At 73.7% G+C, this 53,711-nt stretch carries 58 protein-coding genes and 2 pseudogenes (2 of these 60 only partly in view); 33 read left to right on the forward strand and 27 right to left on the reverse strand.

Annotation, left to right across the window (positions count from 1 at the left end; all coding sequences use genetic code 11):
- A protein-coding gene (locus ACE1OA_RS32790) for a serine hydrolase domain-containing protein (protein ID WP_356601590.1) crosses the window boundary here: on the forward strand, positions 1-122 show its 3' portion. It extends 1,132 nt beyond the left edge of the window; the window shows 122 of its 1,254 coding nt (coding positions 1,133-1,254); the start codon falls outside the window, past its left edge; it ends in the stop codon at positions 120-122.
- A gap of 119 nt (positions 123-241) precedes the next feature.
- Here the strand turns inward: ACE1OA_RS32790 and ACE1OA_RS32795 are convergent, their stop codons facing one another.
- Genes ACE1OA_RS32795 through ACE1OA_RS32805 form a run of 3 tightly spaced genes read right to left on the reverse strand, consistent with a single transcriptional unit; the run spans position 242 to position 2,510 of the window.
- Positions 242-679, reverse strand: coding sequence for a nitroreductase family deazaflavin-dependent oxidoreductase (locus ACE1OA_RS32795; protein WP_356601589.1), 438 nt, complete (start codon positions 677-679; stop codon positions 242-244).
- Between the two features lie 49 nt (positions 680-728).
- Complete coding sequence (locus tag ACE1OA_RS32800; protein ID WP_432753840.1) at positions 729-1,121, reverse strand: hypothetical protein; 393 nt, start codon at positions 1,119-1,121, stop codon at positions 729-731.
- 12 nt (positions 1,122-1,133) lie between these two features.
- Entirely contained in the window at positions 1,134-2,510 is a 1,377-nt protein-coding gene (locus tag ACE1OA_RS32805; RefSeq protein ID WP_432753841.1) for a glycosyltransferase 87 family protein, read from the reverse strand.
- A gap of 113 nt (positions 2,511-2,623) precedes the next feature.
- On the opposite strand from ACE1OA_RS32805, the gene ACE1OA_RS32810 reads away from it, so the two are divergent.
- Together ACE1OA_RS32810 and ACE1OA_RS32815 are read left to right on the forward strand one after the other, a co-directional pair.
- The gene (locus tag ACE1OA_RS32810; protein WP_384875159.1) at positions 2,624-3,790 is read left to right on the forward strand and encodes a molybdopterin-dependent oxidoreductase; all 1,167 of its coding nucleotides are present in this window, start codon (positions 2,624-2,626) and stop codon (positions 3,788-3,790) included.
- On the forward strand, positions 3,787-4,209 hold the full coding sequence (locus ACE1OA_RS32815) for a hypothetical protein (protein ID WP_432753842.1): 423 nt from the start codon (positions 3,787-3,789) through the stop codon (positions 4,207-4,209). The genes ACE1OA_RS32810 and ACE1OA_RS32815 overlap by 4 nt, the downstream gene beginning before the upstream one ends.
- Positions 4,210-4,223: 14 nt before the next feature.
- Here the strand turns inward: ACE1OA_RS32815 and ACE1OA_RS32820 are convergent, their stop codons facing one another.
- From ACE1OA_RS32820 to ACE1OA_RS32830, 3 genes are read right to left on the reverse strand one after another with little or no spacing between them, the layout of a single operon-like run.
- Positions 4,224-4,880 carry a class I SAM-dependent methyltransferase gene (locus ACE1OA_RS32820; RefSeq protein ID WP_356778436.1) on the reverse strand — a complete coding sequence of 219 codons (657 nt, stop codon included), beginning with the start codon at positions 4,878-4,880 and terminating at the stop codon, positions 4,224-4,226.
- Positions 4,880-5,512: a TIGR04282 family arsenosugar biosynthesis glycosyltransferase gene (locus ACE1OA_RS32825; protein ID WP_384875164.1), complete on the reverse strand. Its 633-nt coding sequence runs from the start codon at positions 5,510-5,512 to the stop codon at positions 4,880-4,882. The genes ACE1OA_RS32820 and ACE1OA_RS32825 overlap by 1 nt, the downstream gene beginning before the upstream one ends.
- Entirely contained in the window at positions 5,509-6,183 is a 675-nt protein-coding gene (locus ACE1OA_RS32830; RefSeq protein ID WP_432754120.1) for a glycosyltransferase family 2 protein, read from the reverse strand. The genes ACE1OA_RS32825 and ACE1OA_RS32830 overlap by 4 nt, the downstream gene beginning before the upstream one ends.
- A gap of 134 nt (positions 6,184-6,317) precedes the next feature.
- Between ACE1OA_RS32830 and ACE1OA_RS32835 the strand changes: the two genes are divergently transcribed.
- Positions 6,318-7,073, forward strand: a complete 756-nt coding sequence (locus ACE1OA_RS32835; RefSeq protein WP_432753843.1) for a response regulator transcription factor — start codon at positions 6,318-6,320, stop codon at positions 7,071-7,073.
- Complete coding sequence (locus ACE1OA_RS32840; protein WP_356601581.1) at positions 7,070-8,176, forward strand: sensor histidine kinase; 1,107 nt, start codon at positions 7,070-7,072, stop codon at positions 8,174-8,176. Before ACE1OA_RS32835 ends, ACE1OA_RS32840 begins: the two co-directional genes overlap by 4 nt.
- 55 nt (positions 8,177-8,231) lie before the next feature.
- Here ACE1OA_RS32840 and ACE1OA_RS32845 read toward each other — a convergent pair whose 3' ends face one another.
- A complete protein-coding gene (locus ACE1OA_RS32845) occupies positions 8,232-9,296 on the reverse strand; it encodes an NAD-dependent epimerase/dehydratase family protein (RefSeq protein WP_356778430.1) in 1,065 nt (354 codons plus the stop codon).
- Positions 9,297-9,439: 143 nt separating this feature from the next.
- Here ACE1OA_RS32845 and ACE1OA_RS32850 point away from each other — a divergent pair, with 143 nt between their 5' ends.
- The gene (locus ACE1OA_RS32850; RefSeq protein ID WP_386542252.1) at positions 9,440-9,985 is read left to right on the forward strand and encodes a DM13 domain-containing protein; all 546 of its coding nucleotides are present in this window, start codon (positions 9,440-9,442) and stop codon (positions 9,983-9,985) included.
- A 52-nt stretch (positions 9,986-10,037) separates the two neighbouring features.
- Here ACE1OA_RS32850 and ACE1OA_RS32855 read toward each other — a convergent pair whose 3' ends face one another.
- Both ACE1OA_RS32855 and ACE1OA_RS32860 read right to left on the reverse strand, forming a co-directional pair.
- On the reverse strand, positions 10,038-10,580 hold the full coding sequence (locus ACE1OA_RS32855) for a TspO/MBR family protein (RefSeq protein WP_384875175.1): 543 nt from the start codon (positions 10,578-10,580) through the stop codon (positions 10,038-10,040).
- 77 nt (positions 10,581-10,657) lie between these two features.
- On the reverse strand, positions 10,658-10,855 hold the full coding sequence (locus ACE1OA_RS32860) for a hypothetical protein (protein ID WP_356601578.1): 198 nt from the start codon (positions 10,853-10,855) through the stop codon (positions 10,658-10,660).
- A 295-nt stretch (positions 10,856-11,150) separates the two neighbouring features.
- Here ACE1OA_RS32860 and ACE1OA_RS32865 point away from each other — a divergent pair, with 295 nt between their 5' ends.
- From ACE1OA_RS32865 to ACE1OA_RS32900, 8 genes are all read left to right on the forward strand, one after another.
- Entirely contained in the window at positions 11,151-11,567 is a 417-nt protein-coding gene (locus ACE1OA_RS32865; RefSeq protein ID WP_384875180.1) for a phage holin family protein, read from the forward strand.
- Complete coding sequence (locus ACE1OA_RS32870) at positions 11,564-12,034, forward strand: DUF3618 domain-containing protein (RefSeq protein ID WP_432753844.1); 471 nt, start codon at positions 11,564-11,566, stop codon at positions 12,032-12,034. The genes ACE1OA_RS32865 and ACE1OA_RS32870 overlap by 4 nt, the downstream gene beginning before the upstream one ends.
- Before the next feature lie 14 nt (positions 12,035-12,048).
- Positions 12,049-12,402: a PRC-barrel domain-containing protein gene (locus ACE1OA_RS32875; RefSeq protein WP_356601575.1), complete on the forward strand. Its 354-nt coding sequence runs from the start codon at positions 12,049-12,051 to the stop codon at positions 12,400-12,402.
- 172 nt (positions 12,403-12,574) lie between these two features.
- A complete protein-coding gene (locus tag ACE1OA_RS32880) occupies positions 12,575-13,036 on the forward strand; it encodes a hypothetical protein (protein ID WP_356601574.1) in 462 nt (153 codons plus the stop codon).
- A gap of 195 nt (positions 13,037-13,231) precedes the next feature.
- Positions 13,232-14,557, forward strand: coding sequence for a hypothetical protein (locus tag ACE1OA_RS32885; protein ID WP_384875185.1), 1,326 nt, complete (start codon positions 13,232-13,234; stop codon positions 14,555-14,557).
- 91 nt (positions 14,558-14,648) lie between these two features.
- Positions 14,649-15,365, forward strand: a complete 717-nt coding sequence (locus ACE1OA_RS32890) for a DUF6215 domain-containing protein (protein WP_356778422.1) — start codon at positions 14,649-14,651, stop codon at positions 15,363-15,365.
- Between the two features lie 229 nt (positions 15,366-15,594).
- The gene (locus tag ACE1OA_RS32895; protein WP_384875188.1) at positions 15,595-16,398 is read left to right on the forward strand and encodes an SGNH/GDSL hydrolase family protein; all 804 of its coding nucleotides are present in this window, start codon (positions 15,595-15,597) and stop codon (positions 16,396-16,398) included.
- Positions 16,399-16,528: 130 nt separating this feature from the next.
- Positions 16,529-17,095 carry a hypothetical protein gene (locus ACE1OA_RS32900; protein WP_432753845.1) on the forward strand — a complete coding sequence of 189 codons (567 nt, stop codon included), beginning with the start codon at positions 16,529-16,531 and terminating at the stop codon, positions 17,093-17,095.
- 157 nt (positions 17,096-17,252) lie between these two features.
- On the opposite strand, the gene ACE1OA_RS32905 is transcribed toward ACE1OA_RS32900, so the two are convergent.
- From ACE1OA_RS32905 to ACE1OA_RS32920, 4 genes are all read right to left on the reverse strand, one after another.
- Positions 17,253-18,728: a SulP family inorganic anion transporter gene (locus ACE1OA_RS32905; protein ID WP_384874797.1), complete on the reverse strand. Its 1,476-nt coding sequence runs from the start codon at positions 18,726-18,728 to the stop codon at positions 17,253-17,255.
- Entirely contained in the window at positions 18,725-19,306 is a 582-nt protein-coding gene (locus tag ACE1OA_RS32910; protein WP_356778414.1) for a carbonic anhydrase, read from the reverse strand. The genes ACE1OA_RS32905 and ACE1OA_RS32910 overlap by 4 nt, the downstream gene beginning before the upstream one ends.
- Before the next feature lie 716 nt (positions 19,307-20,022).
- Positions 20,023-21,822 carry an ATP-binding SpoIIE family protein phosphatase gene (locus ACE1OA_RS32915; RefSeq protein ID WP_432753846.1) on the reverse strand — a complete coding sequence of 600 codons (1,800 nt, stop codon included), beginning with the start codon at positions 21,820-21,822 and terminating at the stop codon, positions 20,023-20,025.
- Between the two features lie 178 nt (positions 21,823-22,000).
- Entirely contained in the window at positions 22,001-22,759 is a 759-nt protein-coding gene (locus ACE1OA_RS32920) for a TetR/AcrR family transcriptional regulator (RefSeq protein ID WP_356778410.1), read from the reverse strand.
- A 122-nt stretch (positions 22,760-22,881) separates the two neighbouring features.
- On the opposite strand from ACE1OA_RS32920, the gene ACE1OA_RS32925 reads away from it, so the two are divergent.
- Positions 22,882-24,093 carry a saccharopine dehydrogenase family protein gene (locus ACE1OA_RS32925; RefSeq protein WP_356778408.1) on the forward strand — a complete coding sequence of 404 codons (1,212 nt, stop codon included), beginning with the start codon at positions 22,882-22,884 and terminating at the stop codon, positions 24,091-24,093.
- Positions 24,094-24,144: 51 nt separating this feature from the next.
- Here the strand turns inward: ACE1OA_RS32925 and ACE1OA_RS32930 are convergent, their stop codons facing one another.
- On the reverse strand, positions 24,145-24,936 hold the full coding sequence (locus ACE1OA_RS32930) for an inositol monophosphatase family protein (RefSeq protein WP_432753847.1): 792 nt from the start codon (positions 24,934-24,936) through the stop codon (positions 24,145-24,147).
- Positions 24,937-25,180: 244 nt separating this feature from the next.
- Between ACE1OA_RS32930 and ACE1OA_RS32935 the strand changes: the two genes are divergently transcribed.
- Positions 25,181-25,891: a 2-phosphosulfolactate phosphatase gene (locus ACE1OA_RS32935; protein ID WP_356601563.1), complete on the forward strand. Its 711-nt coding sequence runs from the start codon at positions 25,181-25,183 to the stop codon at positions 25,889-25,891.
- Between the two features lie 88 nt (positions 25,892-25,979).
- Here the strand turns inward: ACE1OA_RS32935 and ACE1OA_RS32940 are convergent.
- Positions 25,980-26,699, reverse strand: a pseudogene (locus tag ACE1OA_RS32940) (aspartate aminotransferase family protein); the annotation flags it as partial.
- A 504-nt stretch (positions 26,700-27,203) separates the two neighbouring features.
- Between ACE1OA_RS32940 and ACE1OA_RS32945 the strand changes: the two are divergent.
- The 6 genes and pseudogenes from ACE1OA_RS32945 (at position 27,204) to ACE1OA_RS32970 (ending at position 31,878) form a co-directional block, all read left to right on the forward strand.
- On the forward strand, positions 27,204-27,584 hold the full coding sequence (locus ACE1OA_RS32945; protein WP_356601560.1) for a VOC family protein: 381 nt from the start codon (positions 27,204-27,206) through the stop codon (positions 27,582-27,584).
- A 243-nt stretch (positions 27,585-27,827) separates the two neighbouring features.
- Entirely contained in the window at positions 27,828-28,049 is a 222-nt protein-coding gene (locus ACE1OA_RS32950) for a hypothetical protein (RefSeq protein WP_356601559.1), read from the forward strand.
- A gap of 138 nt (positions 28,050-28,187) precedes the next feature.
- Positions 28,188-30,401, forward strand: a complete 2,214-nt coding sequence (locus ACE1OA_RS32955) for an ATP-binding SpoIIE family protein phosphatase (RefSeq protein WP_432753848.1) — start codon at positions 28,188-28,190, stop codon at positions 30,399-30,401.
- Between the two features lie 123 nt (positions 30,402-30,524).
- Entirely contained in the window at positions 30,525-31,031 is a 507-nt protein-coding gene (locus ACE1OA_RS32960) for a hypothetical protein (protein WP_356601557.1), read from the forward strand.
- A gap of 136 nt (positions 31,032-31,167) precedes the next feature.
- Positions 31,168-31,311, forward strand: a pseudogene (locus ACE1OA_RS32965) (MOSC domain-containing protein); the annotation flags it as partial.
- Positions 31,312-31,320: 9 nt separating this feature from the next.
- Positions 31,321-31,878 carry an MOSC domain-containing protein gene (locus tag ACE1OA_RS32970; protein ID WP_432754121.1) on the forward strand — a complete coding sequence of 186 codons (558 nt, stop codon included), beginning with the start codon at positions 31,321-31,323 and terminating at the stop codon, positions 31,876-31,878.
- Between the two features lie 247 nt (positions 31,879-32,125).
- Here ACE1OA_RS32970 and ACE1OA_RS32975 read toward each other — a convergent pair whose 3' ends face one another.
- Positions 32,126-32,293 (reverse strand): hypothetical protein, encoded by a 168-nt coding sequence (locus ACE1OA_RS32975; RefSeq protein ID WP_187282844.1) that lies wholly within the window; start codon positions 32,291-32,293, stop codon positions 32,126-32,128.
- Between the two features lie 206 nt (positions 32,294-32,499).
- Here ACE1OA_RS32975 and ACE1OA_RS32980 point away from each other — a divergent pair, with 206 nt between their 5' ends.
- Positions 32,500-33,078 (forward strand): hypothetical protein, encoded by a 579-nt coding sequence (locus tag ACE1OA_RS32980; RefSeq protein ID WP_356778396.1) that lies wholly within the window; start codon positions 32,500-32,502, stop codon positions 33,076-33,078.
- A gap of 40 nt (positions 33,079-33,118) precedes the next feature.
- Here the strand turns inward: ACE1OA_RS32980 and ACE1OA_RS32985 are convergent, their stop codons facing one another.
- A complete protein-coding gene (locus ACE1OA_RS32985) occupies positions 33,119-33,787 on the reverse strand; it encodes a DUF4389 domain-containing protein (protein ID WP_432753849.1) in 669 nt (222 codons plus the stop codon).
- A 363-nt stretch (positions 33,788-34,150) separates the two neighbouring features.
- Here ACE1OA_RS32985 and ACE1OA_RS32990 point away from each other — a divergent pair, with 363 nt between their 5' ends.
- Complete coding sequence (locus ACE1OA_RS32990) at positions 34,151-34,948, forward strand: DUF4397 domain-containing protein (RefSeq protein ID WP_361315085.1); 798 nt, start codon at positions 34,151-34,153, stop codon at positions 34,946-34,948.
- Positions 34,949-35,034: 86 nt separating this feature from the next.
- Here the strand turns inward: ACE1OA_RS32990 and ACE1OA_RS32995 are convergent, their stop codons facing one another.
- Together ACE1OA_RS32995 and ACE1OA_RS33000 are read right to left on the reverse strand one after the other, a co-directional pair.
- Positions 35,035-35,460, reverse strand: coding sequence for a VOC family protein (locus ACE1OA_RS32995; RefSeq protein WP_386543131.1), 426 nt, complete (start codon positions 35,458-35,460; stop codon positions 35,035-35,037).
- Between the two features lie 217 nt (positions 35,461-35,677).
- Positions 35,678-37,093, reverse strand: a complete 1,416-nt coding sequence (locus ACE1OA_RS33000) for a lamin tail domain-containing protein (protein ID WP_386543130.1) — start codon at positions 37,091-37,093, stop codon at positions 35,678-35,680.
- Positions 37,094-37,412: 319 nt separating this feature from the next.
- Here ACE1OA_RS33000 and ACE1OA_RS33005 point away from each other — a divergent pair, with 319 nt between their 5' ends.
- Together ACE1OA_RS33005 and ACE1OA_RS33010 are read left to right on the forward strand one after the other, a co-directional pair.
- Positions 37,413-38,039 carry a hypothetical protein gene (locus ACE1OA_RS33005; RefSeq protein WP_356601548.1) on the forward strand — a complete coding sequence of 209 codons (627 nt, stop codon included), beginning with the start codon at positions 37,413-37,415 and terminating at the stop codon, positions 38,037-38,039.
- The gene (locus tag ACE1OA_RS33010) at positions 38,039-38,743 is read left to right on the forward strand and encodes a hypothetical protein (RefSeq protein ID WP_384874761.1); all 705 of its coding nucleotides are present in this window, start codon (positions 38,039-38,041) and stop codon (positions 38,741-38,743) included. The genes ACE1OA_RS33005 and ACE1OA_RS33010 overlap by 1 nt, the downstream gene beginning before the upstream one ends.
- Before the next feature lie 160 nt (positions 38,744-38,903).
- On the opposite strand, the gene ACE1OA_RS33015 is transcribed toward ACE1OA_RS33010, so the two are convergent.
- Positions 38,904-39,872, reverse strand: a complete 969-nt coding sequence (locus tag ACE1OA_RS33015; protein WP_432753850.1) for an alpha/beta fold hydrolase — start codon at positions 39,870-39,872, stop codon at positions 38,904-38,906.
- A gap of 278 nt (positions 39,873-40,150) precedes the next feature.
- The gene (locus tag ACE1OA_RS33020) at positions 40,151-41,755 is read right to left on the reverse strand and encodes an FAD-binding oxidoreductase (RefSeq protein ID WP_432753851.1); all 1,605 of its coding nucleotides are present in this window, start codon (positions 41,753-41,755) and stop codon (positions 40,151-40,153) included.
- 62 nt (positions 41,756-41,817) lie between these two features.
- Between ACE1OA_RS33020 and ACE1OA_RS33025 the strand changes: the two genes are divergently transcribed.
- Positions 41,818-42,450: a TetR/AcrR family transcriptional regulator gene (locus ACE1OA_RS33025; protein WP_432753852.1), complete on the forward strand. Its 633-nt coding sequence runs from the start codon at positions 41,818-41,820 to the stop codon at positions 42,448-42,450.
- Positions 42,451-42,746: 296 nt separating this feature from the next.
- On the opposite strand, the gene ACE1OA_RS33030 is transcribed toward ACE1OA_RS33025, so the two are convergent.
- On the reverse strand, positions 42,747-43,223 hold the full coding sequence (locus ACE1OA_RS33030; RefSeq protein WP_432753853.1) for a MarR family winged helix-turn-helix transcriptional regulator: 477 nt from the start codon (positions 43,221-43,223) through the stop codon (positions 42,747-42,749).
- Positions 43,224-43,312: 89 nt separating this feature from the next.
- Here ACE1OA_RS33030 and ACE1OA_RS33035 point away from each other — a divergent pair, with 89 nt between their 5' ends.
- Together ACE1OA_RS33035 and ACE1OA_RS33040 are read left to right on the forward strand one after the other, a co-directional pair.
- Positions 43,313-44,179, forward strand: a complete 867-nt coding sequence (locus tag ACE1OA_RS33035; protein ID WP_432753854.1) for an SDR family NAD(P)-dependent oxidoreductase — start codon at positions 43,313-43,315, stop codon at positions 44,177-44,179.
- Positions 44,180-44,786: 607 nt separating this feature from the next.
- Positions 44,787-46,376: an MFS transporter gene (locus tag ACE1OA_RS33040; protein WP_384874747.1), complete on the forward strand. Its 1,590-nt coding sequence runs from the start codon at positions 44,787-44,789 to the stop codon at positions 46,374-46,376.
- Positions 46,377-46,526: 150 nt separating this feature from the next.
- Here the strand turns inward: ACE1OA_RS33040 and ACE1OA_RS33045 are convergent, their stop codons facing one another.
- Together ACE1OA_RS33045 and ACE1OA_RS33050 are read right to left on the reverse strand one after the other, a co-directional pair.
- Positions 46,527-46,889 (reverse strand): alpha/beta hydrolase, encoded by a 363-nt coding sequence (locus ACE1OA_RS33045; protein ID WP_386543125.1) that lies wholly within the window; start codon positions 46,887-46,889, stop codon positions 46,527-46,529.
- The gene (locus ACE1OA_RS33050; protein ID WP_386543124.1) at positions 46,890-47,207 is read right to left on the reverse strand and encodes a hypothetical protein; all 318 of its coding nucleotides are present in this window, start codon (positions 47,205-47,207) and stop codon (positions 46,890-46,892) included.
- Between the two features lie 317 nt (positions 47,208-47,524).
- On the opposite strand from ACE1OA_RS33050, the gene ACE1OA_RS33055 reads away from it, so the two are divergent.
- A complete protein-coding gene (locus tag ACE1OA_RS33055; protein ID WP_386543123.1) occupies positions 47,525-48,286 on the forward strand; it encodes an NPP1 family protein in 762 nt (253 codons plus the stop codon).
- A gap of 168 nt (positions 48,287-48,454) precedes the next feature.
- Here the strand turns inward: ACE1OA_RS33055 and ACE1OA_RS33060 are convergent, their stop codons facing one another.
- The 3 genes from ACE1OA_RS33060 to ACE1OA_RS33070 form a co-directional block, all read right to left on the reverse strand.
- Positions 48,455-49,888: an MFS transporter gene (locus tag ACE1OA_RS33060; RefSeq protein ID WP_386543121.1), complete on the reverse strand. Its 1,434-nt coding sequence runs from the start codon at positions 49,886-49,888 to the stop codon at positions 48,455-48,457.
- A gap of 219 nt (positions 49,889-50,107) precedes the next feature.
- Positions 50,108-50,605 carry a GNAT family N-acetyltransferase gene (locus tag ACE1OA_RS33065; protein WP_356601537.1) on the reverse strand — a complete coding sequence of 166 codons (498 nt, stop codon included), beginning with the start codon at positions 50,603-50,605 and terminating at the stop codon, positions 50,108-50,110.
- Between the two features lie 167 nt (positions 50,606-50,772).
- On the reverse strand, positions 50,773-51,048 hold the full coding sequence (locus tag ACE1OA_RS33070; protein ID WP_356780206.1) for a GlsB/YeaQ/YmgE family stress response membrane protein: 276 nt from the start codon (positions 51,046-51,048) through the stop codon (positions 50,773-50,775).
- A 235-nt stretch (positions 51,049-51,283) separates the two neighbouring features.
- Between ACE1OA_RS33070 and ACE1OA_RS33075 the strand changes: the two genes are divergently transcribed.
- The 3 genes from ACE1OA_RS33075 to ACE1OA_RS33085 form a co-directional block, all read left to right on the forward strand.
- The gene (locus tag ACE1OA_RS33075; protein WP_432753855.1) at positions 51,284-52,813 is read left to right on the forward strand and encodes a glutamate synthase subunit beta; all 1,530 of its coding nucleotides are present in this window, start codon (positions 51,284-51,286) and stop codon (positions 52,811-52,813) included.
- Complete coding sequence (locus ACE1OA_RS33080) at positions 52,810-53,232, forward strand: hypothetical protein (protein WP_384873204.1); 423 nt, start codon at positions 52,810-52,812, stop codon at positions 53,230-53,232. Before ACE1OA_RS33075 ends, ACE1OA_RS33080 begins: the two co-directional genes overlap by 4 nt.
- 410 nt (positions 53,233-53,642) lie before the next feature.
- Positions 53,643-53,711: the beginning of a hypothetical protein gene (locus tag ACE1OA_RS33085; protein ID WP_384873201.1), read on the forward strand. It continues 327 nt past the right edge of the window; only the first 69 of its 396 coding nucleotides appear in the window; the start codon lies at positions 53,643-53,645; its stop codon lies beyond the right edge, outside the window.

Below are 53,711 nucleotides of genomic sequence, written 5' to 3' on the forward strand. Positions count from 1 at the left end.
GGCTGGCCATCGCGGTCTCCACGACCAAGACCGCGGACACCCCGGCCGGCAACACGGCCGAGGTGGTCGCCACCCGGATCGCGGCCGCCCTTGCCCCGGAGGCCCCGCTCGCGATCGGCTGACGCGGGCACGAAGAAGGCGGGGAGGTCACGCACGCCGTGCCCTCCCCGCCCGATGGTCCGCCCCGCGGCTGCCCGGGCCGGCGGTGCGCCGCGGCCCGTTGGCGCCTCCCCGGCGGTTCCTACTGGGTGCGCTCGACGACGAAGACGGGGATCTCGCGGTCGGTCTTGCGCTGGTAGTCGGCGTAGTCGGGGAACGCGGCCACCGCCCGCTCCCACCACGCCTGGCGCTCCGAGCCCGTGACGATACGGGCCTTCATGTCCCACACCTGCGGTCCGTCCCGCAGCTCGACCTGCGGGTACGCGACCAGGTTGTGGTACCAGACGGGATGCTTCACCGCGCCGCCGTTGGACGCGACGAGGGCGTAGGCACCCTCGTGCTCCACCCGCATGAGCGGCGTCTTGCGGATCTTGCCGCTCTTCGCCCCGAGGTTCGTCACGAGGACGACGGGAAGACCGCGCATCGTCGTGCCCTTCGTGCCACCGGACGACTCGTAGAGCTCGACCTGGTTCCGTACCCACGTCGACGGACTGGGTTCGTACTCACCTTCGAGCGGCATGGTTCTCCTTCCTCCGGACCCGGCGTCGCCGGGTCTCCCTGCTACGACGCTAACCGAGCCGGCCCCCCGCGAGCAGCCACCGTCGGCGCGGCCGCTCCGTGACCAGGGTGGCGGCGGCGAGCAGGGTGACGAGGACGGCCGCCCACGCGGGCCAGCCGAACCAGGCGGAGACCACGGCCGCGGCGAGCTGGAGCAGGACGAGCAGGACCGTGACCCAGCCGGGCACGGCGACGATCACGGTGTTCTTGTCCCCGGGCGTGGCGAAGAGCGTCGGCAGCCCGATCAGGACCACCACGGAGAGCACGGCGAGCACCCAGGAGCGGCCGGCCAGCGCCCACGGCGTGGCCACCCAGGCGACGAGCTCCGTGGCGAAGCGCAGCACGGACGCGAGGCGGTCGTCCGGTCGTCCCGGAGCCGTCGCCCCGTCCGCGGCAGAAGTCACCCGCGGACGATCTCATGCCCTGCCGGGGTGCGCCAAGGGGCGGCGGGCCGGGGCCGGGGCCGGACCCGCGGTGCGCCGGCGGATCCACCGGCCCCCGCAGACCGCGGCCGCCGCGGCGCCGTACGCGGCCGTCGTCGCCTCGGGTGCGAGGTACGCCACCGCCCCGGCGAGAGCGACGCCCAGCCACTCCCACCGGCCGTCCAGCGCCACCAGGGCGACGAGCAGCAGGGCGTACCAGGAGTAGCCGGGGGTCAACAGGAGGAACGCGCACCCCACGGTCACCAGTGCTCCGCTCCACGGGTGTTCGGGCCGGCCCCGCCACCAGACCGCCACCGCGAGCGCGGCCAGGGCCGCCATCGACGCGGGGAGTGCCCAGGCGTCGGGAAGTGCGAGCCGCAGCAGGCCGTACCTGCCGCCGGACGAGGCGTCGTCGTACCCCTCCTCCCGCGCGTAGCCGCCGAGATACCCCAGGACGGAGCCGCGCGACAGCAGGACGTACGGGAGGTACAGCGCCATGACCGTCGCCGCCGCCGGTGCCAGGACCGCGAAGGCGGTGCGCGGCCTCCGCACCCTGGACAGGGCACCGGGCACGAGCAGGACGGGCAGCAGCTTCGCGGCGACGGCGAGCCCCAGGAGAACCCCGCCCGCCACCCTCCGCCGCGCCACGACGACGAGCGCGGCGACCGCGAACAGCACGGCGAGGACGTCGACATGGGCGTTGTCGACGCCCTCGACCGGAACGGCGGGGCACCAGGCCCACAGAGCCGCCCGCCACACGACGCCCCGGCGGCGCAGGACGGCGACGAGGAGTCCGGTCACGGCCAGCGAGAGCAGGGCGCCACCGGCCTGGAGAGCCTTGTGGCGGGAGGCGGCCGGGGACACCGTGTGCACCAGCAGGAACCACCCCTCCGCCACCGGCGGGTAGACGGTGTGCACCGTCGGCCGGTTGATCCGGGTGCAGCCGCCGTCGTGAACCGGCGCCAGATCCGGGTCCTCCCGCGCGCAGACCGCGGCCCCGGGGAAGAGCCACGGGTCGCGCAGGCCCGCGAGAGCGGGGTCGGCAGGAGCGTGGTCGTACGGGGAGATGCCGGCGGCCTGCACCCTCCCGTCCCACGCGTACCGGAAGGAGTCCGTGCTCGTGCGGGGCGCCGCCACCAGACCGGACGCCGTGACCGCGACGGCGCCGGCGAGCACCAGCGGGACGACCGCCCGGCCGGGCACCCGGCGCAGGCCCATGACGGCCGCCGCGAAGAGGACCCACGCGGCCGCGTACCCGGCCAGGAAGGCGGAACCGCGCGCACCCCCGTGCAGCAGCGCCGCGACGGCGGCGGTCAGGGCCGCGAGCAGCAGGACCGTCGGAACCAGGGTGGCGGGGCGGACGCGCGTCATGGGCGCAGCCTCGCAGCGGTCGCCGTGCCGCGACGGGCGACCCGTCGGGGCGTTCGGGTTTCGTAAGGTGTCGAACCGTCCGCTCGGGCGGGCGGGACGATGTCATGGACGCCATGACCTCCCGTACGCGTGGACCGCGATCCGCACGGCCCCCCTTCCGGCCGCCCGCCTTCACCGGCCCCCTGCACGACGCGCGCACGGCGACGGCCGTCGGCCGTTGGCTCGGCGCGGCGTTCGCCGTCTGCTTCGTCACCGGTCTCGTCAGCCATTACCTCCAGCACCCACCGGCCTGGCTCGCCGACGACCTGCCCACCCGGCCGGTGTGGGGCTACCGGCTCAGCCAGGGGCTGCACGTCGCCACCGGGCTCGCCGCGATCGTGCTCCTCCTGGCCAAGCTGTGGACGGTGTACCCCCGGCTGTTCGCCTGGCCGCCGGTCCGCTCCCTCCGTCACGCGCTGGAACGCCTCTCCGTCGCGGTCCTGGTGGCCGCCGCCGTCTTCCAGGTGCTCACCGGCCTGCTCAACATCGTCGAGTGGTACCCGTGGCCGTTCTCCTTCGTCCCGGTGCACTTCGCCGTCGCCTGGGTCGCGGCCGGCTCGATCCTCCTGCACGTCGCCGTCAAGGCACCGGAGATCAGCGCTCATTGGCGCCGGGGTTCGGCGGGGACCCTCGCACTGCCGGCCGAGGACGCCGCCGACCGGCGCTCGCTGCTGCTGGGGGTGGGCGCGGCGGTCGGCGTGGTGACGGTGACCACGGTCGGCCAGGCCCTGACCCCGTTGAAGGCGCTCGATCTGCTCGCGCCGCGGCATCCCGACCACGGCCCCCAGGGGCTGCCGGTGAACCGGACCGCCGCCGCGGCCGGGGTGTCGGCGTCCCGTCTGCGGGAGTGGCGGCTCGACGTCACCGGCCCCCGCCCGTACACGCTCACGCTCGACACGCTGCGGGCGATGCCCCGGACGGGGGTGCGGCTTCCGATCGCCTGCGTCGAGGGCTGGAGCGTCGAGGCCGGCTGGGGCGGTGTGCGGATCCGCGACCTGGTCGAGCTGGCCGGCGGCCGGCCCGGCGCCGCCGCCCTGCGGGTCACGTCGCTCGAGGTCGCCGGTGCCTACCGGGTGATGGAGATGGGCGCGGAGTACGTCGACGATCCGCTCACGCTCCTCGCGCTCACCCTCGACGGGCGGCCGCTCTCCCTCGACCACGGCTTCCCGGCGCGGATCATCGCTCCCGACCGGCCCGGCGTCCTGCAGACCAAGTGGGTCCACCGGCTGGAGGTGCTGTGAGCACGGTGAGCCCGCTCCGGTGGGCGACCGGCGGCCTCGGGCTGGTGATGATCGGCATCGGCGTCTGGCGGATCGCGGCCCAGCCTGCCCCGGCGGAAGTGCTGGTGTGGCTGGCAGGCGCGGTCGTCCTGCACGATGCGATCCTCGCCCCGCTGCTCCTCGCCCTCGGACTCCTGCTCGTGAGGCGCAGTGACCGGGGTCTGCTCCGCGGCGCCTCGATCGTCGCGGGAAGCGTACTGCTGGTGACGCTGCCGCTGCTGCTGCGCCCGGGAGCACCGCCCAACCCGTCGGCGCTGCCGCTGCCGTACGGGCGGAACCTCGTGATCGTCCTCGGGGCGGTGGCCGTGACGGCCGGCGCGCTGCTCCTCGAACGGCGCCGCCGGGCGCGACGTCGCGAGCGTGTCGGCAGCGACGACTGACCGGCGGTCGCCGCTCACCCCTCGGCGGTGGCCCGGACACCCCCCAGGGCCAGGAAGGAGCGACCGCGCAGCGTCCAGTGCTCGGTCACGGTCCAGCCCGCGCGGGCCGCGTGCGCGGCGAGGGCGCGGGCGCCGGCGCGCGCCCAGGGAAACGGTTCTCCCCAGGCGCCGCGGCCGTCGTCGACCCGCACCTCGCAGCGCTCGTCCACCTCCGTCGGCACACACTCGGCGATGAGCAGGCCGGACCCGGAGACCACGCGCCGCAGCCGGCGGAGCAGGGCTCCCGGATCACCGCCGATCCCCACGTTCCCGTCGATCAGCAGGGCCGTGTCCCAACGGCCCTCGGCCGGAAGGGGGTCGAAGACGGACCTGCACAGGGCCGTGCCGCCCAGCCGCACGGTGCGGGCGACCGCCTCCGGACTGACGTCGATGCCCAGGGCCGGCCGGCCCTGGGCCGCCAGCGCGGCGGCCAGCCGGCCGGGACCGCAGCCGATGTCGAGGACGGCTCCCCGGCACCGCCCCAGGACGGAGCGGTCGGCGTGGTCGGGTGCCTCGCACCAGCGTTCGACCTCCAAGGGGATCAGGCCGCCGTCCGGCCGGCGCAGGAACAGCGGCCCCCGGCCGCTGCGCAGGGCGTCGGCGTACGGGTCGGAGCGCCAGGCGGTCGTCATCACGCGCCCGCCCCTGCCGGCGTCGCCGTCAACGACCTGTGCACGGCGGCGAACCGGCCGCCCGGGGCCGAAGCGGCCACCCGTCGCGCGTCGTCGGCGGTGTCCACGTCCCGCAGGACGGGCAGGCGGCCCACGCGGAGTCCCGCCGCGGTCAGCCGCTCGTACTGGACCCTGCCGGTGTCCGGCCGGGACATCGGCACGCCCCGCAGCAGGGCGGGGTCGGGGACGGCGAGTCCGAGGGCCCAGAAGCCACCGTCCGCAGCCGGGCCGAACCAGGCGTCGTGCCGGTCCCAGCACAACGCGGGCGCGAGGAGTCCGGGCGTGAGCTGCGGAGTGTCCATGCCGATGAGCAGCGCGGGCCCGGAGCAGCCGGCGAACGCGGCCGCCAGCCGGGCGTCGAGCCCTCCCGCGACCTGCGGGACCACCTCGAAACCGGCCGGCAGCCAGTCGCCCGGCTCCCCGTCGAGCACGAGGACGCGCCGGGCGGCCGGGACCCGCGCGGCGACGGCGAGCGTGTCGGCGAGCGACGCCTCGGCGAGCGCGGCCGCCTCCCGGGGCGTGAACGGGGGAGTGAGCCGGGTCTTCACCCGGCCCGGCAGCGGCTGCTTCGCGATGACGAGGAGCGCGGTCACGCGCGCTCACCCACCATCGCGGGTTCGTCCAGCACCCGCCGCATGTCGCGGACCGCCTGCCAGGTGCCCTTCCACGTGCCGGTGACCTTCGACCGGCCCGCCCGGGGCAGATAGGGCACGTCGACCTCACGCACCCGCCAGCCCGCGTCCGAGGCCCGCACCACCATCTGCAGCGGGTAGCCGCTGCGCCGGTCCGACAGGCCGAGGCCGAGGAGCGCCTCGCGCCGCGCCGCCCGCATCGGGCCGAGGTCGCGCAGTCGCAGCCCGGTACGGCGGCGCAGCAGCCGGGACAGCGCCACGTTTCCCGCCCGGGCATGGGCCGGCCAGGCGCCGCGGGCTGCCGGGCGGCGGCGGCCCAGGACGAGATCGGCGGATCCGTCGCGCACCCCGGCGACGAGACCGGGCAGCAGACCCGGGTCGAGCGAGGCGTCGCAGTCGCAGAAGCAGACGAACTCGGCGTCGGAGGCGAGCAGTCCGGCGTGGCAGGCGGCACCGAAGCCACGCCGGGACTCCCGCACGACGGTGGCGCCGAGCCGGGCGGCGAGTGCGGCCGAGCCGTCGGTGGAGCCGTTGTCGACGACGATCGGCCGCCAGCCGGACGGGATGCGGGCCAGCACCCAGGGCAGGGCCTCGGCCTCGTCGAGGCAGGGAAGGACGACATCAACGGTCATGGGAATCACGCGTCTCACCGTAGGGATCACGCGACTCACGGAGGCCGCGGAACTCCTTACGAAACGCGGACGTCGACCGTCGTACGCCCGACTGGCCGTGGCCGCCCGGGCACCCGGATGGGACGCTGTGCGGCATGAACGAGCACAGCGCCGCGGACCGCACCGCCCGGATCCTGGTGGTGGACGACGACCCGACGGTGGCCGAGGTGGTCACCGGCTACCTCCAGGGGGCGGGATTCGCCGTCGACCGGGCGGCCGACGGCCCCGAGGCGCTGCGGCGGTCCGAGTCCCGCCGCCCGGACCTGGTCGTCCTCGACCTCATGCTGCCCGGCCTGGACGGGCTGGAGGTCTGCCGAAGGCTGCGGGCCGCCGGGCCGGTGCCGGTGATCATGCTCACCGCACGCGGCGACGAGGAGGACCGGATCACCGGCCTGGAGGTCGGTGCCGACGACTACGTCACCAAGCCGTTCAGCCCCCGGGAACTCGTCCTGCGCGTCACGTCCGTCCTGCGCCGCACCCGGGCGAGGGACGCGTCACCACGCCCGGTGCTGTGCGCCGGCGCTCTCACGGTCGACCCCACCACCCGCCGGGCCACCCGGCACGGCGCCGAACTCGCGCTCACGCTCAGGGAGTTCGATCTGCTCGCCTACTTCCTCGAACACCCGGCCACGGCACACACCCGGGAGGAGCTGATGCGCCGTGTGTGGGGGTGGGACTTCGGCGACCTGTCCACCGTCACCGTCCATGTGCGGCGCCTGCGCGCCAAGATCGAGGACGACCCGGCACGGCCACGGCACATCCGCACGGTGTGGGGCGTCGGCTACCGCTTCGAGGCCGAGGAGACCGCCCACCCCGAGAAGGGCGCCGACTCCGAGGAGGATGCGGCGTGAAGGACGTCCTGCTCATCGCGGTGTTCGCACTCGCGGGCGCCGCCTGCGCCGGAGTCGCCGGTGCCGTCGTCCTGCGCCTCGTGCGCCACCGCTCCGTCGCCCTCTCGCTGACCGTCGTCGCCGCCGTCACGGTCACCGCGATGCTCGCCGGCACGCTGGCCGTCGCACAGGCGATGTTCCTGTCCTCCCACGACCTGTGGGTGGTCACCGTCGTCGTCGCGATGGCCGCGCTCGTCTCCCTCGGCACGGCCCTCGTGCTGGGACGCTGGGTCGTGGCCCGCAGCCGGGCCCTGGCCCGAGCCGCACGGGACTTCGGAGACGGCGGCGGCTTCTCCGCGCCCGACGGCGTCGCCACCGCCGAACTCGCCGCGCTCACCCGCGAACTGGCCGCCACCAGCGCCAGACTCGATGCCTCCCGCGAGCGCGAACGCGCGCTGGAGACGTCACGGCGGGAACTCGTCGCCTGGATCTCCCACGACCTGCGCACCCCGCTGGCGGGCCTTCGCGCGATGGCCGAGGCGCTGGAGGACGGCATGGCCGCCGACCCCGCCCGCTATCACCGGCAGATACGAACCGAGGTCGAACGCCTCACCACCATGGTCACCGACCTCTTCGAACTGTCCCGCATCCACGCCGGCACGCTGGGACTCAGCCTGAGCCGCGTCTGCGTGTACGACCTGGTCGGCGACGCCCTCAGCGGCGCCGACCCGCTCGCCCGCGAGCACGGCGTGCGGCTGGTGGGGGAGCGGGTGGAGCCCGTCCCCGTGGAGGTGGACGGCAAGGAGATGACCCGGGTCCTGGCGAACCTCCTCGTCAACGCGATCCGTCACACCCCGGCCGAGGGGATGGTGGCGGTCGCGGCCGAGATCAGGGAGGACGCCGTCGTCCTGTCGGTCACCGACGGCTGCGGCGGCATCCCCGACGAGGATCTGCCCCGGGTCTTCGACACCGGCTGGCGCGGCACCGAGGCACGCACCCCGCCCGCCGGCGCCGGGCTCGGCCTGGCCATCGTCCGCGGCATCGTCGAGGCCCACGCGGGCAGCGCCGAGGTGCGCAACGTCCCCGGCGGCTGCCGCTTCGAGGTGACCCTGCCGACGGCGTGAGGACGGTGCGCGGCAGGACGACGTGGGCCCGGGCACCTCGCGGGCGACGGCGGCGTCAGCCCCGGACCGCCGCGGAGGCCCGCTGCCCCGACCGGGCGAAGTCAGCCACCCCCTCCGCGAAACCGACCGCGGGACGCCAGCCCAGCTCCCGGCGCAGCCGGCCCGAGTCGGCCGTGACGTGCCGGACGTCGCCCAGCCGGAACTCCCCCGTCACCACCGGCTCCGGCCCGCCGTACGACCGTGCCAGGGCCGAAGCCATCTCGCCCACCGTGTGCGGCTCCCCGCTGCCGGTGTTGTACGTGGTGAGGGCACCGGACGGCAGGGCACCGGCCGCCTGCACCGCCAGCACGGCCGCCGCCGCGACGTCCCGCACGTGGACGAAGTCCCGTCGCTGCCCGCCGTCCTCGAAGACCCGGGGCGCCTCGCCGCGGCCGAGGGCCGAGCGGAAGAAGGAGGCCACCCCGGCGTACGGGGTGTCCCGGGGCATCCCCGGACCGTAGACGTTGTGGTAGCGCAGGCAGACCGCGGTCCCGTCCACGGCCCGCGCCCAGGCCGCCGCCAGGTGCTCCTGGGCGAGCTTCGTCGCGGCGTACACGTTCCGGGGGTCGGCCGGCGCGTCCTCGGCCACCAGACCCGGGTCGAGCGCGGCGCCGCAGGCCGGACAGCGGGGCTCGAAGCGGCCGGCCGCCAGATCCTCGGCGCGGCGCGCTTCCGCGCGGACGGGGCCGTGTCGACGGCAGGTGTAGCGGCCCTCCCCGTACACGACCATGGACCCGGCGAGGACGAGCTCGCGCACCCCCGCCTCCGCCATCGTCGCGAGCAGCACGGCCGTGCCCAGGTCGTTGCAGCCCACGTACGCCGGGGCGTCGGCGAAGTCCTTGCCGAGGCCGACCATGGCGGCCTGGTGGCACACCGCGTCGACCCCGCGCAGGGCCGCGCGGACGCGCGCCGCGTCCCTGACGTCGGCGTGCAGGAACTCCGCGGCCGGCGGCTCCGGAGCGGTGGGATGGGCGCTGGGCAGCAGGGCGTCCAGGACGACCGGCTCGTGCCCGGCCTCCCGCAGCGCCGTGACGATGTGCGAGCCGATGAATCCGGCTCCTCCTGTGACGAGTACACGCATGTCCGGGACGCTACGGACCGGCGGCCCGCCGCGGAGGTGTCCACGCCGCGGACGTAAGGGTTTCGTCATCAGGCCGGACCTCCCGCCGCGGTCACCGCTCGTCTTGGATGGTCGGAGCGGACGGCGAGACGAGGAGGTGCGCCGTGGGGCGCGTGCGGAGGACGTGGTGGCGGGGCGGGGCGGCGGTGCTGGTCCCGGCGGCGATCGCCGGGCTCGTGTGGTTCGAGCCCTGGGCGCTGTGGGTGGACGAGACCGTGCGCGAGGCGCCGCCCTCGGCGGCCGCGCCCACGGCACCCCCGCACGCCGACACGCCTCCGCCCGCGCCGCCGGCCGAACCCGTCACCGTCGCCCGAGGCGCCTTCGTCAGCCACGAGCACCCGACGACGGGCACGGCGCGGATCGTGCGCCTCGCGGACGGTACGGCCGTGCTCCGCGTCGAGGGACTCGACACGAGCAGCGGACCGGACGTCCGGGTGTGGTTGAGCGACGCGCCGGTGCGGGAGGGGAAGGCCGGCTGGCACGTCTTCGACGACGGCCGCCATGTGAGCCTCGGCAAGCTCAAGGGGAACAAGGGGGACCAGAACTACCCGCTGCCCACGGGCGTCGACTGGGAGGAGTACGCGAGCGTCAGCATCTGGTGCGACCGTTTCGACGTGTCGTTCGGTGCCGCGAGCCTCGTACGGACCTGAGGCGCCCGGCGGCGCCTGCCGGGAGCGGCGGGGTGCGGGAACGGCCGCGCCCTCAGCGACCGGCACGGGGGCCGGGGTGGCCCGATCCCGGGTTGAGGCGGACCAGGGCGCCGTTGAGGGCCGTCGCGAAGAGGCACCAGGTCGCGTACGGGAGCAGGGCGCGGCCCGCCGGCCGATCCGCTCGCGAGACGCGCAGCAGCAGCTCCGCGTTGCTCAGATCGAGCAGCACGGTCCCTGCGAGTCCGGCCCGTGGGCTGCGGCGTCCGAAGAACAGGGCGTTCCAGCCCGCGTTCAGGACGAGGTTCAGGCCGAGGCTGCCGAGGAGCCGTGTGCGTTCGCCGCCGCGGGTCGTGGCGAGCGCGCGGCCCCCGGCCCAGGCGAGGGAGCCGTACAGCGGTGTCCAGACCGCGCCGAAGGCCCAGGGCGGCGGCTGCCAGGACGGCTTGCGCAGGGCGCGGTACCAGGTGCCGGCGGGGTCGACGAAGCGGCCGCCGGCGACGGCGGTGGCCGTTACCGCAGCGGCCGCGCCGACGTACCAGGGCCAGGCGGGAGGCCGGCGGTCGGCCGGTGCGGGGGAGGCGGGGGAGGGGGACATGCAGGAGCTGTACCCGTTCCGCCGAGGCTCAGCGCTCCCGGTCCCGGCACGCGCCCCCGGACATCCCCTTCCGCCGCTCAGGCCGCACGCTCCGACGGCGGCACCGCGGCGAGCGGCGGTTCCGGGGCCGGGGCCGGCGGGGGATCCGGCACGAGGCGCAGACGACGCGCGTGGCGGGGAGCGCGGGTGGTGGCCCTCATGTAGTCCTCGTAGCGGTCGAGCGCGAAGACGAGCCCGAGGAGGAGGGGCGGCAGCAACAGGGCGAAGGCGATCACCGGGACCTCCGTGGGGTGGACAGCCGGATGCCGTTCGGGTGCCCGGGATGTGCCGGGTCATCACCGCCCCTTGTGAGGATCGTGTGACATCGCCGCCTGCCCGTCCGCGCGATCCGAGGGACCATGGAGGGGTCGCATGCGGTGCGCGAGAGCGGGTAGGCGCGGTGGCGGAGGCCGGTACGCCGGTCCCGCGGCCCGCCGGGCCATGCCGTGTCCGCCGAAGGGCGGGGCGGTCGCCCGGGCCGTCGGCGTACCGGCGGCACGTTCCCGCAGCAATCCTCGGGAGGAACAGCGCATGGACAGATCACAGGGCCCGCCGCCCCCTCGTCAGGACGAGCCGGTGGGGGAGTTGGTCAAGCAGGCGTCCGACCAGTTCTCCAGACTGATGCGCGAGGAACTGGCGCTGGCCCGGGCGGAGATGACGGAGAAGGGCCGGCGGTTGGGGCGGGGCGGCGGGCTGTTCGGCGGCGCCGGCCTGTCGGCCGCGCTGGCGGCGCAGGCGCTCGTGGCCACCGCGGTCATCGCCCTCGGCCTGGTGTGGCCCCTGTGGCTGTCCGCGCTGGTCGTCACGGTGGCGCTGTTCGCGCTCGCCGGGGTCCTCGCCGCCGTCGGAAAGAAGCAGGTCGGCCGGGCCTCCCCGGTCACCCCCGAACAGACTGTCGACAGTGTCAAGGCCGACATCACCACGATCAAGGAGAGTGCACACCGATGACCGACCAGACCGGCAACGGACGGCAGACTCCCACGGCCGAGGAGCTCCGCGCACAGGTCGTGGGGACCCGCGAGGAGCTCGGACAGACCGTCGAGGCCCTCGCCGCGAAGACGGACATCAAGGCCCAGGTCCAGCAGAGGACCACGGCCGCCAGGGAGAAGGCGGCCGAGGTGGGCCACCGCGCTCAGGACAAGGCGACGCTTGCCAGGGACAGGGCGGCCGAGGTGGGCCACCGCGCTCAGGACAAGGCCGCGCACGCCAAGGGCAGGGCGGCCGAGGTCGGTCACCGCGCTCAGGACAAGGCGACGCACGCGCTGGAGGCGGCCCGCGACAAGACGCCCGAGCCGCTGCGCGAGAAGACGACGGAGGCCGCCTCGGCGGTGAACCGGCACCGTGGCCTCGTGCTCGGCGGGGCCGCCGCACTCGCCCTGGCGTTCGTCCTGTGGCGGGGGACGACGAAGCGCTGAAGGGAGGTCACGCCGTGAGTGACGGCGACATCTGGGGCTACCACCCGAGCACCGGCCACCGCCGGGGCACCGACCTCATCGGCTACAAGGTCGAGGCCGTCGACGGGAGCATCGGCAAGATCGACCGTCACACCGAGGACGTCGGCTCCTCCTACCTGGTGGTCGACACCGGAGTGTGGATCTTCGGCCGGAAGGTCCTCCTCCCGGCCGGCACCGTCGAGCGGATCGACAGCGCCGAACGGAAGGTCCACCTCGACCGGACCAAGGACCAGATCGAACGCGCCCCCGCCTACGACGAGGACAAGTGGGCGGGCGATCCCGAGGACCTGGAACGGTTCGGCCTGTACTACGGCAAGCCGCACATGTAGCGGGCGGGCGTGCATCGGCGGCCGACCGGATGTGCCGTACCCCGGTGGGGGTGGCGCGTCCGGTCGGCCGCGTGCGCCGCGCCGAAGCCGGCGCGAGCCCGTCGTTCGCCCGGACGGGCCGTGCGGCCGCTCCGTCGGTGTGTGCCGCCGCGGGCCCGGGGAGAGGGCATCCATGAACGACAGCGACGACGCACCCGACCGGGACCACACCCGGCCCCCTGGAGTGAGCGACACGACCGTGGAGGCGCTGGGCGCGTTGAGCAAGGCCCTGGAGACCACCGAGCGGGCGCGCGGCCACCTGTACTCCTTCCACCAGCTGACCGGCAGTGCCGACCTGGAACTGGACCGTGCGGTGGACCTGTTGCGCCGGGCCGGTCACGGGCAGTGGGCGGCCGAGGTGCTCCGCGAGATCCTCGGCCGCAACGTCATCCCGGGCCACTGGACGTACCAGATCGTCGAGGCCTACGACCGCACCTACTACGAGCCGTTCCGCGATCTCGAACGCCGGGTCCGCGGTGAGCTGGCGGACGGCCGCGACCACCTGTACGAGGCGGAGCTCAAGGAAGCGCGCCGCACGAAAGGCCACCCCGACCACACCGCGCTGCCGGACTCCGGACCGCCGGCCGCGGGCTGACCCGGCCCACGCGCGCGGATGCCCGGGACCACGGGCGCCGCGCGGCGTCCGCGGCCGGGCTCCGCGTCCGCCGGGCGACCTGCGGGCCGCGTGTCGATGGCCGACCATGGAGACAGGCGCCGCCGGTTCGGCGGCCGCCCGACCGCGGGGGCACAGCGCCGTGGCGCACCGAGGACCGCGCCCGGAGGGAGTCTCATGGACCCACCCGCCGACTCCGGTCCGCGGGGCCCCGGGCCCCGGGAGCCGAACCGCCCGCTGGACGCATCGGAGCGGGCGGAGTACGAACACCTCCGGCGGCACGCCGGCCTCCGGCACCGCCGGCTGCGGATCTCCGTGGCGTCCGTGCTCCTCGCCCTGGCCGTGCTGCTGGCGCCCGTCGGCGTGGTGGCGGCGTGGGCGAGCTCGCAGATCAACGACGTGGAGCGCTACGAGCAGACCGTCGCGCCGCTGGCCCGTGATCCCGCCGTCCAGGACGTGCTCGTCGACCGTGTCACCGACGGCGTCGTCGCACGCGTCGACGTCCGCAAGGTCAGTGACGCTCTCGCCGACATCCTGGCCGACCGCGACGCGCCCCGCTTCCTCGTCGACGCGGCCAGATCCCTGGACGACCAGCTCAAGAGCGGTCTCACGACCGCCGTGCGCTACGTGGTGAAGAAGGTGGTCACCAGCGACGCCTTCGCCGAGGCCTGGGACAACGTCAACCGCGGTGCCCACACCGCCGCGACGAGCGTCCTCACCGGGGAGGGCGGAGGCTCGATCGAGGTCAAGGGCGACGCGCTCACGCTGAACGTCGGCGTCGTCGTGGAGGAGATGCAGGAACAGCTCGTCGGCACGACGCTCGTCGACGCGGACACGATCCCGGGAGCCGACACCTCGATCGTGCTGCTCCGGAGCGAACGGCTCGACGAGGCCCGGGACGCCGCCCGCTGGCTCGGCGTCCTCGGACCCTGGCTCCCGGCGGCCGTCGTCGTCATCACCGGCCTCGGTGTCTGGGCCGCGCCTTCGCGCCGGACGGCGGTGATGTGCGCGGGCATCGGCATCGGCGTGATGATGTGCGGGCTGCTCGTCGGGCTCTCCCTGGTGCGGCAGGGCTACCTGGACGCGGTGGCCCCGGTGGCGCAGTCGCAGGAGGCCGCGGCGGCCGTCTACGACACGCTGGTGAGGTTCCTCCGGCAGGCGGCGCTGACGGTGCTCGTGATCTCCCTGATCGCCACATCGGCGGCCTATCTGTACGGGCCCGGCCGCGGTGCCCGTGCGGTCCGCTCGGCCACCGGCCGGGGCGTCGGCGCCGCCGGTCACGCCCTGGTCCGCAACGGGTGGGACACCGGCCGCTTCGGTGAATGGCTGCGCACGCACCGCGCTCTGACCGCGGGCACCGTCGTCGCGGCGGGGGCCCTCACCCTCCTCCTGTGGAGCTACCCCACGCCCGCGGTCGTGGCCCTGGTGCTCCTGTGCGCCGTGGTCGTCCTGTCGGTCCTCGGCGTCCTCGCGGCGTCCACGGACGGCGCCGGGCGCCGCTGACCGCGGGGCGGGGGAAACCTCCTTGTCCCCCCGATGATCACGGGTTAATGTCCCGGGGCACGAATCGGGGGATCACGGCAGGTGGGGGGATATGGCACACGACATCGACGCGCTTCCGAAGGGCGCCGGCGCATGGGGGCAGGCGGTGACGGCGGTGGTGATGATCGCCGTGCTGGCGGGGGGTCTGTGGGCGTACGGGGAGGTGGTGTCCCAGTCCGCGGGGAGCAAGCCGTACACGCCCTCGTGCGAGGACGACGGGAAGCCCGGAGCGACTCCGCCCGAGCCGGGCAAGGCGTCCCGGCAGCTCACGGGGCAGCGGCTGTGCGAGGCGCTCTTCCGCCCCGATCTCGCCGCGCTGCTGGGCACGCCGGGGGAGGCACCCAGCTCGGTCACCGGCAGCGACGGGTCGCACCGGTTCGGCTCGGACGAGGAGGTCGCCACACCGTCGGCGGAGGTCGAGTTCCCGACCTACACCGTGACCCTGACGGCCTCCTATGACAAGGCGCCCATGGCCGACACCGCCGAGTACCTGAGGGGCGCTCAGGAGCAGAAGATCCTGGGTCGTCCGGCGGTGGTGTACTCGGACCGCACGATCAGCATCAGCTTCCGGCTGGACGGCAGCGACGCGCGGAGCGGCCCCGGCGTTCCGGCACGCACGCTGATGGTGGCCCAGGACGCCCGGGACAGCGGCGGCTCCTACGACGTGACCCTGTGGCGCACCGACGGGGCGACTCCCGACGACGCGACGCTGCGCCGCGTCGCCGAGAAGGTCCTGCCGGCACTTCCGGGGTGGCAGACCGCACGGTGACGGGTGGGGGAGAGGCTCCAGGAGGCGGGTGCGGCGTGGGACGACGGCCCGGTCCGGTCACCGCACCACGAAAGTGACGCCCTGTCAGACGTGGATGTGCGTCCGGCCCCGGCCGAGGCGTTCTGCAACAAACTGTTTCAGGCGTCTATCGCGCGGGTGCCGATCACTGCTACAAGAGTGACGCTTCAACAACTCCTGGCCCCCACATCCCCCCAAGGAGTAAATTGTCATGCACACGTCTAGATGGGCGTGGGTCGCTCCTTCCTTGCTGGCCGTGATCGCCGCCGTCGTCGGTCTGGCCCAGCCGGCCTCCGCCGCCACGACGGCCGGTGAGCGGTACGTCGCCCTCGGCGACTCCTACTCCTCGGGAGTGGGCGCCGGCAGCTACCTGTCCGACAGTGGCAACTGTCAGCGCAGCAGCAAGGCCTATCCATCCCTGTGGGCGGCGGCCAACGCCCCCGCCTCGTTCTCCTTCACCGCCTGCTCCGGAGCCACCACCAGCACCGTCAAGAACAGTCAGCTGTCCCCGCTGACCAGCTCCACGACCCTGGTCAGCGTCACGGCCGGCGGCAACGACATCGGCTTCGCCGACGTCATGCAGACCTGCGTGCTGCAGAGCGAGGCGACCTGCGTCAACGCGGTGAACAACGCCGTCGCACAGGTGAACAACACCCTGCCCGCCGCCCTGACCTCCCTGTACGGCGCCATCCGCGGCCGGGCCCCGCAGGCGCGCGTCGTCGTGCTGGGATACCCGCGCTTCTACCAGCTCAACGGCGGCTGCATCGCCGGCCTGAGCGAGACCGAGCGAGCGGCCATCAACCGGGGCGGCGACGCCCTCAACGGCATGCTCGCGAAGCAGGCCGCCAACGCCGGATTCACCTACTCCAGCGTGGTCGACGAGTTCACGGGCCACGAGATCTGCTCGGGCGACGCCTGGCTGCACAGCGTCACCGTGCCCGTGTCCAACAGCTACCACCCCACGGCCACCGGCCATTCCGGCGGCTACCTCCCGGCCTTCCGCTCCGCGGCCTGAAATGCACCCGAACCCTCCCCGGGGATCACTCTTGTCGCGAATCAACGCGTGTAGACCCCGGGGTGCGGACCTGCCGCACCGCATCCCTGTCACCCCGTCAGCCACACCGTCTCCCAGGAGGAACCACCTCATGAAGTCCCCCCAGACCCCGGACGTCTCCCCCGCGCACCCCGGTCGCCCGGCCGGCAGCCGCGTCCGCGCCGTCCTCACCGCCCTGGCCCTCGTCCTCGGCGTGCTCTTCGCGCCCGGAGTCGGCGTCCTCGGCGGCGCCACGGACGCCCACGCGGTCACCAAGATCAGCCATGCCACGGCGACGTCGATGTTCCGCAGCTCCGGAATCACCTGGTCCTCGTCCGGCGGCTGCTCCGACCGCAACAACCCCACCTGCACGTCCTTCGAGCAGCTCAACCTCGCCACCGCCCAGGGCGCCCAGACCCTCAAGAGCGCCAGCGGCTGCGCCCTGAACATCACCGGCGGCACCGAGACCGGCCACGCGTCGGGCACGTACTCGCACTGGAACGGCTACAAGCTCGACTTCGGCAAGGCCACCTGCGTCACCAACTACGTCAAGAACACCTTCACCTACATCGGGGTCCGCGGCGACGGCGCCCCGCAGTGGAAGTCGGGCGCCGGAAACGTCTACGCCGACGAGGGCAACCACTGGGACGTGACGTTCTACAACTGCGGCGGCTGCTGACCCCGCTCCCGCCCCGCGACGGCCGTCCGCCCGAGCTCCTTCCCGGGCGGACGGCCGTCACGGCGATCGGCGCCGCCGCCCCGGAACGGCCGGGAGTGGGGCGGTGGCGCCGGTCACCTCCAGCATCCGTGCCCCGCTCGGCAGAAGGCCCGCAGCCTCAGGGAATGGTGACCTTCACCGGTTCCGTCCCCGCCGAGCTGTGGCTGCCCGCCCACGTCTCCAGGGCGGTACGGCAGGCGTGGTCCAGGTGGTGGAGTCCGGCGAGGTCCAGTTCGACCGGGCGGTCCTGCGGGAGCGCCTCCAGGCTGTCGAGTATCTTCGGCAGCCGCAGGAACGTGGCGTTCCCCGACAGGTACACCCGGACCGGTCCTGCTCCCTTGTCCGTCACCTCCATCTTCAACTGCGAGGCGTCCCAGGCCGTCTTGACGACGGACAGGGCCAGGCCGATCAGGACGCCCTCGAACATGTTCACCAGCACGATCGACACGGCGGTGGCGACCAGGATGAACGCCTCGCCCCGGTGGCCGCGCCAGAGGTCGAGGGTCTGCCGGACGGGGATGAGCTTCCAGCCGGCGTGGATGAGGACACCGGCGAGGGCGGGCAGCGGGATCAGCTCCAGCGTGGCCGGGAGCAGCGCCGCGAACAGCAGCAGCCAGACCCCGTGGAGCACCCGGGACGCCCTGGTCCGGGCGCCCGCCTGGACGTTGGCGGAACTGCGCACGATGACGGCGGTCAGGGGCAGCGCGCCCAGCAGGCCGGACACGGTGTTGCCGGCGCCCTGCGCCATCAGCTCCTGGTCGTACCGGGTGCGGGGGCCGTCGTGGAGCCGGTCGACCGCGGCGGCGCTGAAGAGGCTCTCCGCGGAGGCGATCAGGGTGAAGGCCAGCACCGTGCCGATCACGGAGAGGGTCGCCAGGTCGCCGAAGGCGTCGAGCCCGGGGACCCGGACGGCTCCGAGGAGCCCCGTCACCTCGACGGTCGCCACGGGCAGGTCGAGCAGGAAGGTGACCAGGGCGGCCAGCAGCACCGCGCCGAGCGCGCCCGGGACCATCCGCGCCTTCGGCGGCATCCGCCGCCACAGGACGATCACCAGGATGGTGCCGACGCTTATCGCCGTGGAGACCAGGGCGGCGGGGTCGGTCAGGGCGTGGGCGGCGGCGCCCGGCAGTCCGGCGAGCTTGCCCGGTCCGGAGACGGGCGCGGCCGCCCCGGCCGCCGCGTAGAGCTGGCCGGCGATGATCATCAGACCGATGCCGGCGAGCATGCCCTCGACGACCGAGAGCGAGATCGCGCGGAACCAGCGCCCGAGCCGGAGCGCCCCCATCGCGATCTGGAGGAGCCCGGCGACGAGGACGATCACGCCGAGCGTGCTGAGACCGTGGTGACGGACGGCTTCGAAGACGAGGACGGTCAGCCCGGCCGCCGGCCCGGACACCTGGAGGCTGCTGCCGGGGAGGAGCCCGACGACGAGGCCGCCCACGATGCCGGTGACCAGGCCGAGTTCGGCCGGCACGCCGGACGCGACGGCGACCCCCAGGCAGAGCGGGAGGGCGACCAGGAACACGACGAGCGAGGCGGCGAGGTCCTGCCGAAGATGGGGGAACGCGGGCCGAGTGCTCGCGGACGCGCTCACAGGGCCTCGAAGGTGTCGCTCGCCGGGCGGTGCTCGAGCACGGAACCGGTGTGGACCTCGTAGTACCAGGCGTGCAGGCGCAGTCGCCCGCCGCGCAGCCGCCGCTCCACGCACGGGTACGACCGCAGACGCAGTACCTGGGCGAGGACGTGGTGCTGCACGGCCGCCGCGACGGCGGGGTCGGCGGAGTCCGGGGTGGCGGGTGCGTCGGCGGCGTGCGCGAGCCAGTCCCGTACGGCCGGTACGGACGAGAGGTCGTCGCCCCGGACGAGGGCTCCGACGGCGCCGCAGTGCGAGTGGCCGCAGACCACGACGTCCCGGACGCCGAGGACCTCCAGCGCGTACTCGATGGTGGCCGCCTCGCTGTTGGGGCCTCCGGAACCGTACGGCGGCACGATGTTGCCGGCGGTGCGCAGTTCGAAGAGTTCGCCGGGGCGGGCTCCCGTGATCAGCGCCGGGACGACGCGCGAGTCGGAGCACGTGATGAACAGGACCTGGGGGGACTGGCCTTCGGCCAGCCTGCCGAACTCCTCGGGGCGCTGTCCGAAGGATCGGGCGTGGGCGATGAGGGGCTGCATGTCGTGACTCCTCCTGGCGCGCCACGTGGCGCGCCGGACGTGCGAGAGGTGTGGGGGAGTGCCGGAGGCGGGTCCGCCGGGGGCGGACCGGGAGCTCCGGGCAGAGGGGGCGGTCGCGGGCGCCCGTCGAACTAAAGGGTCGTCAAGGGGTGGTCAACAGCCGGTCAAGCGCGACTTTACCTTGCTTTGCCTGAGGGAAAGTGAACGCGGAGTTTCAGTCGTGGCGAGTGACTGAAACGTGGCAGGAATCTGACGCGATGCGCTCGCTCTGGAGTTCCCGGCGAAGGGAGGGGCGCCGATGCTTCGCTGGCGCGGTGGCCGCCCGCATCGGGCGTGCTCGCCCCGCGCGGAGGTGTCCCCGCTGGTCGAGGCGGTGGCGCCGGGGTGTGGGCGGTGAGTCGGCGTCATCATCGCGGGGCGTGCGGGAATACATTCAAGTCGGCTGAAAATGTGCGGCGTTGTCCTGGATGCTTCTTTCCGGCGAATCCCGTACGAGTGAATCGCGCCGACGGAATGCGGCCCGCGGAATAGGCGGAAGGGATATCGGACGTGACGGTCCGGTGATATCCGCACAGACGTTCTTTCGCGCTTCGGCGCGAAAGCTCCTTTCGCGCCGTCGCGTCGGCGGGCGGGAGATCCGGGAACGACGGACGGGCCGGGCGCGTCGCCGCCGGGGCCGCATGTCCGCCCTGCCGCGGACCGCGGGCACCCGGCGCTCAGGACGGCAGGTTCTGCTCCGCCCAGACGACCTTGCCGGTGACGGTGCGGCACGAACCCCACCTGCGGCACAGCATGTTGATGAGCTGAAGACCCCGGCCGCCCTCGTCGCTGAGTTCCGCGTGCTGGATCTGGGGCAGGTCGGGTCCCGTGTCGGAGACCTCCACGATCAGGCGCTCGCCCCGCATCAGCCGCAGCTCGCCCGGACCGTTCCCGTAGCGCAGGGCGTTGCCCACGAGTTCGGATACGACGAGCTCGCAGACGTCGGCGAGCTCCGCGAGCCCCCACGTCGCGAGCTGGTCGGTGACGAGGCCGCGGGCGACGGAGGCGGCGCGTCCGTCCTTCGGCAGCTCCCACACCCGCAGGTCGCCTGACGGGGCCGGGGCGCCCTCCGTGACGAGGAGCACCGCCTCGTCGAACCGGGCCGCGCCCGCCGGCGCGCGCTCCAGCAGGCCGCCCGCCTCCAGCGCGCCGGGCGCGAGTCCGAGGGCCGCCGTCCGCAACCGCTCCAGCTGGGTGTCCAGGTCCTCGGTCCGGGACTTGATGAGCCCATCCGTGTACATGACCAGATGACTGCCGTCGGGGACCCGCACCCGCAGCGGGTCGTACGGGATCACCCCGGCCCCCAGCGGCGCGCCGATCGGCACCTCCACGAAGTCGGCCGAGCCCGGCCCGTCGACCAGCAGCGGCGGCAGATGTCCGGCGCTGGCCAGCGTGTAGGTGGAGTCGGCCGGATCGTAGACCGCGCAGAGACACGTGGCGACCTGCTCGTCCTCCAGGTCACGGGTCGCCAGGTCCAGCCGCGCCAGCACCCGCTCCGGGGCCATGTCCAGGGTCATCAGGGTCCGCGCCACGGTCCGCAGGCGCCCCATGGTGGCCGCGGCGGGCAGCCCGTGCCCCATCACGTCGCCGACCACGAGGGCCGTGCGCCCGCCGGGCAGGGCCATCACGTCGTACCAGTCGCCGCCCACACCGTGGTGGGCGGTGGCCGGCGCGTACTCGGCGTACACCTCCAGGCCCGGCGTCAGCGGAGTCGCCCGCGGCAGCAGACTGCGCTGCAGGGAGACGACGTGCTCGCGCTCGCGCCCGTACAGCCGGGCGTTGTCGATGAAGACCGCGGCCTTGGAGGCGAGTTGTTCCGCCAGCGCCAGGTCCGTCGAGGAGAACGGCGGCGTTCCGGCGGCGCGCACGAAGTCGGCGCTGCCGAGGAGCAGCCCGCGGGCGATCAGGGGCACGGCGAGGTAGCTGTGCACGCCGGCGGCGCGCATCTTCGCCGCCGCGCTCGCCGTCGGCGCGACCCGGGCGAAGTCGTGGTCCCTCATCCGGCTCAGCAGGACCGGCTTGCCCTGCCGCAGGCAGTACCGGTGCAGCAATGTCTCGTGCTGCTTCTCGGCGTGGACGAACGTCTCTCCGACCGGTGTCGGCTCCAGCGAGGAGAGCTCCTCGATGGCGCACAGGGCCGTGGCCCGCAGGGCGGGAACGCCCGAACCGGTCCAGCGGGCGCCCTCGTCCCCGCGCAGGACGCTCTCCAGGATGTCGACCGCGGCCCCGTCCGCGAAGCGGGGCACGGTGAACTCGGCCAGTTCCCGCGCGGTGCGCTCCAGATCCAGTGTGGTGCCGATCCGGGACGTGGCGGAGTTCAGCCAGGCGAGCTGACCGCGGGTGGTGAACCGGTCCGGCGGCTGATGCCCCCTGCTGCGGCGGAAGCGCGGGCTCGCTCTGCCCGAGCGGTCGGCCGACGCGCGGCTCCCCGCCGAGCCCCGGCTGGTCAGGCGCCGTTTGCGGCTGCCGCCGTTCACTGTTTCGGCCTCCCGCCACGGTCCGATGCCCCTTGGTGCACAGTGTGCCCCGGCGGGGGCCGCCACGCTTGCCGAATGCGTCGACGGAAAAAATGGCCAACCCCGGGGCCGGGACGCCCCCCGTACCTGCGTACGCCGCCCTTCCGCCTGCCTCCGTGCCCGACGGCCGGGCGCCGGCTCACTCCCCGCGGGCGCCGTCGCCGCCGCTGCCCGCCCCGCTCCCGCCGGCGGCCCTCCGCGTACGGGCGAGGGTGGCCGCGGCGTTGTCCAGCAGCATGTCCAGCGCGACCGGGTAGGCGCTGTCGTTCATGTGGGCGACCAGCAGCGGGGCCGTGGCCGCGATGTGCGGATGGGTCTCGGCGGGGAGCCGCGCGTACGTGGCCTGCCAGACCGCCTCGTCGGCGGCGCGCGCCGAGTGGGGGAGCGCCAGACCGGCCGCGTCGAGCGCGGCGAACGCCAACGTCTGGTCGATGAACGCGTGGTAGACCCGCACCACCTCCGGGTCGGGCAGCCCGGCGGAGCGCAGCACGCCGAGGATCGCCTCGTCGGCGGCGATCTCGTGCGCCCGGCCGCTGACCCGGCTGGCCGTGAGGACCGCCGCCTGCGGGTGCGCGAGGTACGCCGAGTAGATCCGGACCCCCAGCTCGCGCAGATCGGAACGCCAGTCGCCGGTACCCCGCCAGCCCCGCATGGCCCGTCCGATCAGCGCGTCGGCGATCGCCAGGGTGAGGTCGTCGGCGCCGCGGAAGTAGCGGTACAGGCTGCTCGGGTCGGCGCCGAGGGCCGCGCCGAGCCGCCGCACCGTGAGGCCCTCGCGGCTGGGCTGCTGCAGCAGCCGCAGCGCGGTCTCGACGATGAGCTGCTCCGACAGGACCACGCCGAGCTTGGTTGGTTTTCTGCGCCTGCGTGCCGCCTCCGGCACCACTTTCTTCGGCATAGCTGCTCCTTTCTCTGCTCTTTCCCAGGTTATGCCAACAGCATTGACGCATGTGAGGCCGCAGGATTTCCATGGGCGGACCGAAGGCCCCGGCCTTGCCGTACGAGAAAGGCAGCCCTGTCATGCGAGTACTGCTTGTGGGAGCGGGTGGCGTGGGCACGGCGATCACGCGGATCGCGGCCCGTCGTTCCTTCTTCGACCACATCGTCGTCGCCGACTACGACCTCGCCCGCGCCGAGGCCGCGGTGGCCGCGCTGGGTGACGCCGGCACCCGGTTCAGCTCCGCCCGCGTCGACGCCTCCGACCAGGCGGCGGTCGAGGCCCTGCTCGCCGGGGAACGGTGCGACGTCCTGCTCAACGCCACCGACCCGCGCTTCGTGCCGCCCCTCTTCGAGGCCGCGCTGGCGGCCGGCGCGGACTACCTCGACATGGCGATGTCGCTGTCCTACCCGCACCCGCAGCGACCGTTCGAGGAGTGCGGGGTCAAGCTGGGCGACGCACAGTTCGAGCGTGCCGCGGACTGGGAGAAGGCCGGTCGCCTCGCCCTGGTCGGCGTCGGCGTGGAACCCGGCCTCTCCGACGTCTTCGCCCGCTACGCCGCCGAGGAGCTCTTCGACGAGATCGAGGAGATCGGCGTCCGCGACGGTGCGAACCTGACCGTCGACGGCTACGACTTCGCCCCGTCCTTCTCCATCTGGACGACCATCGAGGAGTGCCTGAACCCGCCCGTGATCTGGGAGAAGGACCGCGGCTGGTTCACCACGGCACCCTTCAGCGAGCCGGAGGTCTTCGACTTCCCGGAGGGCATCGGCCCGGTCGAGTGCGTCAACGTCGAGCACGAGGAGGTGCTGCTCATCCCGCGCTGGGTGGACGCCCGGCGGGTCACCTTCAAGTACGGCCTCGGCGACGAGTTCATCGAGACCCTCAAGACCCTGCACAAGCTCGGCCTTGACCGTACGGAGAAGGTGACCGTCCCCGGCGGTGCGGAGGTCTCCCCGCGCGACGTCGTGGCCGCCTGCCTGCCCGACCCGGCCACGCTCGGCGACCGGATGCACGGCAAGACCTGCGCGGGCACCTGGGTGAAGGGTGTCAAGGACGGCAAGCCGCGCGAGGTGTACCTGTACCACGTCGTCGACAACCAGTGGTCGATGCGCGAGTACGGCTCCCAGGCCGTCGTCTGGCAGACCGCCATCAACCCGGTCGTCGCGCTGGAGCTGATGGCCGCCGGTACCTGGAAGGGCGCCGGGGTCCTCGGCGCCGAGGCCTTCGATCCCCGGCCGTTCCTGGACCTGCTGACCGAGTACGGGTCCCCCTGGGGCCTGCGCGAGCAGTAGGGGCCTCACGCCGGGGCGGACCGTCGGCCCGGGGCCGCCCCGGCGGTGTTCTCAGCCGCGGATCATCGCCATCAGCTGCCGGTGGGTGTCGGCGTCGGCGGCCGCGACGAGCCCGCGGCCGGCCGGCCCGAGCGGGGCGCCGTCGACACCGGATACCACGCAACCGGCCGCCCGGCACAGCGCGATCCCCGCGGCGAAGTGCACGCTCCCGGACAGGTCGCCGCCGTCGGTGACGTACGCGGCGCGCCGTCCGGCGGCGACCCACGCCAGCGCCAGTGTGGTGGACACGACCCGGGGCCGGAAGCTCTCCACGAAGCCGGGGTGGGCCAGCAGGTCGACGGCCCGGAAGCCGGGCGCGCTCGGGAAGGGCGGGTCCAGGTTGACGTCCACGAGGCGGGTGGCTGCCGTCGGCGCCAGCGGGGTGTCGCGGTCGTCGCGGCGGACCCAGGCACGTGTGCCGTCGGTGCCGAAGACCTCGTCGGCGAACGGGTCGGCGACCGCCGCCGCGCCCCCGCGCAGCGCCACGTTGACGGCCACGAGCATGTTGCCGACGGCGTAGTTGAGCGTGCCGCACAGCGGGTCCACCAACCACTGACGGGTGGACGCGGCGGCGCCCCGCTGCCCACCCTCCTCACCGAGGACGGCGTCGCCGGGCCGGGCGGCACGGAGCACGCCCAGGATCGCCTCCTCCGCGTCCAGGTCCGCGGCGGTCGCGAAGTCTCCGGCCCCCTTGTCCACGCGCGTGAGCCGCTGCCCGTACAGGGCGCGCACGACGTCGGCGCCGGCGCGTGCGGCGGCCGTCGCGACGCCGGCGTCGTCCAGGCCCTGCCCTGATTCGATCATGGTGCGCAGCATAGCGGCGATGCTCCATCGTGCCGCCGGGCAGTGGGACATGGCGGTTGCGCGGGGCCGTCGTCCGGGCAACGGATCCCCCGGGACCTCCCGTTGCGCGCGCCCGAACCGAACCAGGTGGAGCCTTCGAGCGCGCGCCCGCGGGGCATCAGCCCGGATCCCGAGTCGCCGATGGGCCGTCGACGTGGCGTGTGGTCCCCTTCAGTCCGTGGCCGTGGGCTGCGACCATCCCGGCATGGACTCGCGAGTGGTCGGAATACCCGACGTGGACGGCACCGAACAGGTGGCTGTCGTGATCGATGTGATGCGGGCGTTCACCACGGCCGCGTGGGCTTTCCACCGCGGGGCGGAGAAGATCGTTCTCGCTGCCGACGCGGACGAGGCGCTGGCGATCAAGGCGTGTCACCCGGGCTGGCTCGCCCTCAAGGACGGGGCGCCGGTCAGCGGGTTCGACCTGGTCAACTCCCCTGGCCTGATGCAGGAGGCCGACCTGGCCGGCCGCACCGTGATTCAGAAGACCACAGCGGGAACGGTCGGGGCCCTGGCGGTCGTCGAGGCGGAACTGGTGCTGTGTGCCGGCTTCGTCGTGGCCGGCGCGACGGCCCGGGCACTGGCGGACGCCGGCGCCGAATCGGTGACGTTCGTGGCCACCGGCGAGGACGGCCGTGCCGCCGAGGATCTGGCCTGCGCCGCGTACCTGGATCGGCTCCTGGCCGGGGACCGCCCCGACGCCGGACCCTATCTGCACCGTGCCCGCACCTCCCCGGCCGCGGACGACCTGCGCAGCGGCCGGCGACGGGGTGCCCACCCCGCCGATGTCGAACTGTGTGTGGAGGTCGACCGGTTCGACTTCGCCATGAAGGTCGGGATCGACGACGGGACGGCAGTCCTGCGGCCGCTCCGGACGCGACCCGACGCGGTGTCCGGCGTGCACCGCGCGCGGTAGCCGACGAGCCGTCCCCGCCCCGCTCCGACGCGCGGCGGGGGCGGCCGCCGCGCGATCCGAGCTCGAGCCGGAAGCGGAGGGCGCGGCGTCAGACGTGGAACACCGAGCCGACGAACTCCGTGAGCAGGCGCTCCTTCAGCGGCCCCGGCAGTGCGTCGAGCAGCACCAGGACGGGGGCCATCCGTTCGGGCAGCCCCGCGTCGCCGGCGAGACCCGCGAAGGCCAGCACGGCCGCGACCTCGTCCGGTCCGAGCGTCGCCGGATCGAGCCCGGCCGCGAGCTCGGCGAGCCCGGGATCCACGGTCACGGGCGGCAGCGCCCGGGCCGAGACGAGCGCGTCGCCGAGGTCCTCGACCAACGACTCCACCTGGCCGACGGTGGCGGGCGTGAGCGTGAGGTGCAGGTTGGGCGGCAGCCCGTCGAACGAGAGCTGAGGCTGGAGGTACCAGCCGCGGGCGCGCATCTCGTCGGCGAGGTGGAGCAGCAGGCTCAGGTCCGGGACGCCGTCGGCTCGGCCGTCGAGCACCGTGAACGCCACCAGCCCGGCCGCCGGTTCGCCCAGCACCCGCACGCCGTCGATCTTGCGCAGCCCGGCCAGCAGCCGGTCCGAGGCCTCGGCCACCCGGCCGGCCAGAGCCGTGTAGCCGTCCTCGCCGACGTGCTGGAGGACCGCCCACGCCTGGGCGAGCAGACCGCCGGACTTCGTCCCCTGCACCGTCGGGTTCACGACCGGATAGCCGGGCCATGCCGCGTGGGCGAAGTACTGGTGGCGGCGCAGCTCCGCGTCCCGGTACAGCACGACCGAGGCGCGGTGCAGGCGCCGACGAGGAGGAACGGCCGGCGTGGCCCGCCGCGCAGCCGGCTCCGGTCGGACACCGCTCCGACCAGCGGATTGATCAGGAGCAGAGGGAGCCGAGCCCGTATCCGATACGCACCCGGCGCGGCAGGTGCGGAAGCGCTTCGGCATCCGCACGGAGGTCTGCTGGCATGCCGCAGATCATGAACGAGCGTTCGAGCGGGCGGCAAGGGGTGCGTATGACAGTGGCATGAACGGTGTCCGGCCGATGTCGAGCCGATGTCGAAGGTCCGGCCCGCCTCGGCGACCCGCTGCGGGTCGGCGTTCGGCCCGAGGGACATCCGCCGGTCACCGACCCTGCGGGAGCGCGCGGAAGGGCACCGCGGGTGCGGGCTTCGCCGTCGCGACCTGTCGGTGTCCGCGCGGTCACCGTCCGCCCTCCCGGGCGGCCCGTGGTCGTGCTCGACCTGTGGCCCGGCGGGAGCCTGCGTAGCCTGGAAGGAGGAGGTGGTCGCGATGCTGTCGGAGTCACCGATAGTCGCCATCATTCCGGTCAGTGACCTGGCCCGGGCGAAGCGCTTCTACACCGACACCCTCGGCCTCACCATGACCAAGGAGTCCGAGGAGGACACCCGGTTCGACTGTGGCGGTACGACGATAGGGCTCTACGAGACACCCCACGGCGGCCAGGCCGCGCACACGCTGGCGAGCTGGAAGGTCGACGACCTCGACGCGGAGATGTCGACGCTGCGGTCCAAGGGCGTGACCTTCGAGGAGTACGACCTGCCCGGCATCAAGACGGTCGACGGCGTCGTCGAGTCGGACACGATGCGAGGTGCCTGGTTCAAGGACAGCGAAGGCAACATCCTCTGCGTGACCGAGGAACTCGGAGGCTGACCAGGCCGATCCGGCCCGTACGCGTACGACGTTCCGCCTCCGGTCCTCCTACGGTCTTCCGCCAGAAGGCAGCGGCGGGCGGTCGAGGTCCGTCGCGGCTTTCCGTCGTCCCCGCGCGTCGCTCCCCCGCACGCCCATGTTGTCGCGCCCGGTGCAATCACCCGCGGGATATGCAACGTGACGATCGGATGACGGTCGCGGCCGGCCGCGTACCCGTGGTCGGCCCGAGCCGTTGTCCCCCGCGTGAACCACCGCGACGAATCAGACGGCTTCGCCCACCCCGCCGCCCTCCTCGACGCCTACTGGCTCGACCACGAGGAGGCCGGCCTGGGTTCGTGCGGCCCCTCGTGTTCCGTGCCGGACCGGTCAGGGCGCGGGACGAGGGCGGCGCGCTACACGATGGCCGGTCTCGCCACCCTCACCGTCATCCTCGCCCTGGCCCTCGTCCTCGGTGAGGTGCCCTGACGGGCCCTCCACCGCGAGCGGGCGCGCGCGTCGGACACCCTGCCCGTACGAGGGTCCGTCATCGCCCCACGGGGCGGTCAGGACGGCCGCGTTCCGTGCTCACTGGCGGTGGAACAGGGGCGGCGTAACATCGTCACCGTGGACCTCGCCGAGGACAGACTCCTGTCCCGTGCCGCACATGAGCTGAGCCTGAAAGCCGACCAGCTCATCCACGACGTGGAGCGGCGCCTGCGCCACGAGGTACCCGAACTGTGGGACGAGCCGGACCTCGCGCGGATGGCGGCGGAGAACACCACCGAACGGATCGGCGGCGTGCTGTTCGCCCTCGAACACGGCATCGAGCCCAGCCGGATCGCCCCGCCGGCCATCGACGTGGAGCGCGCGCGGCGGCTCGCCCAGCTCGGCAAGCCCGTCAGCGCGATGCTGCGCGCCTTCCGCCTTGCCCAGGGCCTCGTCCTGGACCGGATGCTCGAAGAACTCTCGCTGCTCACGAACGACGCCGAGCTGATCGGCGCGGCGACCCGCCGACTCGTCGCCCTCGGCACCGAGTACGTGGACCACACCTCCGAGCGCAGCGTCGAGGCGTTCCAGGACGAGCGGGACCGCCGGCTGCAATGGCGGCTGTCCGTGGTGAACGAAGCCGGGATGAGCGTGGGGACCACCCTCGACATCGGCCGGACGACGCAGGAGCTGGCCGACCTGGCCGTCGAGCGCTTCGCGGACGTCGCCACCGTCGATCTGCTCGACTCGGCCTTCACCGCGAGCGGGGATCCCGTGACCGGAACGTCGGTCGTCCGCCGGGTCGCCCAGCGGCCGGAGCCGGAGCAGGTCCAGGGGGACACCGGAAGGGAGAACCTGCCGGAGACCGCGATCGCGCCCCAGCAGCTCCACAGTTACCCGGAACAGTCGCCTCCCGCGCTCGCCCTGGTCACCGGCCGCCCGTCGCGCCATCACCGCGTCGGGCCTCCCGTCCCGGGGTCCCCACCGGCGCATCCGGACGACCAGCGCTTCGACGGCGCGCCCCAGATCCACTCGACGATGGTGGTGCCGCTGCGGGCCCGAGGCGCCACCCTCGGCGTCGCGCAGTTCGCCCGCAACCGCAACCCCGATCCCTACGACGACGAGGACCTGTTCCTCGCCCAGGAGATCGCCGCCAGGGCCGCCGTGGCCGTCGACAACGCACGCCGGTACACACACGCCCGCGCCGCCGCGATCGCACTGCAGCGCAGCCTGCTCCCGCAGCACACACCGGCCCAGTCCGCCGTGGACGTCGCCTGCCGCTACCTGCCCGCCGGTTCCGACGTGGGCGTGGGAGGCGACTGGTACGACGTCATCCCGCTGTCCGGCGCCCGTGTCGCGCTGGTCGTGGGCGACGTGGTCGGACACGGTGTCCCGGCCGCCGCCACCATGGGCCGCCTCCGGACCGCCGTACGCACCCTGGCGGACATCGACCTGCCGCCCGACGAACTCCTCACGCATCTCGACGACGTCGTCGAGCGCCTGTCGGTCGAGGCCTCCACCGACCCGGAGGCGCAGTCCTCGGGAGACATCGGGGCCACCTGTCTCTACGCGGTCTACGACCCCGTCACCGGCTGCTGCGCGATGGCACGGGCGGGGCACGTCCTGCCCGCCCTCGTGACCCCGGGCGGAGCCGCCGAGACGCTCGACCTGCCCGCCGGGCCACCGCTGGGCCTGGGCGGACTGCCCTTCGAGGCCGCCGAGTTCGACCTGCCGGAGGGCAGCCTGCTCGCCCTGTACACCGACGGCCTGATCGAGGCCCCCGGCCACGACGTGGAGACGGGCCTCACCCGGCTGCGGAGCGTACTCGCCCGGCACACACCCTCGTTGGAGTCGGCCTGCGACGCCGTGCTCGAAGCCCTGCTGCCGGTGGGGCGTCCGGAGGACGACGTGGCGCTGCTCCTCGCCCGCACCCGCACCCTCGGAGCACATCAGGTCGTCACCTGGGACCTGGAGGCGGACCCCGCCTCCGTGGCCGGCGCCCGGGCACGCGTCACCGAGCATCTGGGAGTCTGGGGACTCGAGGACCTGGTCTTCACCGCCGAACTGGTCGTCAGCGAGCTGGTCACCAACGCCATCCGCTACGGCCGGCCCCCCGTCCGCCTGCGCCTCATCCACGACCGCACCCTCATGTGCGAGGTCTCGGACGGCAGCAGCACCACACCTCACCTGCGGCGGGCCCGCTTCTTCGAGGAGGGTGGGCGCGGGCTGCTCCTGGTGGCTCAGCTCGCCGAGCGCTGGGGCACGCGCCACCAGCGGGAGGGCAAGACGGTGTGGGCCGAGCTCACCGAGAAGTCGGCCGACGTCCCGCTCCTGGACTTCCCCGCGTTGTGACGGTCCGCCCGGCGGTCCGAGGCGGTCGGCGGGTGGGAAAAGTGGTCTCCGAGCACTGTTAGGGTGACGTGCGCCCGTCAATCCGGGCCCTCTCACTCATCCACACTTCAACGGGGGTTGAACGTGAAGCTTCGCCATGTCCGCGCCGTCGCCGTCTTCGGCATCGCCCTGTTCGCGCTCACCGGAGCCCGTGGCTCCCACGGCGGCAGCTGCGGCGGCAGCTCGAACTCCGGCTCCGGCAGCTCGTCCAGCGGAAGCCACGGCAACGACACCAACGACAGCACCGGGGGCAGCACCGGCGGCGTCTCCGCCCCGGGCGGATCCAGCGCGAACAAGGCCGTGCGCGACGTCAGGATCGACGACTGCAAGCTGGACGCCTCGGGCAAGAACCTGGTCGCGCGGCTGACCGTCACCAACAACGGATCGCTCGACTACACCTACGGCGTCACCATGGAGTTCCGCGGCGCCGCGGGCTCGGGCACGACGCGCGCAACCGCCAAGGTGACCGGCCTCTCGGTCAAGGCGGGTGCCTCCCAGCAGACGGAGGCCACCACGGCGTACCCCGGCAAGGCCGACGGCAGCGAGTACAAGGAGTGCGTCGTCGTCAGCGCGACGAAGAACGTGCTCTGACGGACCGGCTCGGTCCGCAGCCCGCCGCTCATCGCCGCGCGGACCGGCGCGTGTCCGCCCTCGATCGAGGGGCGCACGCGCCGGCCGGACGTCCCGTGGGAAACTCGCCTGCGGAGCGACGGCGGAGGGGTGGGCGATGACCGGGCGGGTCACGGCGGTGTGCAGCGACGGGGCGTACTCCTTCAGCAAACCCACGCGCGCGTCCGTCACTTTGCTCGCCGGCCTCGGGGTCGAGGGGGACGTCCACGCGGGCGAGACGATCCGCCACCAGTTTCGCATGACCTAGGTCCTGTCCGGGCGATCTTCTCGGGCCCGCGACGACGGCTGCGGCGTCTCGCGGCGTTGTCGGAGTCGCCCGAGTACGCCCAGTACGAGGGCGATCCTCCGCCTTGCGATACACCACATCCGACGCCGCGGGCCGATCCTCGAAGATCGCCCGGACAGGACCTACGAGCCGGACCTGCCCAACCTGCGCCAGGTGCACCTGATGCACGAGGAGCTCTTCGACGAACTCGCGCTCAAGGGATACGACGTCTCCGCGGGACAACTCGGCGAGAACATCACGACCCGCGACGTGGACCTGCTCGGACTCCCCACCGGCGCGCTGCTCCGCCTCGGCGATCAGGCGGTCCTGGAGGTGACGGGCCTGCGCAACCCGTGCTCGAAGATCAACGACTTCCGTCCGGGGCTCCTCGGCGAGGTCTTCGCCCTCGATCCCGTGTCGGGGGAGTTCACCTTCAAGTCGGGGATCATGGCCGTCGTCCGGCAGGGCGGGACGGTCCGCCCGAACGACCCCGTCCAGGTCGAACTCCCGCCGCTCCCGCACCACCCCCTGGAACGCGTCTGACCGGCGTCGGAGCGAGGGGGTCGCCTGGCTCCTGATCCGGCTGACAGCCCGTCGGGGAGTTCTGGCTCCGGCCCGACGCGTCGTCGTTCGACGCACGTCCTGGCCGTGCTCGGTTCCGCGGCCCTGAGCGCGGCCACGATCGTCATGGGCCGCCCCCGCAGCTGAAGGGGCGCGGCGGCTGTCCCCCCGGACGAGGCCGGGGGACAGTCGTCGCTACCCGCCGTCCGCACGGACGACCGGGGCACGGTCAGATCGCGGCGCGCATCCGGCCGAAGTCGACGGCCTGGCCGGCCTCACGCAGGACCTGCTCGGCAGCCCGGCTCACTTCGGTCGGTATGTCGCCCAGCTCCTCGACGAGCCCTGCGTAGATCGGGGCGTCGCTGGGCGCTGTATGGGCGCGGTCCTGCAGGTTCACGGTGCTGGTCCTTCTCCGTCGGTGGCAACGGCTAGCGAGTGTAGGCGGCGCCCTTTCCGGGCCGACGCGCGGGACACCCTCCCCGGCAGGCGGAAGCACGGCTTGGGAACGCCCGCGAGCGGGGAGAAACCCTGTGGACCACATGACGGGCAGTCAGCGCATGGTGGGCCGAACCCCACAGCGAGCACCAGTGAACGGACGACCGAGTGACGACCACCTACAGCGAATCCTCCACCGACCGCGTCCCGGGCCGGGCCTGGACGATCCGGCTCACCGGCCACGCGGACCGGACCGCGACCCTCACCTGCTCCACCGCCGGCTGCAGGATGCCGGCCCGATCCCGCGACCTCGCGGCGCTCCGCGCGTTCGCCGCGCGGCACGCGGCCGCCCACGCGAAGGCCGCCACCGTCCGTCCCCACGCCTCCTGCCACTGCCGGGCCGAGCACTGCGAGACCCACGCGGACCTCAAGGTGCGCTGCTCCGGCGGCGTGGTGCTGATCGTGCGCCATGATCCGAGCGTGGGGCAGGTCTGGAGCGTCGAGGAGGTCTGCGAAGCCTGCGCGCCGCTCGTTCCGCACGCCCTCGTCGTCGCCCGGTCCGTACGCCCCCGACCGGTTGCCGCCGGGCCGGCTCAGCCCACGGGCGCCCAGGTCCCCGGCCCCGCACGACCGACCGTCCCGGGGGGCTTCTCGTCGGCCGGCGCCCCGGGCGAGGGCGTGCCCGACACCGGCCCCCGACGACGCGCCCCGCGCACCCCGCACCGCCGTCCCGGCCGCGAGCGCTGACCACCGTTCGGGAGCACCGATTCCGTGACGGGCGGGCCCGTCACGGTGCGCCCGGGGCCCGGTACGACAGGGCGGGCTCCGTACCGCCCTGGTCGAGCCGGAAGGGCGGGTACGCGTCGGTCATCAGGACGGCGTAGGCGGCGACCCGCAGAACCCACCGGTTCAGGCCGATCACCAGCGCGAACAGATCGCGCGGGTACCGGTCGGTGAAGGCGACGGCGAAGGCCGCGATGAGGGTCAGGAGACTGATCAGGCCGCCGCTCCACCAGCCGGCGCGCATGCCGCCGGTGAAGAAGGCGATCACGAGGTACTGGGGGATGGCGAGCAGCCACCACTTGACGAGGACCAGCGAGCGGGACAGCCGCTTCGGGTAGGCGATGTCCAGCCGCGCCGGATATCCGGGCTCCGGACCCAGGCTGAAGGGCGGATAGCGGTCGGTGCCGAGCGCGCCGTACGCGTAGTAGGACACCCGCCAGGACCAGCGGAGCACCCCGAGATTGAAGTCGAACAGCGACCGGGGATAGCGCTCGGTGAACAGGATGGCGAAGAACGCGACCACGGTCACGAAGAAGAAGGCGATCCAGAGGAAGACCAGGATCAGCCAGTGGGGGAGGGCGAGGAGCCACTTGACCAGCCACAGCCAGCGCGACAGCGGGGAGTCGAGCGTGGCGGTCACCGTGACCGGAAGGCTCGGGACGGGCTCGTTCATGATCGTCACTCCCTCGGCCGCTGGTCCGCGCCGCGGCCCACGAGCCTCCCCCGGCCGGCGCGCCCTCTTCCAGGATCACCCCGCGCCTCCCCCCGACGCAGATCGGGACCCCGCGCCCTCACCCCGCGGGCGGGCCCCGCTTCCGCCGGGTACCCGGACCCTCGCGGACCGTGACGTTCCACCCGGCCGAACGGCTGCCTCGCGGCTCCACGGCCGGCGGGAGCGCGTGCGGGCGGCACACCCCCTGGGTGCATCCATCGGTGCGGGGGCCGGTGAAGACCAGGTACTCACCGACTCGCAACGGAGCGCACGTCCAGGAGGGGGCTCCGCGCGAGTGAACCGCCTGGAAGGGACCCCTCGGCCATGAACACCCGAACCCCCGTCGTGATAGCCGCCTCCCTGGGCGCCTGCGCTCTGGCGCTCGGCGCGGCTGTTCCGGCGTCCGCCGACGACGACAAGGCCACCATCTCGGTGTTCCACGCCGTCCCCGGCCTGACCGTCGACGTGTACGCCAACGGCGACGAACTCCTCCCCGACTTCAAGCCCGGCACCCTGACCGAACCGCAGTCGCTGCCGGCCGGCTCGTACGACCTGAAGGTCTTCGAGGCCGGAGCCGACCCGAAGGGCACACCTGCCCTCCAGAAGACCGTCGACGTGCCCGCGGGCGCGAACGCCACGGTCGTGGCCCACCTCTCGGCCGACGGCAAACCGCGGCTCGACGCCTTCGTCAACGACGTGTCGAAGGTCCCTGCCGACAAGGCCCGGCTCACCGTGCGCCACGTCGCCGCGGCCCCCGCCGTGGACGTACGGGCCGGCGGACAGCCGCTCTTCGAGGACCTGACGAACCCGAACCAGAACTCGGCCGTCGTCGACGCCGGCACGGTGCCGGCGGATGTCGTCCTCGCGGGCACGGACACGGTGGCGATCGGACCGGCCGACCTCGACCTGAAGGAGGGCACCAGCAACGTCGTCTACGCCTGGGGCAGCGCCGCGGACAAGGACCTCGCACTGAAGGTGCAGACCCTCGACGGCGCCTACGCGTCACCGTCGGCCAAGCAGTCCGGCCTGGCGGGCGTCAACGACGCGAACGCGTGGGTCGCCTACGCGGCCGGGGCGGGCCTCCTTGCCGTGGCGGGGACACTCGCCGCCCGGCGCAGCTGAGCACCTTCGACCGAGGCATCCGGCCCGACGCCGGGATCCCGCGGGATCCCGGCGTCGGGCCGGATGCCTCGGCACGGCCGGCACGGCTATCCCGGCCGGTAGGTGCCGACGCTCCACTCGTGGCCTTCGGGATCGAGGACCCTGGCGCGTCGCGCGCCCCACGGGGTCTCCTCGGGCTCGATCACCGGAGTGCCTCCCGCGGCGACCGCGCGGAAGAACCACTGGTCGACGGCCGCCGACGTCGGCAGGCACAGATAGAGCCCGCCACCCGTACTGCTGTCCCGCAACGCCGGCCTGCCGTGGCCGACCTCGTCGCCGGTGATCATGAGGACCACCGACCCGAGGCGTACCTCGCCGTGGACCATCTCGCCATCGGCCGAGTCCTGCCGGGCCACCAGCCGGAACCCGACCGCGGCGAGCCAGTCCAGGGCGGCCGCGATGTCCTCGTAGCCGAGATAGGCATGGAGGTCGGCTGCTGCGCCGTATTCCTCTTCCGGTTCCGGGCTGCTCATCGTCTCGTCCTCCGCCCTGGGGATGCATGTGAGGGACGGCGAGGAGATCGCGGGCCACGGACGAGCCGGGCCGAGGCGGCTCGTACCCCGCCGGCCGGACACCCGTGATTCACCTGCCGGCGGGGCTTCGGATGCGACGGTGGCCGACCGGCCGCCCCGCCGCTTCCGGAGCGGGGCGGTGCGGCCCACCGGACGCCCCGCCCCGCCTTCCGACGCCTCAGCAGGTCACGGAGCCCCTGCGCAGGGCGTGGCCGCTCGTGTTGCTGTCGTCGGACCAGTAGACGGGCTTGGTCCCGCCGACGCACTCACCGGCGCCCGCCAGGGTGAAGCCCTCGTTGTTGAGGTCGGGCATGCCGCTGGGGCGGTCGTACACGGCGGTGGTGACGAAGGCGCCGGAGGCGTCGACCTGCAGCGTCCGGTGCCGCCCGCCGCAGGTGTCGTCGCAGACGGCCCACAGGCGTGAGGCCTGCGGCTCCCACTGGAGTTCCATGACCCCCGCCGTACCGCCGGCGATCGTGGCCACGCGGGTCGCGGCGCCCGAGTCCTGCAGGACGTAGCCGTGGATCGCGCCCGTCCCCTCCACCCCGACGAAGAACACACCGCCGGTGTGGGCTCCGTAGTGCGCCGGATCGTAGGCCGCTCCGGTCGAGGCGTCCTTGAAGCCGGCTCCGGTGAGGTAGCCGTCGGGGACCCAGGTGATGCCCTCGAGGCCGAGGTTGGAGCCCACCGACGGCAGGTCGGAGGTCAGGTTCCACTCCTTGGCCGCGGTCAGCGTCGAGCCGGACACGGTGGTGTCGTACCTGAGGACGGACAGGCGGCTGGTGCCGGACGCGTCGCCGTTGCGCTCGCTGGAGACGAAGACACCGCCCGCGGACCCGGCGCCGGTGAGCGTGACTCCCTCGCTGTCGGGCGCGCCGGAACCGCCGGGGAAGCGCAGCGTCTTCCCGGACGCCCAACTGTTCGAGGTGTCGGGGGTCCAGCCGCCCGAGCCGTTCGGGACGAGACGCCACAGCTTGCCGGAGTTCTGCGCGGCCCACATCGCGCCGCCCTCCTGGAAGAGGCCGCTGAGGTCCTGGCCGAAGACGTCCGGCGCGTCGGCGGTGGTCACCGTGCCACTGCCCGGCCAGGTCACCGGCGTGGTGCCCCCGCCGCCGGTGCCGCAGTCGTTCGCGGCGCCGAGCGTCAGCGTCGCCGCCTCGAACGCGCCGGTGCCGTCGGGGCAGCGCGACCACGACGGGGCGGAGTGGGTGCTCCAGCCGAAGGAGTCGACCAGCGTGCTGCCGTCCGCCAGGTACAGCCGTGCCTTGTCGCCGGACCCCAGGCCGAAGGAACCGTGGACGTCGAAGGCGCGGAACGCGCCGGGAGCGAGCGTGGTGCCGGAGCCGATCCGGTACTTCGAGCCGTTGTTGTCGTCCTTGAGGATCCAGCCCGAGAGATCGACGGTGGTGGTCCCCTTGTTGTAGAGCTCGATCGAGTCCTCGACGGACCCGGTCGTCACCACCTCGTTGATTCGGATGTCGTCGGCCGGGGCCGCCTGGGCCGGGACGGCGGTGAGGGCGCCGGCGGCCAGCGCCGGTGCCGCGACGAGGAGGGCGATGCTGCGGCGCCGTCGGCGCGCGCGTGAGTCCGTCACGATGGTGTCCGTCCCGGGGTCGTTGTGCTGCAGGGCGGCACGAGATTCGCCGTACGGGCCGAACGGCCGCCCTCCGGTGGGTGGGTGTGCCGTGAACGATGGCCCAACGGTGCGTGGACGGACCCGCGCCCCCACCTGCCGCAAGGCAGCCGCGCCGCCTTGCGGCACCCGCCTCCCTCGGCGGCCGGAACACTCCGCCGAGCGGGCGAGGTCGGGGACCCCGGGGTTTGGTCCCGGGAAAACCGGCAAGCCGAACCGTCGAGCGCTCGGCAAGCAGTAGCGGACAGACAGCCAGGAGTCACGATCCAGGAAGGCGGCCATGTCGATCCTGACCACAGTTCTCATCATCGCGGCGGTGCTCGTGGTGCTGCTGGCGGCCGGAGTCCTGCTCCGGGCCCGGATGGGCCCGAGCGGCGGCACGCGCTCGCTCAAGCGGCGCTTCGGCCCCGAGTACGACCGCACACTCGCACGGCACGGCGGAGACGCCGAGGCCGCCGACCGGGACCTGCGCGAGCGGACCGAGCGGTACGGCCACCTCAAGCCGCTTCCGCTGGAGCCCGCCGTCCGCGAGCAGTACACCGCTCAGTGGACCACGCTCCAGGAACGCTTCGTCGACGCGCCGCGACAGGCCGTCGCCGACGCCGGAGCGCTCATCGGGCGCGTCGCGGCGACCCGGGGCTTCCCGGACGCCGACCGGCCCGAGGAGCAGCTCGACGCCCTGTCGGTGCACCACCCGCGCCAGGTGGAGGGACTGCGCACGGCCCGTCGCGGCGCGGACTCCGCATCCGCGTCGACCGAGGAACTGCGCGAGGCCCTGGTGCACGCCCGGGCCCTGTTCGACCACCTGACCACGGCCGACTCGGCGACCGTCGCCACGGCCCGACCGCACGGGACGTCCGGGCACCGGCGTGGACACCTGCTCAAGCCGAAGGGAAGTGGTGCGTGATGGCACGCGAGAACCGGGACCAGTCGACGGAAGGCCGCACCGAGAGCGGATCGGAGAACGATCCCGTGATCCCCGCCGTACCCGCCCAGCGCGCCGGCCGTACGGCCCCGCCGTCCCCCTCCGCGCCGCCGCCGGCACCCCCGGTCACGCCGCCGGCTACCGGCACCCCGGCTTCTCCGCTGTCGAAGTCGCCCCAGTCCGCCGCACCGTCTGACGCCCCCAGCGCCACGGGCAGGAACGGGGGGAGCCGCAAGGAGACTCCCGCCGAGACCCCCGCCGCGCCGCGCGGACGGGCCGCTGCGGACCGGCCGGCACCCGACGGCCAGGCCCCCGAGCCCGGTGGCGTGGCGCCCGGAGACGGCCGTGGTGACCACCACACGGCCGGCGACGGCCCCACCGCCCCCGAGGGGAACGGTCCTGCGGGTGCGCTGCTGGGCGACCGGGACCGTGAGCGTCTCGGTCAGCGCCTGCACCACGCGCTCGCCGGCTTCGTCGACTCGCCGCGCGACGCGGTCGCCAAGGCGGCCGACGTCCTCGACGAGACGGAGGAGCAGCTCATCGCCTCCCTCAAGGACCGCCGCACCGCGTTGCGGGCGGGCTGGCAGCAGGGCGGCGACGCGCGCGACCGGGGCGCCGACACCGAACAGCTCCGGCTCACCCTGCGGACCTACCGCGAGGTGACGGAACGCCTGCTCGGCGCATGAATCCGGCGTGTCCGGGCCGTCGGATCGCCGGCGGAGACAGAGGCCCCCGTGGAAGACCACGGGGGCCTCGGCCGTGCATCGGGGTGACCCGCCGGGCGTTCGACGGCCCTGCGCAGGGGAACCCGCCCCCGACGGCCCTGCGCAGGGGAACCCGCCCACTTCAGACGGCGCCGCCCACGGCATGCCGTGCCAGGAGCGTGCCCCGCGCGTGTCCGGTGTGCCCCCGGGCGGCGGCCTGCTGCGGCAGCACTGAGCCCGGCGCGAACGGGTGCTCCACGGCCGAGGCGTAGGGCAGGCCGTCGAGCGGGGCGTCGGTACAGAAGCGGACCATGAGGTCGGCGAAGTCGGCGACGCGTTCGAGCGGGGCGAGGTGATCCGCCGCCTGGATGGTCAGGAAGCGGCCGGTGGGCATGCGGGAGGCGACCGAGCGTCCCATGGCGGGAGTGGTGAGGGTGTCGTGTTCACCCGTGGCGACGAGGACGGGGCACGTCGCGCCGCCCCGGGGCGCGTACCACGCGTGCCGCATCAGCCGGCTGATGTGTTCCGCGGACCTGTGCAGCTGGTGCGGGTCCTGGCCCGAGATCTGCTGGTAGAGCAGGCGGGAGATGACGTGGTGGCGGCGGACCGTGGACGCGCCGGAGGGCGGCATGAAGACGTCGGTCAGCTCCCGGGCGAGAAGGTCGACCTGTCCGCGTCGCAGCATCGCGTCCCAGCGCGGCAGGGCGGCGACGTGGTGTTCCGGCAGATGCGTCGCCACACCCACCAGCATCATGCGTTCGACCAACTCCGGTGATTCCTCGGCGAACCGGAGCGCCACGCTGCCGCCGAAGCAGGCGCCCATCAGGTTCACGCGCGACAGCCCGAGTTCGGTCACCAGGTTCCGTACGGCCCGGGCGAGGAAGTCGGTGCCGTAGGAGGCCGGGAGGAAGTCGGCGGTGCCGTAACCGGGCAGGTCGACGGTGACGACCGAGCAGACCTCGGTCAGCCGCCGCTCGTGCCGCAGCCACGAGCGGCGGTCCTGCAGTAACCCGCCCAGGACCAGGAGGGTTTCGGCACCGGGACGCCGGCTCGGCGCGGTGCGGCACACGTACCGGAATCCCGCCAGGTCCAGAACGCGCTCCGTGGGCACGGACGTTGACGGCCCGGCGGGTGCGGATGCGGCTCCGCCCTGCGCGTTGCTGGGATGTTCGGCCGTCATGACGGACCTCCGGACGAGTGGGGGCGGAAGGGCGGGAACAAGCCATACCCAAAAGGGATGTTCGTGATCTATAACGCGGGGAGGGAGTCGACGACACGGGCTCCCCGTCGACCGGCGCCGTGCGTCACCTCCGGTGAGGCCCTGCCCCTGCCCCTCGCGTGAGGCCCCTGCCCCTCGCCCCCTGCCCCTCGCCCCCGTTCCCGAGCCCGTCAGTCCACCAGCACCCCGGGGTTGAGGATGCCCCGCGGGTCGAGCGCCGTCTTCGCCGCCCGCAGTGCGAGGGCGAACGGTTCGGGGCGCTGGCGGTCGTAGCCGGGGCGGTGGTCCCGGCCGACGGCGTGGTGGTGGGTGATGGTCGCCCGGTGCCGGTGCAGGACCTCGTTCGCGACCGACTTCAGGTCGTCCCAGAAGGCGACCTCGTCACCGGGGCGGCCTGCGGCGAGCACGGTGAAGTAGGGAGCCGCGCCGTCCGGGTAGACGTGCGTCAGGCGGCAGTTGACCGTGGCCGGGTGCCCGGTGGCCTTGAGCGCCGCCTCGGAGACCTCGGTCCGCACCGCGTCGATCAGGCCCGGGATCCGGTCCCAGGTGGCGGCCGTCTCGAAGGTCTCCGCCACGGCGCCCATCCGGGCCAGCCCGTCGCGGAGGTAGGGCATCCGCAGGAAGGCCGAGCGCCAGGCGCCCACGGCCGTGTCGTCGCCCCCGCCGCCCCGGCCGGACGCGCCCTCGTGTCGGCCGCCGTGCGAGCGGGCCAGGTCGACGGCCCGCTCCAGTCGGCCGGCCACCGGTCCGTCCGCCGACTCGAACCCCAGGACCAGGACGGCGGAGCCGTCCTGCGCCGCTCCCGACAGAGCGGCCTCGCCCGCGTCCAACAGGCGGCAGTTGGCGGGGGACAGGTCGGACTGCGCGAGGGCGCGCACCGCCCGGAGCGCGTCGTGGAGGTCGGCGAAGGCGACGGAGGCCGAGGCCTTGTGCCGGGGGCGTTCCTGCAGGCGCACCCATGCCTCGGTGATGACCCCGAGGGCCCCTTCGGAGCCCAGGAACAGGCGGTCGGGGGAGGGGCCCGCACCCGACGCCGGCAGCCGCCACGAGGCGCTGGTGCCGGCGGGTGTGACGACACGCGTCGACTGCACGAAGTCGTCGATGTGGGTGCGGCCGGTGGCGTAGTGGCCACCGGCCCGGGTGGCGAGCCAGCCGCCCAGGGTGGAGAACTCGAAGCTCTGCGGGAAGTGCCGCAGGGTCAGGCCGTGGGGCCGCAGCTGGTTCTCCAGGCTCGGGCCGAGAGCGCCCGCCTGGATGCGGGCGGAGCGGCTCTCGGTGTCGACCTCCAGGACGCGGCCCATGGCGGTGAGGTCGAGCGAGAGCACCGCCCGGTGGGCGTCACCGCGGTACTCCACGCCGCCCGTGACCGAGGAACCGCCGCCGTAGGGGATGACCGCGATCTGCCGGTCGCCGGCCCAGTCCAGCAGGTCGGCGACGCCCGCCTCGTCCGTGGGCCGGGCGACGAGATCGGGGACGCGGCCGGGGCGGCCGCGGAGGGCGCGTATCACGTCCCGGTACGCCTTCCCCATGGCGTGGGCCGCCCGGTCCCCGGGGTCCGCCGACACCAGACCGGACAGGCTCCGCGGGGGCGCCACCGCGGGGTCGGCGATGCCGAGGTCGCGGACCTCGGGCACGGGCAGCGGACGGCTCAGGGTGCCGGGCAGCATTGCGCCCATCGCGACGCACTCCGCGTCGCCGGGATGCGCGTCCGTCCAGCCCCACCCCCACCAGGAGCGGGTGCGGGAACCGGACGGCTGCGGGGTGGTGCCGGACATGGGCGCTCCAGGGATCGCAGTAATTTACCTGTGGGTAAATTACCTACTGATAATATCCGTCCATGGCAACCCCACCGTCGAAAGCCGGCACCAAGGGAGTCCCGCGGGAGCGCCGCCGACAGCAGATGCTGGAGGCCGCCACGGACGAGTTCGGCAGTCGCGGCTACGCGGCCGCCTCCCTCCCCGCGATCGCCGCCCGGGTCGGGGTCACGAAGACCCTGCTGCACCAGTACTGCGGCACCAAGGAGGACCTGTACGTCGCCTGCCTGGAACCCGTGGGGGAACGGCTCCTGGAGGCCATCCGCACGGCCATGGGGCCCGGCGGAACCACGCCCCACACGCCGCTGCGCGTCCTCCACGGCATCTTCACCGCCCTGGAGGGGCGGCGGGAGGCATGGTTCGTGCTGTACGACACCACGCTGCCGCCCGGCGGTGAGGCCGCCCGCCGGGCGGCGGTCTACTGGTCGGTCATCGACGACCTCGCGGCCGGGGGCACCGCCGAACTGCTCCGCGCGGCCGGATCCCGCGACCCGCTGGACGCCGACGCGCTCAGGTACGTCTGGCAGGACCTGGTGGCCACACTCGTCCGCTGGTGGCTCAAGCATCCGGAGCAGACGCCCGAGGCCATGACGCAGCGCTGCGCCCGCCTCTTCGCGGCGGCCGCCACTCTCGCCCCCGAAGACCACCCGGGCTGACGCCGCTACCACCTCGACTGCGCACCGCTCGGCGCGGGCCCGCGCCGAGCGATCCCGCCCGGCACCCCGCACCGCCCGGCACCCCGCACGTCGTCCCGGCGCGGCCGCCTTCCCGTCCTCCGGACCCCGACCTAGGTCCTGTCCGGGCGATCTTCGAGGATCGGCCCGCGGCGTCGGATGTGGTGTATCGCAAGGCGGAGGATCGCCCTCGTACTGGGCGTACTCGGGCGACTCCGACAACGCCGCGAGACGCCGCAGCCGTCGTCGCGGGCCCGAGAAGATCGCCCGGACAGGACCTAGAAGGTCTCGGGCTCCCCGGTCTTCTTCTCGGCCTTGAGCTTGCGCCAGACGGCTGCCAGCGCTTCGAGGTCCCTCTCGTCGAGGAGCTCGGTGAAGACGCGCCCGAGTGCCTCGCGCCGTGTGGCGTCCGCCTCGGCGAAGACGCGACGCCCCTCCTCCGTCAGGGAGACCTCCACGGACCGGGCGTCCCGTGCCGAGGGCGTACGGGTCACCAGTCCGCGTGTCTGCAGGGCGTCGACGACCCGGGAGACCTGGCTGCGGCTGAGCAGGGTGCTGTTGCCCAGGACGGACGCGGGGACCGGATCGGGGCTGGAGGCCAGCCACAGCATGACCTCGAACCACGACACGGGGAGGTTGTGGGCCTTCACGAGGGCGCGGTCGACGCGGTCGGTCATCACGGTCCCCGCCCAGACCAGCCCGTAGAACGCGTAGTCGGCCGTGGGCATCTCGGCTTCGGTGAGCTTCTTCGCCATATCGGCAGTCTAGAGGTTGCGTGCACACGCACATAAACGTATGGTGTGTGTACACGCACATAAATCACGTTCCGTGAAAGGCACCCCTCATGTCGACCCTCCCCGTCACCTCCGCTGGCGAGCCCCGCACCGTCCTGATCACCGGCACCTCCTCCGGTATCGGCCTCGCCGCCGCGATCGCCGCGGCACAGGCGGGCTGGCGCACGATCGCCACCCTGCGTGACACCGGCCGGGCCGACGCCCTGCGCAAGGCCGCCGCCGAGGCGGGCGTCGCACTCGACATCCGGCAGCTCGACGTCGTCGACCCGGACTCCGTCGCCGCCGCCGTGGACGGCGTGATCGCGGACTACGGGCGGCTGGACGCGGTCGTGAAAAACGCCGGTGCCGGGCACGTCGGCACGCTCGAGCTCGAGTCGGTCGACGACGTCCGCGAGGTCATGGAGGTCAACTTCTTCGGCGTCGTGAACGTCTCGAAGGCCGCGCTGCCGCACCTGCGGGCCACCGGAGGCCGTCTCGTCACCGTCACCAGCGTCGGTGGTGTCATCGGCCAGCCCTTCAACGAGGCGTACTGCGCCGCGAAGTTCGCCGTCGAGGGGTACATGGAGAGCCTGGCCCCCGTCGCGGGAGCCGTCGGGGTCCGCGTGTCCGTCGTCGAGCCGGGCGCCGTGGCGACGGAGTTCGTCAACAACATCGGGCTCGACGTGGAGGCCCGCCTCGCGGCGGCCGGCCCGTACGCGGACGCCATGCGCCACTACATCGACCGCACGGTGGGCAGCTTCCTCGACGGCGCCCAGACCCCGGCCGGCGCGGCCGAGGCGGTCATGGAGGCGCTCGGCGCCGAGACCCCGGCCTTCCGCATCCAGACCTCGCCGTGGGCGCGCGAGTTCACCGGCGTCAAGCTGGCGGACCGGGACGGCTCGGCGGTCGTCGGCATGACCGGCACCTGGGTGGCCTGACCGCGGGACGGTCCCCGGGGAGGACGGCCTCGCCGTACCCGGCCTGCCCGCCGCCCGCCCTGCGGGCCCGGTGCCCCGACCTGTGCCCCGCCGCGAACCGGTCCATCATGGTCACAGGCCGACGGCGCGGCATCCGGATCCGCCGGACCCGCGCCCGGCGCTGTCCCCGAGTCGGGAGGCGACGTGCGGGCATGGACGAATCACGCAGAGCCTGGTTCATGATCAGTGGCGTCATCGCCGTGATCCTCGCGGACCTCGTCGCCATCATCCTGATGAACACCCTCGGCCGATGACCCGTGTCCCGCGCCGTACCGCCGGTGGGGCGGTGCCCTCGGTCGCCGCACGGCCGACGCCGTCACCGCCGGGCCGCTGACCGGGCGCCACCGCCGCGATCCGCTCGTACCTCCGTCGGGTGCACCCGACGGAGGCCCCCCGCGGGGGAGGAGCCGCCGCCCAGGACGGGCAGGTGCGGGCATGCCGTTCCTTTCGGCCCCGACCCGACCCGACCCGGCCCGGCCGACGTGCCCCCTTCCGTCCGCCGCGCCGCCGGCCACCCCTGGGCGGGCTCCGGCATGCGGGCGGAGCGGTCCGGGGAGATCATCCGTCCATGGCAGGTACATCCACGTCCTCCGGACCGACCGGCGCCGCGGCAGCCGAGGCGCCCCGACAGCGACTCGCCCTGGCCGCGATGCTCTTCGCGGTGTCGATGACGTTCATCGACCAGACCATCGTCTCGATCGCCGCCCCGAGCATCACCCAGGAACTCGGACTCTCCGCCTCCGGGATGCAATGGGTCGTCAACGCCTATCTGCTCTCCCTCGCGGCGTTCTTCGCGCTCGGCGGACGGCTCTCCGACCTCTTCGGACACCGTCGGATCATGCTGATCGGCACCCTGCTCTTCGTCGTCTCGTCGGTGCTGTGCGGCTGCGTGCCGGAGGGCGGCCTCGCACAGACCTGGCTGATCGTCTTCCGCGCCACCCAGGGCCTGGGCGCGGCCCTGATGTTCCCGGCGGCCCTGGCCGTCGTCATCGCCGTCTTCCCGGTCGAACGAAGGGGCCGGGCCCTCGCGCTCTTCTTCGGCCTGTCCGGCGCGCTGACCGCGATCGGTCCCCTGCTGGGCGGCTGGCTGACCACCTGGACCTGGCGGGCGATCTTCTGGGTCAACGTGCCGGTCGCCGTCGTCGCGATCGTGCTCACCGTCCTGGCCCGGATCCCCGAGAGCCGGCGCCCCGAGCGACTGGACGTCGTCGGCGCCGTGCTCGTCGCGCTCGGCATGGGACTGAGCGTGCTGGGCTTCCAGCAGGCGTCCGCCTGGGGCTGGAGCAGCGTCGCGACCTGGGCGTGCATCGTCGGCGGCCTGGCGATCCTGCTGGTCTTCCTCGGTTACGAGCGGCGCACCTCCCAGCCGCTGATCGACTTCGACGTCTTCCGCGACCGGGCCTTCACGATCGACAACCTCGTGCTGTTCTTCGCGATGCTCGCCTTCGTGCCGGTGTTCTTCTTCGCCTCGGTGTACGCGCAGGTGTCGCTGAGCGCCTCGCCGAACCAGGCCGCGCTGTTCCTGCTGTACTTCTTCATCGGCTTCGGCATCGCCTCCCAGTGGGGCGGCAAGATCCTGGACAAGCGGGGCGCGCGCCCCGCCATGAAGATCGGATGCGCGCTCGGCGCGGTCGGCTTCTACCTCTGGGCGCAGAAGATGACCGACCTGTCCATGCACGACCAGTGGCCCTACGTGGCCCTCTCCGGCGCCGGCATCGGATTCCTCCTCGCCCCGGCCTCCACCGACGCCGTCAACCGCTCCATCGGCGCCTCGTACGGCGAGGTCACCGGCATCACGCAGACCGTCCGCAACTACGCCGCCGCCGTCGGCATGGCCGTCTTCGGCACCGTCCTGACCCATGTCTCCACCGACCGGATCTCGTCGACGCTCCAGGGCCGCGGCCTGCCCGCGGACGAGGCCGACTCGGCGGCCCGCCAGGTCGCCGAGTCGGTCACCGGCCATCCCGACGGGCAGGGTCCGTCCGGCGACGGGCCGGTGGCCGAGGCCCTGCAGAGCGCCGGCGACGCGATCCGGATGGACTTCGCCGAGGCCAACCAGTGGGTCTTCTACGGCATGGCGATCGCCCTGGCCGTCGCCTTCGTCTGCTCCCTGGCGCACCCCGGGACGCGGGTCACCGAGCAACCGCCCGAGAGCTGACCGGGCTGCCGGACTGGCGTCGGGGCGAGGTCGCCGGCCGCACCGCGCCGCCCGTCGGGCGAACCGCGGCCCTCCGGCCCCGTGGCCGCGGCGGCGCAGTCGTGTGGCCGCACCGCGCCGCCCGTCGGGCACCGCACCGGCCCACCGAGGTCAGCGGCCGGGCCCGGAGAAGGCGTCGTTGCGATCGTCGAGCATCGGGCATACGAGCAACTGCCCGATCGGCGCGGGGCCGTTGCGGTCACGCGTGAGCAGAGCCAGAGCCGCGGCGAGTCCGCCGCCGGCGCTCTTGCCGCCGATGACGGTGCGCTCCGCGTCGATGCCCAGTGCGGCCGCGTGCGCGGCCACCCGGATGAGTCCGGCGCAGCAGTCCTCCACCGGGCCGGGATATGTCGCCTCCGGCGCCGGCCCGTACTCGACGGAGACGACGGCCCGTTGCAGCGGTTCGGACCAGGCACGCAGCGGTCGCGGAAGGACCGACCGCGCGTTGCCCGTGATCATGCCGCCGCCGTGCATCTAGTACAGCACCGGCAGGGGGCCGGCGATGCAGGCGGGCCGGGCGCTCACGAGCGTGACGTCCCGGGTGCCCGGCGCTCCCGGTGCCCGCAGCTCGACGACCTCGAAGCGACCGTCGGCCCGCAGCTCCCGGAGCGTCGGCCGAGGTCGCGCCGTCGCGTCCCGCCGACGGCGGGACGCGAGGTTCCCCGGGGTGTACGGCTGCCGTGCCTCGTCGCCCAAAGCCTCCAGCGCCAAGCCCAGTTCGGGGTCGATCGGGGGAGTGGGGCGGGGCTTCGCGGCGAGGCCGGGATCGGGCGGCCGGTCACCCTCGCGCACGCCGGCCGTCCCGTCGGTGGAGGAGGGAAGACCGGCCGGTGTCCCGCCGGCGACGGTTCGTCAGCGCGTCCGTGCGGGAGGGGAGTGCTCGCGCGAGGTCCATACGGACAGTCAACCACCTGATATCCAGCTCACAGCGGGTCTCAAGCGATGCGTGGAGCACAGCCGCCGCGTTCGTCCGGCGGTGAAGAGGGGCTGTCCGCCCTCTTGCCGTGCCGACCGCGTTCGCGAATGATGCACGGGCGTATCGGCCGACGTCGGCCGCGATCCGAGTGCCACCCCCCGAACCCCCCATGTCCAGGAGGCCCGCATTGCGGATGAACCGTCACATCCAGCGACCCTTAGTGGTCGTCGGCGCCGCCCTCGCGCTGGTCGTCGCCGTTCCCCAGGCGGCCTTCGCGGCGCCACCGCCGGCCCTGCCCTCCCAGGCCGAGGCGATCGAGCTGACCTTCCAACCGGCCTACGACTACGACACCGACGGCTGCTACCCGACCCCCGCCATCGGGTCGAGCGGGGCGCTGAACAGCGGTCTCAACCCCACCGGCGCTTTGAACGGCAATTGCCGCGACGCCTCGGACCTCGACAACACCAACGGCTATTCCCGCTGGAAGTGCAACAACGGCTGGTGCGCCGTCATCTACGCGCTGTACTTCGAGAAGGACCAGGCCATTCCCGGCATCAGCCTCGGCGGCCACCGCCACGACTGGGAGCACGTGGTGGTGTGGATCCAGGACGGTGAGGCCAAGTACGTGGCGACCTCCGCCCATGGCGACTTCGACATCCACACGCGCGACCAGATCCGCTGGGACGGCACCCACCCCAAGATCGTCTACCACAAGGACGGCATCGGGACCCACTGCTTCCGCGCGGCCAACAACAACGACGAGCCGCCCGAGAACCACCGCCGCGCCTGGCAGTTCCCCGCTCTGGTGGGCTGGTCGGGCTACCCGCCGACCCTGCGGGACAAGCTCACCCAGGCCGACTTCGGCAGCGGGCACTTCGGTCTGAGGGACGACTCCTTCGCCTCCCACCTGACGAAGGCCAAGCCGGCAGGCATCCCCTTCGACCCGAACGCGTAAGCCCTGACCGGACCGGGCGGCAGGTCTGCCGTTCGCGTTCGCTCCCGCCCCGGGCGCCACCGGCACCCGGGGCGGGCCCGGACCCGGAGCGACGCAGCCGAGCGCGCCGCGCCGAACCGGCCGCTCACCGCCCCGGGAGTCCAGCCGGTCGTGAGTCCGTCCCCGCCGTCACGACCGGTGCTCCGGCAGCCGCTCCTCACCCTCCGCGGTGCGCAGGGACAGCGGCGGCAGTCTGCCGAGGACGACGAGGCGGTGGCGTACGGCCATCACCGCGAGCGAGCAGGCAAGGATCGCCGCCCCGCCCAGCCGCAGGATCGCGTCGTAGACGTCCTCGGCGGGCCGCTCCGGCGTCGCCGCCGAGATCGCGGCCGCCGCGCCCGCCAGCGCGATCGCTCCCAGGGTCACCAGGAACGTCAGCAGCACCCCCGACGCCTCTCCCGCCCTGGCGGGCGGGACGACCTGCTGGGTCGCCACACCGGAGAAGGTCCAGCCGAGCCCCAGCCCGAAGCCGCACCAGGCGAACACCGGTATGTACAGCCACCACGCCGTGACGTACGTGAGCGCGTACATCCCGGTCCCCGCCACGGCGCCCGCCAGTGCCATCACCGCGGTGGGCCGCATGCGGCGGGCGAGGCGCGCCCCGAGCGGACCGCTGAGCGCCACGAGCAGGGCGGGCGCCAGGAAGACCGTTCCCGCCGCCAGCGGGGACAGACCCCGCACCCCCTGCAGGTAGAGCGTGGCGACGAAGACGGTGACGCCGTAGCCCATGTTCGCGATCGATCCCATGCCCGTCACCATGACGTACGGGACGTTGCGGAACAGCCGCAGGTCGATCAACGGGTGCGGCGTCGTCCGTTCCCGCACCACGAAAGCCCCGCCGGCCACCGAGGCCACGCCGAGGAGCGCGAGCGTGCGCGGGTGGTCCCAGCCCCAGGAGTCGCCCCGCTCGACGGCCAGCGTGAGGGTGGCGAGACCGACGACGACCAGGAGGCAGCCGACGAGGTCCAGCTCGCGCGGCGCCGAGTCGTCCCGCGAGTCCGGCACGTACACCCAGGCCACGAGCAGCGAGACCAGGGCCGACGGCACCATCGCCCAGAAGATCCACCGCCAGCCGGGCCCCTCGGTGAACCCGCCGCCCACGAAGGGCCCCAGCGCCGTGCCGATGTTGGCGATCCCGAACGCGGCGCCCAGCGCCTTGGCGCGGGTCTCCTCGGGGAACGCGTTGGTGATCACGGAGACCGAGACCGGGAAGACGAATCCCGCCCCGACCCCCTGCACGATCCGGGCCGCCACCAGCAGCCCCAGGCCGGGTGCCAGCGCGCATCCCAGGGAACCCGCCGCGAACAGGGCGATGCCCACCAGCAGTGCGCCCCGCCGCCCGAAGACGTCGCCGATCCGGCCGCCCACGACGAAGCAGCAGCCGATGGCGAGCATGTACGCGGAGAGGGTCCACTGAGCCACGGAGACCGTGACGCCGAGCTCGTCCGAGATACCGGGGAGGGCGAGGTTCAGCGCGAAGAAGTCGAGCTGGATGCAGAACAGGGACACCGACACGGCGACGAAGGCCCCCGTCCGCGCGGCCGGCGAAGCCACAGCGCGCATGGGCCGGTCCTCTCAGCCGACGCCGCCCGAACGCCGCCGACGCTCGTCGGCGGGATCCCTCCTCATTGTGGAACGGCGGTGGCCGGGCCGCAGCCGGGCCGCGAGGGGGACGCACCCGCGCCGACGGGGAAGTACGCCCGCCCCGCTCCCGCCGGCCCGCGACGTCCGAGGGGATGGCCGGCCGGTCCAGGGGGCGGCGGGAGCGGGACGGGCGGCCGGTCAGCACGCCCGTTCGTACTCGACCTGCTCCAGAGGGTTCCCGTCGCCGAAGTCGAAGGTGCGGGTGGCGCCGCTCTCGGCGAAGCCGGACTTGGCGTAGAAGCGGCGGGACTGCGGGGTGTCCCGCAGCGTCCACAGGTGCACCCGAGTGAAGCCGTCGTCCCGCAGGTGACGCAGCGTCTCGGTCATCAACGAGGCGGCGATGCCGCTGCCCCAGCCGTCGGGGTGGTTGTAGAAGCTGTGGATCTCGGCCAGGCCCGGCCGTGTCGCCGAGGGCGCGAAGACGGCCACGGCCAGCGGGATCCCGTCGTCCTCGGCCAGGAGGATCGTCTCCGCCGCCCGGGCGATGCGTGCGTGCCAGCGCGTGCGCCGGCTTCTGACACCCTGCACGGCGAACTCGGTGGCGAAGAAGGGGGCGTAGGCGGCCTCCCAGGCCGCGGCGTGGATCTCACCGAGGACGTCTCCGTCGTTCGGCCCGGCGCGACGAACTGTGACCATCCGCTGATCGTATCCGCCAGGCGGTCGCGGACCACCGGCGACGCGGCGGCCGGGAACCGAATCCTGTCGCGACCGTACGTCCGGCCCGGGCGGACGCGTGGCCCGGCGCGTCGGGCCCTCGGCGGGGGAGGACGTCACCCCTGCCGACGGGCGCGCCGGGCTCGACGTCAGGCGCGACGACGCGAGCGGCCACCGGTGAACGCCCGGTAGATCAGCAGCAGGATGATCGATCCGACGACCGCCGCGATCCAGGTCGACAGCTCGAAGAAGCCGTCGATGGAGTCGATGCCGAATATCTGCTTGCCGAGCCAGCCGCCCAGCAGCCCGCCCGCGATGCCGATCAGCGTCGTCACGATCAGCCCGCCCGGATCACGACCCGGCGTCAGCGCCTTGGCGATGAGCCCGGCCAGCAGACCGATGACGATCCAGGAGATGACACCCATGATGCGCTCCTCTTCCTCGTGGAATCCCGGTGAATCCGTCGATTGCCTCCTTCACCGCATGCGCGCGATCGCCGGACTCAAACGTCGGCCGCGACGGGGCCCGGCAGGCGTCCCCGGCGGCAGCGGCGCCCGGGGACGTCCGGCGGGCGGCCCCGGTACGCCGCCGCCGGCGCGCCGCGGGCGTACGCTGAGGAGAACGGTTACCGGACCCCTGAACAGCCCTGCCGAGGGTGCCATGACCGATCCCGCCGGCTTCATGCACATCTCCCGGCGGCCCGCGCCCGCCAGGCCCACCGAAGAGCGCCTCGGGGACTGGCACGAGGTGCACGCGGGCCGGCCGCTGCTGCCGCTGGTCTCGTCCCAGGCCCGGCGCTGCATGGACTGCGGCGTGCCCTTCTGCCACGGCGGCTGCCCCCTCGGCAACCTCATCCCGGAGTGGAACGTGTTCGCCGCCCACGGCGAGTGGGCCACGGCCTCCGAACGGCTCCACTCCACCAACAACTTCCCCGAGTTCACCGGCCGCCTGTGCCCCGCACCCTGCGAGGACGCCTGTGTCCTCGCGCTCACCGGCGAGCCCGTGACGATCAAGAACGTCGAGCAGGCGATCGCCGACGAGGCATGGGACCGCGGGCTCGTCCGCCCGCTGCCCCCCTCCCGGCTCTCCGGCCGGTCCGTCGCCGTCGTCGGCTCCGGCCCGGCCGGCCTCGCGGCGGCCCAGCAGCTCACCCGCGCCGGCCACGCCGTCACGGTCTACGAACGTGCCGACCGCCCCGGAGGACTGCTCCGCTACGGCATCCCCGACTTCAAGATGGAGAAGGCCCGGCTCGACGCCCGGATCGCGCAGATGGAGGCGGAGGGCACCCGGTTCATGCCGGGCGTCGACGTCGGCCACGACCTCGACGCGGCACGGATGCGGGACGTGCACGACGCGGTGATCGTCGCGACCGGTGCGACGGAACCCCGCGAACTCCCCTGCCCGGGGCGCGAACTGGCCGGCGTCCATCACGCCATGGAGTACCTGACGGCCGCCAACCGCGCCGCCGCCACCTCGGGGCGGCCCCCCGCGGCCCTCTCGGCCCGGGGCGAGGACGTCGTGATCGTCGGAGGCGGTGACACGGCCTCGGACTGCCTCGGCACCGCCCTGCGGCAGAACGCCGCATCCGTCGTCCAGATCGACATCAATCCCATGCCCGGCCCCGACCGTACGGCGGACGAGCCCTGGCCGCTCGTGCACCCGAGGATCCACCGGTCCTCCCACGCCCACGAGGAGGCGCGCGACCGCGACGGCGCGGACCCCCGGGCCTTCGCCTCGGTCACCATGCGCTTCGACGGCGACGCCGCCGGCCACGTCAGTGCCGTCGTCCTGAGCGAGGTGGAACCCGGAACGAGGCGCCCCCGCCCGGGTACGGAGCGCGCGCTCCCGGCCCACCTGGTGCTGCTCGCCCTCGGCTTCCGCGGTCCGTGCGACGACGTGCGCCTGACCGCCCCGCTCGGGCTCACCCTCGACGACCGCGGCACCTTCGCCCGCACCCCCTTCTTCGCGGCGGCGGCCCCACCGGCGGGCCCGCCACCGCCCGGGGCGGGCCCGGCGGTCGCGGGCACGGAAGGGGTGTTCGTGGCGGGTGACGCCGGACGCGGCCAGTCCCTGGTCGTCTGGGCCATCGCGGAGGGCCGCGCCGCCGCGGCCGCCGCGGACAGCTATCTGCGCGGTGCCACCGAACTGCCCGCACCGATCCTGGCGACGGACCGTCCGCTGACCGCGTGAACGACGGGCCGGAGTGGCCGCCGCCCTCGTCCTCGGCCTACCGCGTGCCCCGCCCCACTGCGGGCGGCACGGCCGGGGTGCCCCGCCCCCGCGGGGTGGCCACGCTCTCGCCACCGCGGCCCTCGTCCGTCGCCGACGTCCGCAAGGCCGTGGCGGCCTGCGCGGGCGGCTACGGCGGCGGCGGCGCACTGCACTTCACGAAGGTCACCGCGCTGAAGCCGTTCGCGGTGGGCGAGGAGACCGTGGCGTACCGCCTGGAGGGCAGGGGCCCCCAGCCCACCGCCTGCACCCTGGTCCGTGAGGGATCGGTGCTGATCGTGTTCGTCTCCGCCACCACGACCGGCGCCGCGCCCGTGGTGCCCCAACCCCTGCTCGTACAGCAGTTCATGAAGGTGCAGGCCGCGAACAGCCGCCGGTAGGCAGGGCGTTCTGCCGGCGGCGCTCCGGACGCCGGGGACCCCGGGGGCCGGGACGCGCGTCGTGTCCGCCGCCGGACCGCCCGCCGCACCGCGGAGGGCGCCCGGCGTCCCCGACCGCCCACTCAGATGGGTCGCTTCGGCGCTGCCCACGGCCCGTTCCCGAGCCTCGCATCCGTCGCGGCGCGGGGTGTCGGAGAGATGCGAACCTCGGCGGCCGGCCGGGACGATGCGCCGTCGTGCCCGAGGTCCCGCAGGTCACCGCCGGTGTCGGGGCCCGTCCGGTCCGCGCCGGCGCGAGCCCTGACGCGGCGTGGGGCGCGAGGGTGTTCGCTCGACGGAATCGGCTGTACGTGCGGGGCGGGGACGGGTATCTTCACGCGGTCGCCGTTCCCCCTTCCCCCTGGAGTCCGATGCCCGACCGTACGAGTGCCGCCCTCGTGAGCCTGCTGCTCACCGGCTTCGCGATCTTCACCCCGCTG

Source organism: Streptomyces sp. JL2001 (assembly GCF_050917515.1).
Taxonomy (GTDB): domain Bacteria; phylum Actinomycetota; class Actinomycetes; order Streptomycetales; family Streptomycetaceae; genus Streptomyces.

Coding starts and splice junctions, on each gene's coding strand:
- ACE1OA_RS32835 (WP_432753843.1), top strand. CDS start 6,318: ATGAACGAGCACAGCGCCGCGGACCGCACCGCCCGGATCCTGGTGGTG.
- ACE1OA_RS32920 (WP_356778410.1), bottom strand. CDS start 22,759: ATGCCGAAGAAAGTGGTGCCGGAGGCGGCACGCAGGCGCAGAAAACCA.
- ACE1OA_RS33005 (WP_356601548.1), top strand. CDS start 37,413: ATGTCGATCCTGACCACAGTTCTCATCATCGCGGCGGTGCTCGTGGTG.
- ACE1OA_RS33045 (WP_386543125.1), bottom strand. CDS start 46,889: ATGCACGGCGGCGGCATGATCACGGGCAACGCGCGGTCGGTCCTTCCG.
- ACE1OA_RS32845 (WP_356778430.1), bottom strand. CDS start 9,296: ATGCGTGTACTCGTCACAGGAGGAGCCGGATTCATCGGCTCGCACATC.
- ACE1OA_RS33070 (WP_356780206.1), bottom strand. CDS start 51,048: ATGGGTGTCATCTCCTGGATCGTCATCGGTCTGCTGGCCGGGCTCATC.
- ACE1OA_RS32870 (WP_432753844.1), top strand. CDS start 11,564: ATGACCGACCAGACCGGCAACGGACGGCAGACTCCCACGGCCGAGGAG.
- ACE1OA_RS32880 (WP_356601574.1), top strand. CDS start 12,575: ATGAACGACAGCGACGACGCACCCGACCGGGACCACACCCGGCCCCCT.
- ACE1OA_RS32830 (WP_432754120.1), bottom strand. CDS start 6,183: ATGACCGTTGATGTCGTCCTTCCCTGCCTCGACGAGGCCGAGGCCCTG.
- ACE1OA_RS32930 (WP_432753847.1), bottom strand. CDS start 24,936: ATGATCGAATCAGGGCAGGGCCTGGACGACGCCGGCGTCGCGACGGCC.
- ACE1OA_RS32805 (WP_432753841.1), bottom strand. CDS start 2,510: ATGACGCGCGTCCGCCCCGCCACCCTGGTTCCGACGGTCCTGCTGCTC.
- ACE1OA_RS33030 (WP_432753853.1), bottom strand. CDS start 43,223: ATGGCGAAGAAGCTCACCGAAGCCGAGATGCCCACGGCCGACTACGCG.
- ACE1OA_RS33020 (WP_432753851.1), bottom strand. CDS start 41,755: ATGTCCGGCACCACCCCGCAGCCGTCCGGTTCCCGCACCCGCTCCTGG.
- ACE1OA_RS32855 (WP_384875175.1), bottom strand. CDS start 10,580: ATGTCCCCCTCCCCCGCCTCCCCCGCACCGGCCGACCGCCGGCCTCCC.
- ACE1OA_RS33010 (WP_384874761.1), top strand. CDS start 38,039: ATGGCACGCGAGAACCGGGACCAGTCGACGGAAGGCCGCACCGAGAGC.
- ACE1OA_RS32935 (WP_356601563.1), top strand. CDS start 25,181: ATGGACTCGCGAGTGGTCGGAATACCCGACGTGGACGGCACCGAACAG.
- ACE1OA_RS32890 (WP_356778422.1), top strand. CDS start 14,649: ATGGCACACGACATCGACGCGCTTCCGAAGGGCGCCGGCGCATGGGGG.
- ACE1OA_RS32885 (WP_384875185.1), top strand. CDS start 13,232: ATGGACCCACCCGCCGACTCCGGTCCGCGGGGCCCCGGGCCCCGGGAG.
- ACE1OA_RS32865 (WP_384875180.1), top strand. CDS start 11,151: ATGGACAGATCACAGGGCCCGCCGCCCCCTCGTCAGGACGAGCCGGTG.
- ACE1OA_RS32810 (WP_384875159.1), top strand. CDS start 2,624: ATGACCTCCCGTACGCGTGGACCGCGATCCGCACGGCCCCCCTTCCGG.
- ACE1OA_RS32900 (WP_432753845.1), top strand. CDS start 16,529: ATGAAGTCCCCCCAGACCCCGGACGTCTCCCCCGCGCACCCCGGTCGC.
- ACE1OA_RS32925 (WP_356778408.1), top strand. CDS start 22,882: ATGCGAGTACTGCTTGTGGGAGCGGGTGGCGTGGGCACGGCGATCACG.
- ACE1OA_RS32895 (WP_384875188.1), top strand. CDS start 15,595: ATGCACACGTCTAGATGGGCGTGGGTCGCTCCTTCCTTGCTGGCCGTG.
- ACE1OA_RS33025 (WP_432753852.1), top strand. CDS start 41,818: ATGGCAACCCCACCGTCGAAAGCCGGCACCAAGGGAGTCCCGCGGGAG.
- ACE1OA_RS32820 (WP_356778436.1), bottom strand. CDS start 4,880: ATGACGACCGCCTGGCGCTCCGACCCGTACGCCGACGCCCTGCGCAGC.
- ACE1OA_RS32990 (WP_361315085.1), top strand. CDS start 34,151: ATGAACACCCGAACCCCCGTCGTGATAGCCGCCTCCCTGGGCGCCTGC.
- ACE1OA_RS33075 (WP_432753855.1), top strand. CDS start 51,284: ATGACCGATCCCGCCGGCTTCATGCACATCTCCCGGCGGCCCGCGCCC.
- ACE1OA_RS32910 (WP_356778414.1), bottom strand. CDS start 19,306: ATGCAGCCCCTCATCGCCCACGCCCGATCCTTCGGACAGCGCCCCGAG.
- ACE1OA_RS33065 (WP_356601537.1), bottom strand. CDS start 50,605: ATGGTCACAGTTCGTCGCGCCGGGCCGAACGACGGAGACGTCCTCGGT.
- ACE1OA_RS33060 (WP_386543121.1), bottom strand. CDS start 49,888: ATGCGCGCTGTGGCTTCGCCGGCCGCGCGGACGGGGGCCTTCGTCGCC.
- ACE1OA_RS33035 (WP_432753854.1), top strand. CDS start 43,313: ATGTCGACCCTCCCCGTCACCTCCGCTGGCGAGCCCCGCACCGTCCTG.
- ACE1OA_RS32945 (WP_356601560.1), top strand. CDS start 27,204: ATGCTGTCGGAGTCACCGATAGTCGCCATCATTCCGGTCAGTGACCTG.
- ACE1OA_RS32985 (WP_432753849.1), bottom strand. CDS start 33,787: ATGAACGAGCCCGTCCCGAGCCTTCCGGTCACGGTGACCGCCACGCTC.
- ACE1OA_RS32795 (WP_356601589.1), bottom strand. CDS start 679: ATGCCGCTCGAAGGTGAGTACGAACCCAGTCCGTCGACGTGGGTACGG.
- ACE1OA_RS32995 (WP_386543131.1), bottom strand. CDS start 35,460: ATGAGCAGCCCGGAACCGGAAGAGGAATACGGCGCAGCAGCCGACCTC.
- ACE1OA_RS33055 (WP_386543123.1), top strand. CDS start 47,525: ATGAACCGTCACATCCAGCGACCCTTAGTGGTCGTCGGCGCCGCCCTC.
- ACE1OA_RS33040 (WP_384874747.1), top strand. CDS start 44,787: ATGGCAGGTACATCCACGTCCTCCGGACCGACCGGCGCCGCGGCAGCC.